Below are 57,671 nucleotides of genomic sequence, written 5' to 3'. Positions count from 1 at the left end.
ACCAGCCAGAACAGGCCGACGACGATCAGGAAGACACGGACCAGACCGCCGCTCACCACCCGGCTCAGCCGGGCGCCGAGCGACTCCCCGGCGGCGGCGACGGGCCTCGCGCCCGCTCCGGTGGCACTCATCGCCTGACCTCCCGCCGCAGCCGCCGTACGTTACTGCGTCCCCCCGGGGGACGACCCCCGGACCCCCAGCAGGCCCTCGGCCGACGTCGTCTCATCGCCTGACCTCCCGCCGCAGCCGCCGTACGTTACTGCGTCCACCCGGGGGACGACCCCCGGACCCCCAGCAGGCCCTCGGCCGACGTCGTCTCATCGCCTGACCTCCCGCCGCAGCCGCCGTACGTTGAACCACATCACCGGGATGACCAGCAGCAGCAGGAACACCGCGATGGCGCTGGCGATGCCCGGCTGGTCCGCCGAGAAGCCCTGGCGGTAGAGCTCCAGCGCCAGGACGTTGGCATCGTCCTGGGAGGAGCCCGGGGCGATGATGAAGACCAGGTCGAACACCTTCAGCACGTTGATCATCAGGGTGACGGCGACCACCGCGAGGACCGGCGCCAGCAGGGGCACCGTGATCCGTCTGAACACCTGCCACTCGTTGGCCCCGTCCACCCGCGCGGCCTCCAGCAGTTCCCTGGGCATGCCCGCGAGCCCGGCCGCGATCAGCACCATCGCGAAGCCCGCCCACATCCAGATGTACGAGCCGATGATCGCCGGGGTGACCAGCGACGGGCCGAGCCAGTCCAGCCCGTTGTACGGTGCGTCGAAGTTGCTCGCCGGGAGCCGCAGCCGTGCCCCGTCGGCCTTCGACGACAGGGAGAACGTGCCGTCGGCGCCCGCCGTGGCCGTCTCCACCACCTCGCCGTCCTTGACGGCCTCGATCCGCATCCCCGGATAGCCGAGCTCGGCGGCGTCGACCCGGTTCAGCGTGCCGACGCCCTTGCCGCGGGTGAAGTCCTGCCAGGTGGTGCCGGTGATCCGGTCGCCCTCCGGCTTCGCCGCCGCCGCGGGCTCGGCGTCGTCCGGCATCAGGTCCGGGGCGACCCCGACCAGCGGCAGGGAGACCGTGTCACCGGCGCTCACCGTGCCCCTGGTGACGAACGCGCCCCCGCCGGCCGGCTCCAGCGGCGACTCACGCCCCGGGTGCGCCTTCGGGAACGCCGACGACTGGGCGAAGGTGTCGTGCACCCCCACCCACACCGCGTTCGCCACGCCCTTGTCCGGGTCCTGGTCGTACACCAGGCGGAAGATGATCCCGGCCGCCAGCATGGAGATCGCCATCGGCATGAAGACGACCAGCTTGAACGCCGTTCCCCAGCGCACCCGTTCGGTCAGGACCGCGAAGACCAGACCGAGCGCGGTGGCGACCGTCGGCGCGAACACCACCCAGAGGACGTTGTTCTTCAGGGCGGTGCGGATGCCGTCGTCGGTGAACAGCGCCCGGTAGTTGTCGATGCCGGCGAACCCGTCGCCGGACTGGTCGTAGAAGCTGCGGATGACGGAGTACCCGATCGGGTAGACCACGAGCGCACCGAGCAGCACGAGCGCGGGCAGCAGGAACAGCGCCGCGACCGTTGCGCGGGTGCCGGTGACGCTCTTGCGCGACCTGGGAGCGGCGGGGGCCGCCTTCGGGGTCCCCGCCGCCTTGTCCGACGCCATCGCCGGATCAGTTCCCGTACGCCGCGGCCGCGTCGGCCTCCAGCTTCGCCTGGGTGCCCGCGATGTCCTTCGGGTTCTTCAGGAAGTCCTGAAGCGCCTTCCACTCGCCCTTTCCGGGCGTGCCGCCGAAGGCCTGCGGGGCCTGGTCGGACATGTCGAAGCGGAAGTCGTCACCGGCGTCGAGCAGCGCCTTGGCCATCTTCCGCTGGACCTCGTTCGGATAGGCCGAGTTGGGCACGTTCTTGTTCGGCGAGAGGTAGCCGCCGAGCTTCGCCTGGATGCCCGCCGCGTCCGGGGAGGCCAGGAAGGTCGCCAGTGCCTGCGCCGCCGGCGAGTCCTTCAGGATCACCGCCGCGTCGCCGCCGGACACCACGGGCGGGTCGTCACCGACCGCGGGGAACGGGAACACCTTGGCGTCCTTGCCCACCTCGGCCTCGGTCTCGGCGATGTTCACCTGCACGAAGTCGCCCTCGTAGACCATGCCGGCCTTGGGCTGGTCGCCGCCGGTGAAGGTCTGGGTCACGGAGGCCGGGAACTCCGTCTGCAGCGCGCCGGACGCGCCGCCCGCGACGTAGTCCTGCTTGCCCCAGATCCCGGCGAGCGTGGTGAGCGCCTCCTTCACGGAGGGGTCCGTCCACTTGATCTCGTGCCGTGCCAGCTGGTCGTACTTCTCCGGCCCGGCCTGGGACAGGTAGACGTTCTCGAACCAGTCGGTCAGCGTCCAGCCGTCGGCCCCGCCGACCGAGAAGGGGGTGACCCCGGAGTCGTACACCGTCTGCGCGGTGGTGAGCAGCTCCTCCCACGTCTTGGGCTCGGCCGCGCCCGCGTTCTCGAAGACCTGGGCGTTGTACCAGATCAGCGACTTGTTGGCGGCCTTGTAGTAGACGCCGTACTGCCGGCCGTCGACCGTGCCGATGTCTTGCCAGCCCTGCGAGTAGTTCTCGGCGAGCTCCTTGGCGGCCTCGGCGCCCAGCGGCTTGGCCCAGCCCTTCTCCACCGCCTGCTTGATGGCGCCCGGCTGCGGCAGCATCGCCACGTCCGGCGGGGCGCCGCCCGCGATCTTCGAACCGAGGAAGTTGATGATCGGGTCCTGGGCGGGCACGAAGGTCACCTTGGCGCCGGTGCGCTTCTCGAACTCCGCCAGGACCTTCTTGAAGTTCTCCTGCTCGGCGCCGGTCCACACGGCCGCGACCTCCAGGGTCTCGCCGTCCAGCTTCGGCAGGGTCACGGTGGTGCCGGTGTCGCCGCCGGCGGCCCCGCCGCCCTTGTCGTCGTCACCGCCGTCGTCGTCGCCCCCGCAGGCGGTGAGCGAGACCGCCAGCACGCCCGCGGCGAGCGCGGCGGCGGCCCTCGCGGCCCCGCGGGAACGGCGGGTCGTCATGGGGGTCTCGGGCGACCTGCGTATTCGGATGGTCCTGCTCGTCCTGCGCATCACTGCCCCGTTCTTCGTACTCCGTCGTACTCAGCCGAACGTTCGAGCGCTGTCCCGTGCGCTCTGGTCTACGCCCGGGGAATGGGGGTGGCAAGAGCGCGTCCCGTGTCAAGTCCGCGATCGTGACCGCGTCGTGACCAGGCGTCACGCGGATGAGTACCCCGACTCATGACGCCCGCACCCCCGGCCGGAATGCTGGAGACATGCTCATCAGACGATCAGTCACCGCGGTCGCCCTCCTGGTGCTCACCCTGACGGCGTGCGGGACGCAGCCGAGCGGCGTGCGGGCGGCGGCGCCGCAGAGCCCCCCGGCGCCCTCGGGCGCGACGCCGTCCTCCGGCCCGTCCTCCGACACCCGGCCCGAGTGCGCGCGGCCGGCCGAGGCGCCCACGGTGCCTCCGTCCCCCTCCGCGACCCGGCCCACCGCGGACGCCGACGGCCTGCCGGAGGGCAGCGGGGACGGCGCACCCCACTACGCCGAGAACCACGCCTACCGGATGCAGGCGTCGCTGAGCCCGGAGGAGCAGGCCTGGGGAGCTGCGTCGGCGCGGCTCGTCCGCGCGGAGCTGGAGCGGGTGCGGAAGGCGGGCGGGGCCGGTGCGTACGGCGCCTACCCCGACGAGCGGGTCGTCGCGGCCCTCGCCCGCCTCGGCTGCGGCGAGGAGCACGGGGTCTACGTCGGCAACGGCTTCTACAGCCTGCACACCGGGACGGTCTGTGTGTCCGGCCGGGTGACACGGGAGGAACTGACCACCGAGGTGCACGGCGCGTACGCCGAGCCGCAGCCCGGAACCGGACCCTGCGTGGAGAACCGGGGAGGCCACTGACCGGCCTCCCCGGCGTCACAGCAGCGAGGGGACCTCGGCGGCCGAGACCTGACGGGCCGCCCGCTCCAGGGCGCTGGCGAGCAGCGCCAGGTCGGTCGGGCCGTTGCCGAGTTCGCGGACCTGGCGACGGGCCGGCGGGTCGCCCATGCGGTGCCACTCCAGGGGGACGACCGTCGGCCGCAGGGTCGCCGTCCGCGGGATGCGCCCGGTCACCCGGCCGCCCTGGAACGCCGTCTCCGGCCCGTCCGGGCGGGCCAGCCGGCCGCGGCCCGGCGCCGGGTCGTCGGGGCCGCCGCCCGGTACGGGCGCGTCGAGGGTGACACGCAGCGTCGCCTGCCGCGCCGGCTCGGTCTGCGCCGTCCGGGCACACGGCCCGGTGGCCGTCACCAGGTGCACGCCCAGCCGTTCCCCGTCGCGCGCCACCGCCTCCAGGGCCCGCATCACCGACCCGGCGGCGGGCCGCCCCGGTGCGCCGAGCGCGGGGGAGACCAGCGCGTCCAGGTCGTCCACCACCACCACCAGCCGGGGCAGCGCGGGCGGCGGCTCCGTCCTGCGCCGGTCCGCCGCGGGCCGCAGCCGCAGCGTCGAACTGGGCGGGGCGTCCAGGTCGCCGTTCTGCTCGCCCGCCCGGGAGACCGCCGTGCGCTGGGCGACCATGCGGTCCGACAGCGCGCGGCCGGTGTGCCACTCCGCGAAGTCCGAGCGGCCCAGCAACTCCGCGCGCCGCTTCAGCTCGGCGCTCAGCGACTGGGCGAACTCCCGCATCCGCACCGGTTCGTTGGCGCACAGGTGGGTCGTGACGTGCGGTACGTCCGTGCACACCCGCAGACCTTCGCCGTGCCCGGGGCCCGGCGCGGGGCCGCCCCTGCCGTCGACCAGCACGATGCCCAGCCGGTCGGGGCGCTCGGCGGCGGCCAGCGAGGCGACGACCGCCCGCAGCAGTTCCGTACGGCCGCTGCCGGGCGGGCCCTCGACGAGCAGATGCGGTCCGTCGGCGGCCAGGTCGGCGACGACCGGGCCGCGCGGTCCGGCGCCCAGTATGGCGGTGACCCGTCCGCCGAGGGCCCGGGTGTCGTCGGCCGCGTCCGCCCAGCGCGCCATCAGCGAGGCCGGGGTGGCCCGGGCCAGGCCCAGCTCGTCGAGGAGCCGCGCCGACCGGGGCAGCGGGGCGGACACCCGCGCGTGCCGGTCGCCCGGGGTGCCGTCGGTGCGCAGCGGCGCGAGCGCCCGCGCGAACCGCTCGGCCCAGGGGGCGGAGACCGCGTCGACGGTCGCGAGGGTGCCGTGGCCGACGGGGCCAGGAGGCGTCCCGGAGCCGCTCCCGGCCACCCGCAGCAGCCGCAGCGCGGTCGCCACGTCACCGCTGAGCAGGGCGACCGCCCCGCACGCGCGGAACGACGGCGTCACCGCGCAGGCCGCCTCGTACGTCTCGGTCACCGGGGACGCGGCGGAGGCGGCGGCCGTCTCGGCGAGGCACACGACGTGGATGCCGGCCCGCGGGCCGTCCAGGGCGAGCCGGGTCACCGCCTCGCGGACGTCGGCGCCGCCGGGGTCGCCGTCCACGACGACCACGGTGTGGGGGCCCGCTGCTTCCGCCGGGGGCGCGGCCGGGTGGTCCCGGTCGGCCAGGCGGCGCAGCAGTTCGTCCGTGCGGGCCGTGGCCTGCTCGTGGTCGTGCGCCAGCAGCAGGCGGCAGTCCTGGCCGTGGCCCGGGCGCAGGTGGGGCAGCCAGCCCAGCCAGGACCACTCCGCGGTGCGCTCCGCGAGGGGGCGGGCGGGATCCGCGGCGATCAGGACGATCTCCAGGCAGTCGGGGGAGTGCAGCGCCGCGAGCTGGGCCAGGACCGCGCGGGCCAGCCCGGCGAGGCGGTCCCGCGGACCGGCCAGCCCCAGCGCGCCCACCTCGCGCAGGTCCGAGGTCACCGGCACGGCGGGCAGCAGGCCCGAGCCGTCCGGCGCGGCCCGGTCCGTGGTGCCGAGCCGCACCGTGAGCGTCTCGGGATGGCCGGGCCCGCGCTCCCACAGCCGGGGGCCGGGGCCGAGCGCGGTCAGCAGCAGCGTGGCGGGGTCCGGCCAGGTCTCGGGCTGCGCGGAGGCGGTGGGGGCCCGTCGCGGCGCGGGCTCGTCCGGCGGCGTGGTGTGCTCGTCCCGCGTGTCCGCCGTGGTCTCCCGCTCCGGCCGGCCCCCGGTCAGGCGCCGGGCCCAGGCGCCGATCCCGCCCCGCTTCCGCCCGGCGGGGGGCTGGGGGAGGTCGGTGCCGCGCAGGGGGGTGCCCTTGCGGGTGCCCTGGGTGTCGGCGCCGGGCGGGGAGCCGGGCCCGGACGCGTCGCCGTACCGCCCGTCCCGCACCTGGCCCGTGGTGCTGCCGGTGGGGCCCTGGGGGGCGCGGGGGGATCCGGGGTGGCCGTCGGGTGTCGCGTCGGGCGCGGTGTCCGAGCCGGCGCGGGGGTCCCGGCCGTGGCGCGGGTCCCGTACGCCGTCGGCCGCGTGATGCGCGCCCCGCGCGTGATCGGTCGCGCGGGGGGAGGCCTGATGCCCGTGCTCCGCGGTGTCGCCGGCCGGTGCCGCGGGGGCGGGGGAGGCGCCGTGGTGCCGGCCGTGTGCCGCGCCGTCCGGAAGGCCCCCGGCGGTCTCGCCGTAAGGGCCGTCGTAGGTGCCCTCGTAGGTGCCGTCGTAGGCCGCGCGGGAGGCCCGGTGTCCCGGGGCGGCGGGGGTGGAGGGGCCGGCGCCGGCCCGGTCGTCGAGGGAGCCGCGCCCCGCGTGGGTCTCGTCCGCGGCCGGCCTCGGCTGCGAGACGCGCCGTCCCTTGGGCACCCGGGGCACATCGCCCCGTGCGGCGATCCGCAGCGGGCGCCCCCCGGGGCCGTCTCCGCGCTGTCCGGCCCTCGGGGCCCGGGCCTGCTCCGGCAGCAGCGGCCCGGGACCGCGCCCGGCCTGCCCCGGGGCGGAGTCCCCGCCCGGCTGCCCCCACGTGTCGGGGGCGGGACCGCCGGCGGCACGGCCTGCCTCGCCCGCGCTCTGGACCGCCGGGCCGTAGGCGTGGTGGGTCGGTCCCCGGGGCGGGTCGGCCGGTTCCCCGTGGGTGTCCGGGCCCCCGTGGGTGCCCGGGCCCCCGTGCGGGTCCGGTCCTCCGTGCGGGTCCGCTCCTCCGTGCGGGGCCGGGCGGTGGGACGTCCCGGGGTGCGCGGCGGAGCCGCCCCCGGCCTCGTCACCCGCCCGCGGTCCCGGCACCCGGACGTGTCCCTCCCCGTCCGGTGTCGTCGCCGCCCGCGCGTGCGGTCCCGCCGCCGGGGTCAGGCGCAGCGCCGACTCGCCGATGCGCAGCAGCGCGCCCGGGGCCAGCCGGACCGGGCGGGGGCCCACGCGCCGCCCGTCCAGGGTGGTGCCGTTGGTGGAGCCGAGGTCGGCGACCGAGACGCGGCCGTCGGAGCCGACCGTCACCGCGCAGTGCAGCCGGGAGACGTCCGGGTCGTCGAGCGGTACGTCGGCGTCGGCGGAGCGGCCTATGCGGATCTCGCCGCCGTGCAGCAGGTGCACCCCGCCCGCGTCGGGCCCGGCGACGACGTGCAGCCGGGTCGGGGCCCCGTCCAGCTCGGGGTGCGGCTCGGGTTCGCCCGGGGCGCCCACGGCCAGCACCGCCCCGTCGATCAGCGGCGGCTCGCCCAGCGTGCAGCGCTGGGCGTCGAGCCGCTGGTCACCGGCGTAGAGCACGGGCGCGCCGGTGGAGCCGGACGTGCCGTCGCCGCCGGAGACCGCCGAGGCCAGGGCGGAGGCCACCGCCGCCAGGGCCGTGCCCGCGGGCGCCGTGACCAGCACGTCGCAGCTCGCGGCCCGCTCCCGCACGGGGGAGGAGGGGCCCAGCGGGTCTACGACGGTCAGCCGGATCTGCATCGCCGTCAGCGGTCCCTTCTGCGCGAGCGCCCGCGACACGGGGGACGAAGCCGCCCCGCGGTCCCCCACCGCGGACTTCCCCCACCGCCACACGCGCACGTACGGCCAGTACTCGACGCATCCTCGCACCTGACACCGACAACGCGCCCGCCGCCCGACAGTGAATGATCTTGATTGGTCGGCTCTGCCCGTAAAAATGCCTGACCAGTGACGCACCGATGATCGTCGCGGGCCCACTTGAGATCGGTCACGTCCGCCGTGCGGCAACCAACGGACCGGGTGGAGCGTCTTTCCTGCGAACCGTCGAACACCGACGGGAACCGGTACGTAAGACCCACACAGAGGGACGCACAGCCCGGCCACGGCCGGGACGGCGTCGAAGACGACCGGCCGGTATCCCGCGCGGCGGCACTACAGTGGGTCGGAACATTCCGCAGCAGGGTGGACCACGGTGTACGCCAGCCAAGCAAGCAGCAGGGAGCGCATGACGTGCGGCCGGTAGGGAGCAAGTACCTGCTCGAGGAGCCGCTCGGTCGCGGCGCCACGGGCACCGTCTGGCGGGCACGCCAGCGGGAGACCGCGGGCGCCGAGGCGGCCGTGCCGGGACAGCCCGGCGAGACCGTCGCGATCAAGGTCCTCAAGGAGGAGCTCGCGAGCGACGCCGACGTCGTGATGCGGTTCCTGCGCGAGCGCTCGGTCCTGCTGCGGCTCACCCACCCCAACATCGTCCGGGTCCGTGACCTGGTCGTCGAGGGCGATCTGCTGGCCCTGGTCATGGACCTCGTCGAGGGCCCCGACCTGCACCGGTACCTCCGGGAGAACGGGCCCCTCACCCCGGTCGCGGCGGCGCTGCTGACCGCGCAGATCGCCGACGCGCTCGGTGCCAGCCACGCCGACGGCGTGGTGCACCGCGACCTGAAGCCGGCCAACGTCCTGCTGCGGCAGACCGGCGGCGAGATGCACCCGATGCTGACCGACTTCGGCATCGCCCGCCTCGCCGACTCCCCGGGCCTGACCCGCACCCACGAGTTCGTCGGCACGCCCGCCTACATCGCGCCCGAGTCCGCCGAGGGCCGCCCGCAGACCTCCGCCGTCGACATCTACGGCGCCGGCATCCTGCTGTACGAGCTGGTCACCGGCCGTCCGCCGTTCTCCGGCGGCTCCGCCCTCGAGGTGCTGCACCAGCACCTGAGCGCCGAGCCGCGCCGTCCCTCCACGGTCCCCGACCCGCTGTGGACGGTCATCGAGCGCTGTCTGCGCAAGAACCCCGGCGAGCGGCCCAGCGCGGAGAACCTCGCGCGCGGCCTGCGCGTCGTCGCCGACGGCATCGGCGTGCACGCGAATTCCGCACAGATCGGCGCCGCGGAGAACGTCGGCGCCCTGCTCGCCCCCGACCCGGCGCCCGCGCAGGTGCCGGACGCCCCCGGTGCCGCGGACCCCACGCAGGTCCTGCCGCACGGCGCGGGCGGCTACGACCCCAACGGCGCCACCAGTGTCCTGCCGCAGACCGGCGGACCGGCCGGCGCCGCCGATCCCACGGCCGTACTGCCTCCCGTACCGCCCGGGCCGCCCGGCCAGTCCGGCGGGCCGGGCCCCGAGGACCCGCACCCCTGGCAGAACCAGCTCCGCGCGGCACGCGACCGCAACGAGCAGACCCAGGTGCAGTACCTCGACCCGAACGAGGACCCGCTGCGCCGCCGCCCCCAGCGGCAGGTCGCCCGGCCCCCGCAGCAGCCGCCGCAGCAGCCGCCGCAGCGCCGCCCCCAGCAGCAGCCGCAGCCCGGTCCGGGATACGGCTATCCCCAGCAGCCCCAGCCCCAGCCGCAGCCCCAGCGGTACGCGCCCCCGCCGGAGCGCCAGCGGCGGCAGCAGCCCCAGCCGCAGCGGTACGCGCCGCCGCCGCCGGAGCCGCAGCGTCCCGCGCGCGAGCCGCGGCCGCCCCGGCAGCGCAGCGCCAACCCGATGCGCATCCCCGGTCTGGGCTGCCTCAAGGGGTGCCTCTTCACCGTCCTGATCCTGTTCGTCGCGGGCTGGCTGGTCTGGGAACTGAGCCCGCTCCAGGACTGGATCGGCACCGGCAAGGGCTACTGGGAACAGCTCAGCGACTGGTTCGGCTCGGTGACGGGCTGGATCGAGGACCTGGGCGGCGCCGAGGAGCCCTCGGCGCCCTCCGGGACGAACTGAGCGTGTTTGCTGATTTGTCGACACCTGGGGGTCGATTTCCCGGTCCCCGGTGAAGGCCGGCTGCACGGACGCGTAGCTTTGGCGACAACACGCGTCGGTAGGAGCAGTCTTGGCACGGAGAATCGGCAGCCGGTACACCGCCCATCAGATCCTCGGGCGGGGCAGCGCCGGCACGGTGTGGCTGGGCGAGGGCCCCGACGGGCCCGTCGCCGTCAAGCTGCTGCGTGAGGATCTCTCCTCCGACCAGGAGCTCGTCGGCCGCTTCGTGCAGGAGCGGACGGCGCTGCTCGGTCTGGAGCACCCGCACATCGTCTCCGTGCGCGACCTGGTCGTCGACGGCAACGACCTCGCGCTGGTCATGGACCTGGTCCGGGGCACGGACCTGCGCACCCGTCTCGACCGGGAGCGCCGGCTGGCCCCGGAGGCCGCGGTGGCGATCGTCGCCGACGTCGCGGACGGGCTGGCCGCGGCGCACGCGGCCGGGGTCGTCCACCGCGACGTGAAGCCGGAGAACGTGCTGCTGGACATGCAGGGTCCGCTCGGGCCCGGCGGCTCGCACCGCGCCCTGCTCACGGACTTCGGTGTGGCGAAGCTCATCGACACCCCGCGCCGCACCCGGGCCACGAAGATCATCGGCACGCCGGACTATCTGGCGCCGGAGATCGTGGAGGGCCTCCCGCCGCGCGCCTCGGTCGACATCTACGCCCTCGCCACGGTCCTGTACGAGCTGCTCGCGGGTTTCACGCCGTTCGGCGGCGGCCATCCGGGCGCGGTACTGCGACGGCACGTCACCGAGACGGTCGTCCCCCTGCCCGGCATCCCGGACGAGCTGTGGCAGCTCCTGGTCCAGTGCCTGGCGAAGGCCCCGGCGTCCCGGCTGCGCGCCTCCGAGCTGGCCGCGCGCCTGCGGGAGCTGCTGCCGCTGCTGGCGGGGATGCCCCCGCTGGACGTGGACGAGCCGGACACCGAGCCGGAGGAGGAGGCGGGCGAGGCCGTCCCGGCGTCCGGCGCCTCCCGGGCCGCCGGGGAGCCCGTGCGGCGCCGTGGCGCGGTCCCGCTGGTACCGGGCGCCAAGCCGTCCGACTCCAACCGCGACACGCACACGTCCATGAGGGTGCCCGCCCCCGACGAGCTGGCCGGCGGTGCCCGCGGGACGGCCCGCGCGCCCCGCGCGTCCGGCGCCCCCCGCCCCGGTTCGGCCCGCAACCGCGCGGTCACCCGCAGGCGCCGCCTGACCCTGGCGGTGACGGCGGTGCTCCTGGCGGCGGCCGGCGCCGCCACCTGGCTCGCCACCACCTCCGACGAGACCCCCGCCCCGCCCGAGGACACCCGGACCTCGGCCCCGGCCGTCCCCTGACCGCCTCCCCCGGGGGAAGGGGAGGGGCGGCGCGGGTGGAGGAGCCTGCCGCGCCCGGCCGGGCCGGCCGGCCCCCGCTGGGGCGGCCGCCCGGCATGGCCAGGTGCGGGAAGCCGTTACGCTGGAGGGCGTGGCAGTCGTCGATGTATCCGAAGAGCTCAAGTCCCTCTCCTCGACCATGGAGTCGATCGAGGCCGTTCTGGACCTCGACAAGCTGAGGGCAGACATCGCCGTGCTCGAGGAGCAGGCGGCCGCGCCGTCCCTCTGGGACAACCCGGACGAGGCGCAGAAGATCACCAGCAAGCTCTCCCACCTCCAGGCCGAGGTGCGGAAGGCCGAGGCGCTGCGCGGCCGGATCGACGATCTCGCCGTGCTCTTCGAGATGGCCGAGGAGGAGGACGACCCGGACACCCGCGCGGAGGCCGAGTCGGAGCTCGCGTCCGTCAGGAAGGCGCTGGACGAGATGGAGGTCCGGACGCTGCTCAGCGGTGAGTACGACGCGCGTGAGGCGCTCGTCAACATCCGCGCGGAGGCCGGTGGCGTCGACGCCGCCGACTTCGCCGAGAAGCTCCAGCGCATGTACCTGCGCTGGGCCGAGCAGCACGGCTACAAGACCGAGGTCTACGAGACGTCGTACGCCGAGGAGGCCGGCATCAAGTCGACCACCTTCGCCGTCCAGGTGCCCTACGCCTACGGCACTCTCTCCGTCGAGCAGGGCACGCACCGCCTGGTGCGCATCTCGCCTTTCGACAACCAGGGCCGCCGCCAGACCTCCTTCGCGGGCGTCGAGATCCTCCCCGTGGTCGAGCAGACCGACCACATCGAGATCGACGAGTCCGAGCTGCGCGTGGACGTGTACCGCTCCTCCGGCCCCGGCGGCCAGGGCGTGAACACCACCGACTCCGCGGTGCGCCTCACCCACATCCCCACCGGCATCGTGGTCTCGTGCCAGAACGAGCGCTCGCAGATCCAGAACAAGGCCACCGCGATGAACGTCCTCCAGGCCAAGCTGCTGGAGCGGCGCCGCCAGGAGGAGCAGGCCAAGATGGACGCCCTCAAGGGCGACGGCGGCAACTCCTGGGGCAACCAGATGCGTTCGTACGTGCTGCACCCCTACCAGATGGTCAAGGACCTGCGCACGGAGCACGAAGTCGGTAACCCCGAGGCCGTGTTCAACGGTGAGATCGACGCCTTCCTGGAGGCCGGGATTCGCTGGCGCAAGCAGCGGGAGAAGTAACTCCTCCGGCGAACCGACGATTTGTCGACAAGGCAACTGCCGCCGAGTGGGCGGCAGTTGCCTTTCCGTGTCGGGGATGACCGGGTTTTACGTCACAGTTACGGCTTCATCGTCCCGCAAAGCGCGCGTAGCCGGACATCGCGCACGCAACGGCCTTGACGTTCTTTTGGAAAGTGGGAAGGGTGAAGCGTGGCATGCGTATCTCTGGGGCGCATGTGAACCGGGGGGCTTTCACCACAGCAACCCCCGTCGATCACGGCCCCGGGCGCCGCCACATCGACGATCAGCTACTGGGGGTAGCACACACATGACGAAGAAGACGCGGGTCCGCGTCGCGCGCATCGCAGCCGGCGCCGTGGTCGCCGCGGGTGCGTCGCTGATGGTGACGGGTGTCGCCCAGGCCGATGAGCCCATCTGCGACATCGTGGTCACTCCGGAGTGCGAGGAGGAGCCGGGCGGCGAGAACCCGGGTGGCGAGAACCCCGGCGGTGAGAACCCCGGTGGTGAGAACCCCGGCGGTGAGAACCCGGGCGGTGAAAACCCCGGTGGCGAGAACCCCGGCGGTGAGAACCCGGGCGGTGAAAACCCCGGTGGCGAGAACCCCGGCGGTGAAAACCCGGGCGGTGAAAACCCCGGTGGCGAGAACCCCGGCGGTGAAAACCCCGGTGGTGAGAACCCGGGCGGTGAGAACCCCGGCGGCGAGAACCCGGGCGGTGAGGACCCCATCGAGGAGCCGACCACCCCGGGCGGCGGCGGTGACGACGACACCGGCACCTCCCCCGACGGCGGCGGTGCCTCCCCGCAGGACGAGGGCTCCTCGGCCCTCACCGACACCGGCGACGAGGCCCCGGCCACCTCGGCCCAGGGCAGCGGCAAGGAGCTCGCCGAGACCGGTGCCGCCGAGACCACCTTCCTGGTGATCGGTGCCGCCACGATGATCGCCGGCGGTGTCGGCTTCCGGGTGCTCCCGCGCCTGATGAGCGGCCGCGGCGGTGCCGCCGCCTGACGGTGGCGGCACGCGTACACACCGTACGCACGACGTGAGACGAAGGGCCCGGAGCGCGACCGCGCTCCGGGCCCTTCCGCACATCCTGTCCGGGGCGTCAGGCGGTGTGCTGGGCGAGCAGCGCCACCGCCGCGATCAGCACCACCAGCAGGGCGATCAGCGCCACCGGGTTCAGCCCCGCGAAGAAGTTCTCCTGCTGCAGCCGCTCGCGGTTCGCGCGGCACACCGGGCACCGGCCCTCGCTCACGGGCGCGGCGCAGTTCGCGCACACCAGCCGGTCGTACGTCATGCGCTCGCCCTCCTCGCACCTGTTCCAGTCACACAACGCCCACGGCCGCGTGAACGTTCCCCCCTCCCACTGTGCCAGGTTCCCGCGGATGCCGCGCCGGGTCGCTCCGAGAGGGCGGTCACGGTGGCCGGCGCGGCCACGGCGCGGGGGGAACCGGCCGCATGGCTCCCCGCCCCCGGAAGTTCCCGTCCCCGGCACAAAGGGCGCATCTCTTCCGCAACCCCCTCCGGTGACTGCGCCCGGCTCCCCGGGTCGCGTATGGTCACGCTCATCTACCCCCGGCTACCCGTGGTGCATCCGTGATCCGATTCGACAACGTGTCCAAGGCCTACCCCAAGCAGAACCGCCCCGCGCTCAGGGACGTCACCCTGGAAGTGGAGAAGGGCGAATTCGTCTTCCTCGTGGGGTCCTCCGGCTCCGGAAAGTCCACCTTCCTGCGGCTGATCCTCCGCGAGGAGCGGGCCAGCCAGGGACAGGTGCACGTCCTGGGCAAGGATCTCGCCCGCGTCTCCAACTGGAAGGTGCCGCAGATCCGGCGCCAGCTGGGGACCGTGTTCCAGGACTTCCGCCTGCTGCCGAACAAGACGGTCGCCGAGAACGTCGCCTTCGCGCAGGAGGTCATCGGCAAGTCGCGCGGCGAGATCCGCAAGTCCGTGCCGCAGGTGCTCGACCTCGTCGGGCTCGGCGGCAAGGAGGACCGCATGCCCGGCGAGCTCTCCGGCGGTGAGCAGCAGCGCGTCGCCATCGCCCGGGCCTTCGTCAACCGGCCCAAGCTGCTCATCTGCGACGAGCCCACCGGCAACCTCGACCCGCAGACCTCCGTCGGCATCATGAAGCTGCTCGACCGGATCAACCGGACGGGCACCACCGTGGTGATGGCGACGCACGACCAGAACATCGTGGACCAGATGCGCAAGCGCGTCATCGAGCTGGAGAAGGGCCGTCTCGTCCGCGACCAGGCACGCGGCGTCTACGGCTACCAGCACTGACGCTCCACGGAAAGGCTTGATCAGACGCCATGCGCGCCCAGTTCGTCCTGTCGGAGATCGGCGTCGGTCTCCGCCGCAACCTGACGATGACCTTCGCCGTCGTCGTCTCCGTCGCCCTGTCGCTCGCCCTGTTCGGCGGGTCGCTCCTGATGAGCGACCAGGTCAACACCATGAAGGGCTACTGGTACGACAAGGTCAACGTCTCCATCTTCCTGTGCAACAAGAGTGACGCCACGTCCGACCCCAACTGCGCCAAGGGCGCGGTGACCGACGACCAGAAGGGCCAGATCAAGGCCGACCTGGAGAAGATGTCGGTCGTCGACACCGTGACGTACGAGTCGCAGGACGAGGCGTACAAGCACTACAAGGAGCAGTTCGGCGACTCGCCGCTGGCCAGCTCCCTCACCCCGGACCAGATGCAGGAGTCGTACCGCATCAAGCTGAAGGACCCGGAGAAGTACCAGGTCATCGCGACCGCCTTCGACGGGCGCGACGGCGTGCAGTCGGTGCAGGACCAGAAGGGCATCCTCGACAACCTCTTCGGGCTGCTGAACGGCATGAACTGGGCCGCCCGCGCGGTGATGGCGCTCATGCTGGTCGTCGCCCTGATGCTCATCGTGAACACCGTGCGCGTCTCCGCGTTCAGCCGCCGCCGCGAGACCGGCATCATGCGGCTGGTCGGCGCGTCCGGCTTCTACATCCAGGCGCCGTTCATCATGGAGGCCGCGGTCGCCGGACTCATCGGCGGCACGCTCGCCTGTGGATTCCTGCTGGTCGCCCGGTACTTCATCATCGACCACGGACTCGCCCTGTCGGAGAAGCTGAATCTGATCAACTTCATCGGCTGGGACGCCGTGCTGACGAAACTCCCGCTGATCCTCGCGACGAGCCTGTTGATGCCGGCGTTGGCCGCGTTCTTCGCGTTGCGCAAGTACCTGAAGGTGTGACTCTTGCCCAGAGGGGCGCGCGGCCAACGGGCCGTGCGCCCCTTCGCGTTGTCCTAGACTCACCGGCATGTCAGGTCGTGCCCTGTTCTGTCAGTCCCGCCGCATCGGCCGCGGCGCCGCCCTGACCGTGGTGTTCGCGAGCGTGCTGGTCGCCGGTGCGGCCACCGGCAGCCTCCCCGGCACCGACCGCGACGGCACGGCGGACAACACGCCGCAGGCCGCTCCCGTGGGCCACCACGCCGACGTCACCCGGGCGGCCGAGGAGGCCGCCGCCGACGGCACGTCCCCCATGGAGGCCGCCCAGCGGGCCGTCAGCCGCAGCGGGGACCGCTGGGCGGCCGTCTACTCCCCGGGCGAGTACGAGGAGTTCGAGGAGTCCCTGGACGGCCGCTACACCGGCGTCGGCCTGTGGGCCCGCGAGCGGGACGGCCGCATCGAGGTGACGAAGGTGGGCAGCGACACGCCCGCCGCCGAAGCGGGCATCCGCGCGGGGGACCGGCTGCGGAGCGTCGACGGCGAGCGCGTCGACGGCCGGCCCGTCACCGAGGTGGTCTCCTTACTGCGCGGCGACCGCACGGGCGACAGCGCCGGCACCACCGTCCGCCTCGGCCTGGAACGCGGGCCGCGCGCCTGGAGCGAGACCGTGCGCCGGGCCCGGCTCTCCCGTGACACCGTGACCGTCCGCACCCGGGACAGCGGCGTCACCGTGGTCGAGGTCGCCGCCTTCACCAGGGGCACCGGCGACGAGGTCCGCACCGCCGTGCGCCGGGCCCCGGCCGGCTCCGGGATCGTCCTCGACCTGCGGGGCAACTCCGGCGGACTGGTCGCCGAGGCGGTCACCGCGGCCTCCGCGTTCCTCGACGGCGGCCTCGTCGCCACCTACGACGTCGACGGCGAACAGCGCGCCCTGCACGCCGAGCCCGGCGGCGACACCACCCGCCCCCTGGTCGCCCTCGTCGACGGCGGGACGATGAGCGCCGCCGAGCTCCTCACCGGTGCCCTCCAGGACCGCGGGCGGGCGGTCGTCGTGGGCTCCCGCACCTTCGGCAAGGGCTCGGTCCAGATGCCGACCGAACTGCCCGACGGCTCCGTCGCCGAGCTGACCGTCGGCCACTACCGCACCCCCTCCGGCCGGGGCGTCGACGGCCACGGCCTCACCCCCGACCTCGAAGCCGACGCCGACGCCCTCCGGCGGGCCGAGACGGTCCTCAGCGGACTCGGTACCCGGGACGGGTAGCGGAGGCGGTCGGTAATCGGCTTCCCGCGGACCCCCTCCGTAGTGCGAAAATGGCGGCACTATGGCTAAGGAAAAAGGGCGCAAGCTGATCGCGCAGAACAAGAAGGCGCGGCACGACTACCTCATCATCGACACCTACGAGGCGGGCCTGGTCCTCACCGGCACCGAGGTCAAGTCCCTGCGCCAGGGCAGGGCCTCCCTCGTGGACGGCTTCGTCCAGCTCAGCGACAACGAGGCGTGGCTGCACAACGTGCACGTGCCGGAGTACAGCCAGGGCACCTGGACGAACCACAGCGCGCGGCGCAAGCGCAAGCTGCTGCTGCACCGGGCGGAGATCGACAAGCTGGGGTCCAAGTCCCAGGAGACGGGGCACACCATCGTGCCGCTCGCCCTGTACTTCAAGGACGGCCGGGCGAAGGTCGAGATCGCGCTGGCCAAGGGCAAGAAGGAGTACGACAAGCGGCAGACGCTGCGGGAGAAGCAGGACCGGCGCGAGACCGACCGGGCGGTCTCGGCGGCCCGCAGGAAGCAGCGGGCGTAGCCCCGCGCCGGGTGCCGGGGAATACGCTGGCACCGACCCGCGTTGGTCACGTACGATGGCGACAGCACTCCACAGCGGGTGCGCACCTTGAGAAAAGAACATGGGGATGATCGGTTTCGACAGCGGCTGTCGAAGCAGGGGAAGCGTGTCGAGGAAGCGGCCATGATCTCGTAAACCACAGGCCGAAAAAAACAATCGCCAATTCCAAGCGATCTGTCTCCCAGGGCGAGCTCGCCCTCGCTGCCTGATTTCAGGTAGCGAGCAGCGGCTCCCCTACTAAAGGGAGTGTCAGCCCGGGGGTGTTCCCGACCCGGATCCTGGCATCAGCTAGGGAACTAAACCTTGATCCCGGTCACGGGGTGAAGAGGGAAATCTAACAGTGACTGGGCCCGTCGGAGACTTGTCGACGTGATCTCCGGGGCCGAGAAAAGCACAGTCGACTGCACACGGAGAAGCCCTGGTTCCGCACCGTTGGACGCGGGTTCGATTCCCGCCATCTCCACTCATCCCATGTGGGCACAGGCCCCGTCGCTCCCGAGCGGCGGGGCCTGTGTCATGTGCGGCCTTCCCGGGCCACCGTCACGGACGGTCCCCGCGCGGCGCCGTGCTCGCCCGCTCGGTCAGGCGCGGCGGCAGCAGGGTGGCGCCCGGGACGGGGGCACCGGACAGCTTCCGCATCAGCAGACGCACCGCGCGCGAGCCCAGTTCGGCCGACGGCACGGCGACGGAGGTCAGCGGGACGCGGGCCGCCGCGGCCACCGGGGCCGGGCAGACGGCGGTGAGGGACAGATCGCGGGGGACGCGCAGCCCCAGGTGCCCGAAGGCGTCGACCAGGGGATCGAGGAGCGGCTCGTTGTGCACCACCACGGCGGTCAGCGCGGGCAGTTCGCGCAGCAGCCGCGCGGCGACCGCGCGGGCGTCGTCCCGGCCCGTCCCGCACGGGTGCACGGCGGAGGTGAGCCCGTTCCGGTCCGCCGCCGCCGTGAAGCCCTCCACGAGCCGGCGCGCGAACGCGGTCCGCCGCACGTACACCTCCGGCGGTGAGCCGACCAGCGCCACCACCCGGTGCCCGAGCCGCGCCAGATGGTCCACGCACAGGTCACCCGCCGCCCGGAAGTCCAGGTCGACGCAGGTCAGCCCGTCCGGCTCGGCGGGCACACCGACCAGCACCGACGGCAGGGAACGCGAGCGCAGCAACGGCAGCCGCGCGTCCTGGAGCTGTACGTCCGTCACGATCACCGCGTCCGCGAGACCCGCGTCGGCGACCCGCCCGATGCCCTCCTCGCCGTCCCCGTGCGTCAGCAGCAGCACGTCGTGGTCGTGGGCGCGGGCGGCGGTGACCACCGACACCGCGAACTGCGTCATCACCGGCAGGTGGATGCCGGACCGCATCGGAACGGCCAGGGCCAGCACCCGCGAGCGCCGTCCGGGCGGCGTCCGGCCGGCGTCCGCGCGGTAGCCCAGCTCGACCACCGCAGCCTGGACCCGGCGCCGCGTCGCGTCGGAGATCGGGCGCTTGCCGCTGAGCGCGTACGAGACCGTGCTGGGGGAGACCCCGGCGCGCCGGGCCACATCCGTGATCTTCACCATCGGGAGTCCTCGTCTGCGCCGTCCGGGGAGAGGGGGAGCGGCCGGCGCCATGGTCGAAGCGCTTCGACGGGTGAAGGTATGTGCGGGACCTGTGGCCGTCAATGGGGCGAGCGGGAATCGGTGGAGCGATTCGACGACCCGCGCGGGGCGAGGGTGCACAGGGCGACGAGGAGGGCGGCGGCGGCCGCCGCCACGGGCACCCCGAACCCGGCCGTCGCTGAGACGTGCTCGACGATCCAGCCGCCGGCCGCGCTGCCGCCCGCTATACCGCCGAGCAGACCGGTCACCGCGAGCGTCATGCCCTCGTTCAGCCGGCCCGCGGGGGTGGACGACTGCACCAGGGTCATCGTGGTGACCATCGTCGGGGCGGTCGCCATCCCGGCGACCAGGAGCGCCCCCGCGAGGACCCAGAGCGAGCCGGTGAGGCCGGCCGCGAGCAGCGGGAGAGTCATCAGCGCGGCCATCGCGGTCAGGCACCACGGCAGCAGGGACCGCGCGGACCCGGCCGGGCGCACCGCCCCGTACAGCAGCCCCGCCGCGCAGGAACCGGCCGCCTGGAGCCCCAGCACCGCGCCGGACGCCGCGCGGTGCCCCTGCGCGTCCGCGAACGCGATGGTCACCACCTCCATGGAGCCGAACACCGCACCCGTCGCCAGGCACACGCCCAGCAGCGGGCGCATCCCGGGCGCCCGGAACGGTGCCCGCCCGGTGGAACGCCGCACCGCGGGCGGCTCGGTCGACCGCTGCGCGGTGAACACGGCGACGCCCGTCAACAGCAGTACGGCGGCCACCAGGGTGCCGGCTTCCGGGAACAACGCCGTGCACAGGAAGGCCGCGAGGACCGGCCCGAGCATGAAGCACAGCTCGTCCGCGGCCTGTTCGAAGGAGTTGGCGGTGTGCAGCGCCGCACGGTCCCCCTTCAGCAGGTGCGCCCAGCGGGCCCGGGACATGCCCCCGGTGTTGGGGGTGGTGGCGGTGGCGGCGTAACAGGCGAACAGGGTCCAGTCGGGGGCACCGTGACGCACGCAGAGCAGCAGGGCGAGCGAGCCGAGCACGGCGAACACCGTGGCGGGCAGGGCGATCCGGGCCTGTCCGTGGCGGTCGACCAGCCGCGCGGTCCACGGCGCGACCACCGCCGTCGCCGCCAGGCCCGTCGCGGTGACGGCCCCGGCCAGGGCGTACGAACCCCGCGTCCCGGCGATCATGACGACCGCGCTCACGCCGAACATCCCCATCGGCAGCCGGGCGATCAGGTTCCCCGCCGTGAAGGCGCGGGTTCCGGGCAGGGCGAAGAGACGGCGGTAGGGACCGGCCGGGCGGGGCACGTCCCGGACGCGCGGGCGGAAGTCGGCGGCGACCAGGGTGTCGGCGGTGACCGTGAACAGGGGAGTGTCCCGGGAGGTGGGCTGAGGCATGGCACCACCGTCGCCGCCGGACGCCCGGCCGGTCCAACACCTTCTCGGTGCCGATTCACGCGGCCGTGTTGTAAGTTCGCGGGATGTCCGCCCCCGCCCACCTCGACCCGCGCCTGTTGCGCGCCTTCGTGACCGTCGCCGACGAGCTGCACTTCACCCGTGCCGCCGCCCGCCTCTACGTCGCCCAGCAGGCGCTCAGCCGGGACGTGCGGCGGCTGGAGCGGGAGCTGGGCAGCGAGCTGTTCGTGCGGACCACCCGCCGGGTGACGCTCACCGCCGACGGCGAACGGCTGCTGCCCTACGCCCGGGCGGTGCTCCAGGCGCAGGACGACCTGCTCGCCGCCGCGGGTCAGGCACGCCCCCTGCTGGTCGACCTCAACTCCCCGGGCCTGCGGACACCGCGCCGCGTGCTGCTCCGGGCCCGGGAACTCGCTCCCGAGCACGAGCTGATGGCCCGCTACGAGAGCGGACTCGGGTACGCGGCGGCGGAGTTGCTCGCGGGGCGGCTCGACGTGTCGTTCGGCCGGTACGCGGGACTCGACCCCGCGCTGCGCTCCGGACTCGGCCGGCAGCCGGTGCGTTACGAGCCGATGGCGGTCGTGCTGCCCGAGGACCACCCGCTGGCCTCCCTGGCCGAGGTGCCGCTCGCCGCGCTGGCCGGCGAGACGGTGTACGCCGGGGCCGGCAACCCCCGCACGCCGGAGTGGACCGACCTCGCCCGGCAGCTGTTCCGGGGGCGCGGCATCGCCCTCGCGCCGCCCGTGCCCCTGGCCGTCGGGGAGGAGGAGTTCCAGCGCGTCATGGCCAGAACGCGTCACCCCATCCTCGCGGTGGTGGACTTCCCGGCGCTGCCCGCGACCGTGCTGCGGCCGCTCGTGGACCCGGTCCCGCTGTCACCCGTGTCCATGGTGTGGCGGAAAGGGATGACCCATCCCGGTCTGACGGCACTTCGGCGGGCCGCCGCCGCCCTCGGCGCGGAGGAGGGCTGGCTGCGGGTGCCGGAGGAGGGATGGATTCCGGCCAGCGACTCTGTCGTCATGGCGTCCCCGTGATGTCTCGCCTTTGACACGAAGGCCCGCACGGCGAACACAGAACCTCCGCGTGCGCTACATTCAATGCCCGAGCACAGTGTGATAAACGGGGCGCTCGGAGCGGGTGGGGGCCCGGTCCGACGGCAGGTGCTCAGGTCGTGCGCGCACCCGGAACGGTCCCTGGGGGGAAGTGCGTGCGCGTGGAGAAGTGGCGAGAAGACGCCCAACCCGGAGAGCTCGAGGACGCAACGGCGGCCGAGGAACTCCCGGACACTGACGAAGACGGGGACTCCACGGAGACCGGCTCGATCGAGGACCGCTGGGCGCGCCTCGGAGTCTTCCCCGCCGTGAACGGCAAGTCCCCGCACGGGCACGGCCGGAACGCCGACCGCACGGTGTCCCTCCGGGGCGGCCACGCGGCGGCGGAGCGCAACGGCGACCGCGCGGACACGGACGGCCCGCCCGCCCCGCGCCGCGAGCCCGCCGACGCGCCACCGGACCGTACCGCCGCACCGCGTCCACCGCGAAGCGGCGCCCCGCTCGGCCAGGAACGCCGCTTCCGCCTCGGCGACCGCCCCGCACCCGCCCCGCACGGCGCGGACCGGCCGGCGGAGCCGCGTGCCGGCCGTGCCGAGCCGGGTGGGCCCGGCGCGGTCCGCACGGAGCGCCCCGCGTCGGACGGCCCACGGGACGCAGGCGCCGGCACGGCTCCGCGCGGTGAGCGCCCGTCCGCACCGCGAGGCGACCGCGAGGAGGCGCACGGACCCGCCGCCCTCCGCGAGGAGCCGTCCGCCGCCCCGCAGGCCGGCGGCCGGACCGCCGTGCCGCGCGAGGAGGCCCCCGCCGGCCGTTCCGCCGCCGCGCCCGGCCAGGACCCGGAGCGGACCACGATGCTGCGCAGTCCGGCCGCCGCCACGAGCGCCTGGCCGACGGCACCCTCCGCCCGGACGGCCATCAGCGCCTCCGTGCGGGACCCGTGGCAGGAGGAGCCCGCCGGTGAGCCCGTCGCGGTCACACACGACCCGCACGAGGTGACCGTCCAGCTCGACGCCGTCCAGTTCGGCGCCGACGGCGTCCTGCGCCGCGCCACCGCCAAGCCGAACGTCGGCCAGGAGAGCGCCGACGGGCCCGTGTTCGTCGACGAGTCCGGCCGCCGCAGCCGCAGGTACCGCCGTATCGGCATGGCCGTCGGCCTCGCCTGCGCCGGCTACGCCGCCGTCATCGTCGCCACCCTGGTGTCCGGCAACTCCGACGCCCCCTGGCTGCCGGTCCCCGGACAGCAGCAGCAGGAGCAGCCGGCCGGGAAGGTCGAGACGTCCCCGCAGCCCGGTGAGACGGACGCGACGCCCGGCTCCGGCACCAGCCTCCTCCCCGGCGACTCCCCGACCGACAGCGCCGAGGACCTCCCCGAACCCGGCGCGAGCATCCCCGCGCCCGGCACCGGCGCCGGCCGGGACGCGTCGGACGCGAGCGCCGATCCGGAACCGACCGCCACCGGCGGGACCCGGCAGCCGGGCACCGGCGCCGGCGCCACCCCCACGCCGGAGGCCCCCGTGGAACCGGCGACCACCCCGCCGGCCGCCACGCCCCCGCCGGCCGACGACCCCGCTCCCGTGACCAGCGCCCCGGCGGGTGACGGCGGAGCCGAGCCGGCCACGGACACCGTCGCCGCCCCCGCCGCCCAGCCGGTCGCCGTCGAGAACGCCGGCCCCGAGCCGGCCCCCACCGCCACGTCCGCCGCCGCACCGTCCCCGGAGTACGTCCTCTGATGGCAAGCCGAACCCGCCGTCGCCGCCTGCCCCTGCGGCTCCTGCTCCCGGTGCTGTTCCTCGTCGCCCTGATGGCGATGCTCATGCTGCGCGGCTACGTGCACAGCGAGATCCTCGCCGACCACCGCGTCCAGCCCCCCGCCGCCGCCGACCGGGTGCCGGAGAAGGTCCTGGAGGGCGGGCCGGTCATCGACACCCGGGGCGGCCGCGCCGAGACCCTGCGCGTGCCCGACCGGCACGTCGTCCTCACCTTCGACGACGGCCCCGACCCGCTCTGGACCCCCAAGGTCCTCGACGTACTGAAGAAGCACGACGCGCACGCCGTCTTCTTCGTCACCGGGACGATGGCCTCCCGCTACCCCGACCTCGTCCGCCGCATGGTCGACGAGGGCCACGAGATCGGCCTGCACACCTTCAACCACCCCGACCTCTCCCTGCAGTCGAAGGACCGCATCGACTGGGAGCTGTCCCAGAACCAGCTCGCCATCACGGGCGCCGCGGGCATCCGCACCTCCCTGTTCCGGCCGCCGTACTCCTCCCAGGCCGGCGCCATGGACAACGTCTCCTGGCCGGTCACCCAGTACATCGGCGACCGCGGCTACATCACCGTCGTCAACACCCACGACAGCGAGGACTGGCGCAAGCCCGGCGTCGACGAGATCATCCGGCGCTCCACGCCCGAGGACGGCGAGGGCGGAGTCGTCCTGATGCACGACTCCGGCGGCGAACGCCACCAGACGGTCCGGGCACTCGACCGGATGCTGCCCGAACTGAAGGACAAGGGTTACACGTTCGCCAACCTCACCCAGACCCTCGACGCGCCCAGCGCGCACTCCCCGGTGGCCGGCGTCGAGTTGTGGAAGGGCAAGGCCTGGGTCTTCCTCGTCCAGATCTCCGACAACATCACCGCCGTCCTCGTCGCCGGCCTCGCGGTCATCGGGTTCCTGGTCATCGCCCGCTTCGTGCTGATGCTCGTCCTGTCCGCCGCCCACGCCCGCAAGGTGCGCCGCAGGGGCTTCTCCTGGGGGCCGCCGGTCACCGAACCGGTGACGGTGCTGGTGCCGGCCTACAACGAGGCCAAGTGCATCGAGGACACGGTGCGTTCCCTGGTGGCCGGCGACCACCCCATCGAGGTCATCGTCGTCGACGACGGCTCCAGCGACGGCACCGCGCGGATCGTGGAGTCACTGGGCCTGCCGGGCGTCCGCGTGGTGCGCCAGCTCAACGCGGGCAAGCCCGCCGCCCTCAACCGGGGCGTGGCCAACGCCCGCTACGACATCATCGTGATGATGGACGGCGACACGGTCTTCGAGCCGACCACCGTCCGCGAACTGGTGCAGCCCTTCGGCGACCCGCGCGTCGGCGCCGTCGCGGGCAACGCCAAGGTCGGCAACAAGGACAAGCTGATCGGCGCCTGGCAGCACATCGAGTACGTGATGGGCTTCAACCTCGACCGCCGCATGTACGACGTCCTGCGGTGCATGCCGACCATCCCCGGAGCCGTCGGCGCCTTCCGCCGCACCGCGCTGGAGCGGGTCGGCGGCATGAGCGACGACACGCTCGCCGAGGACACCGACATCACCATGGCCATCCACCGCGACGGCTGGAAGGTCGTCTACGCGGAGAACGCCCGGGCGTGGACCGAGGCCCCCGAGTCGGTGCAGCAGCTGTGGTCCCAGCGCTACCGCTGGTCCTACGGCACCATGCAGGCGATCTGGAAGCACCGCCGCGCGGTGATCGAACGGGGCCCCTCGGGCCGTTTCGGCCGGGTCGGGCTGCCGCTGGTCTCGCTGTTCATGGTGCTCGCCCCGCTGCTGGCCCCGCTCATCGACGTGTTCCTGATCTACGGCCTGGTCTTCGGCCCGACCGGCCCGACGATCCTCGCCTGGTTCGCCGTCCTCGCCCTCCAGGCCGCCTGCGCCGCCTACTCCTTCTTCCTCGACAAGGAGAAACTCACCCCGCTCCTGTCGCTGCCGCTGCAACAGATCCTCTACCGGCAGCTGATGTACGTCGTGCTGCTCCAGTCCTGGATCACCGCGCTCACCGGCGGCCGGCTCCGCTGGCAGAAGCTGCGGCGCAAGGGCGGCGTCGCCGCCCCGCCGGGCGCCCAGCAGCAGGCCCTGGACGGCACTCCGGTCGCCTAGGCCGGGGCCTGTGCCCCACTCCGCTGGCCGGCGGCTCCGCCGCCGGCCACGCACCAGGAAGACCACGCACGTGACCGCACCCCTCCCACTCGCCGGCACGGACGCGACGGACCGGGCGGACGGACCGCACGACCCGTCCCGTCCGGAACCCTCCGAACCGGCCGCGCGCCCGCCCGCGCGGGACCGCTACTTCGACCTCCTGCGCGCGGTCGCCCTGTTCCGCGTCGTCCTCTACCACCTGATGGGCTGGGCCTGGCTGCCCGTCCTCTTCCCCTCCATGGGTGTGATGTTCGCCCTGGCCGGGAACCTGATGGCCCGCTCCCTGAAGCGCCCCGCCGTCCAGGTCGTACGGGGCAGGATGCGCCGGCTGCTGCCGCCGCTGTGGCTGCTCGGAGCGATCGGCGTGTCCGGCATGCTGGCCCAGGGCTGGAGCCCCGACGACGACGGCCACCCCGGCTGGTGGTTCCTCCACCTGACGTTCTGGGTGCTGCCGCTGAGCGACCCGCCCTACGCGGAGGGCCTCGCCGGTGTCCCGGGCGTGCTCGGCGAGGACTGGGCGGCGGAACTCGCCGGCCCGCTCTGGTACATCCGCGCCTACCTCTGGTTCGTCCTGCTGTCGCCGCTGCTGCTGAAGGCGCTGCGCGTCCTGCCGTGGCCGACGATCGCCGCGCCGCTCGTGCTCTCCGGGATCCTGCACTTCGGCTGGTTCTCCCTGCCGGGCGAGCGGATCGACTCGGCGCTCACCGACTTCAGCACCTTCGGCGCCTGCTGGATCCTCGGCATGGCCCACCAGCAGGGCGTGCTCAAGCGCCTCCCGCAGTACGTCGTGCCCTCCCTCGCGCCGCTCGTCGGAGCCTTCGGCCTCTGGTTCGCCTTCCACGAGGGCTTCCGCGGCGGTCACGACCTCGACTCGATCCCGTTCGCGCAGGCCGTGTGGTCGTTCGCGACCGTGCTGCTGCTCCTGCACATCAGCCCCTCGTGGGCCGAGTGGCCGGGCCGGCTGCGCCGCTGGGACCGGGTGATCACGCTGCTCAACTCCCGCGCGGTGACGATCTACCTGTGGCACAACGTGTGCATCCTGGTCGCCGCCGGCCTCTACGACCGGCTGTGGGGCTTCGAGACGCTGGAACGCAACGTGCCGTGGCTGCTGGAGAGCTCCTGGCCGGTGCTGGTCCTCACCTGGATCCTCATCTCCGGGTGCGTGCTGGCCTTCGGCTGGGCGGAGGACCTCGCGGCGCGGCGCAGGCCGCGGCTGTGGCCGGACGGCTCGGGGGGCCGCGGCAGCGGCGGGCGCCGGGACCGGGCCCGCGTCTGAACCGCCGGTACCGCCCGGCCGAACCGCGGTACCGCCCGGCGCACCCGCGTGCGAGACTGCCCCGGTCGCGAGGGTGAACCGGGGCGGACCGGTCGGCACGGGGGAGCGGGTGCGGATGAGCGGGCGGCAGACACGGAAGATGCTGCGGCTGATGGCGAGCGGGGAGCCGGTCGAGCTCACCAGTGCGATGGCGTCCGTGCAGAAACTCGCCCGACTCGCCTTCACCGCCCAGCAGTTCGGCTACGAGTACGCCGACGTACGGCAGGGCGGCGCCAACAACAGCCGGCTGACGATGCTGATCGTGCCCGACCACGGTCCGCAGGCCCGCGCCCGCGCCGCGCAGAACTGGGCCCAGTACCCGAACGCCGGCGACGGTGTGTCGGTGCCGCCCCCGGTCCCGGACGCCCTCGAACTGCTCAAGGCGCGCATCAACTTCGATCTCACCGGCAAGAGCGCCGAGAAGCGGATGGGCTACGCCGCCGTTGGTGCCACCCTCGGCTGCGCGGTCATCGCCTTCCGGCTCGGGGGCGCGTCCGAGCACATCGTCGTCGCCGCCGTGATCTGGCTGCTCCTCATGGCCGTCCTCGGACTCGGCCTGGTCGTCACCCGCGGGCGCAACGCCAAGTTCGCGGCGCGGCTGCTGGCGGCCGGCTTCGCCCCGGTGACGGACCGGACCGGCCGGATCCGCTACCTGCCCCCGGGCGGCCTGCCGGGCCACGGCAACCCCTTCGCCGCCGGCCCGTACGGCGCCCCGGCCGACCACCACGGACAGCAGCCCCAGCAGCCGCCGATGCCGTACGGGCAGCCGCCGGCGCCGTACGCCCCGCCCGCCCCCGCCGCCTACGGCGCCCCGGCCCAGGCGCCCGGCCCGTACGCCCAGGCTCCCGGCCCGTACGCCCAGCCGCAGACCCCGTACGGACAGCCCGCCCCGTACGGACAGCCCGCCCAGCCGCCGCGCCCCTGATCCTCACCGCGCCGCGCGCCCTCGCCGGCGGACACCTCTCACCCCGGCCCCGCCACGGGTGAGAGCAACGTTCCCTGCCGGTCACCGCGTGCCACAGCGCGGAAACGCCCACTCCCTACCTTCGGGACCATCCCCTCGCGGCACCCGTCCGCGCCCCGGAGAACAGTGGAGGCCCCATGACAGCCCCCAGCGGCCGCTGGATCGAGCAGTGGGACCCGGAGGACGAGACCTTCTGGAACCGCACCGGAGAGCGGATCGCCCGCCGCAATCTCCTCTTCTCCGTCCTGTCCGAGCACATCGGCTTCTCGATCTGGACGATGTGGTCCGTGCTGGTGCTCTTCATGGGCCCCGAGTACGGACTCACCCCGGCCGACAAGTTCCTGCTGACGTCGATGGTCACCCTGGTCGGCGCCGTGGTGCGGATCCCGTACACCTTCGCCGTCGCGGTGTTCGGCGGCCGGAACTGGACGGTGATCAGCGCGGCGCTGCTGCTGGTGCCCACCGTCGCCGCGTTCGCCGTGATGGAGCCGGGCACCTCCTTCTCCACGTTTCTGCTGGTCGGCCTGCTGGCCGGCATCGGCGGCGGCAACTTCGCGTCCTCCATGACCAACATCAACGCCTTCTTCCCGCTGCGGAAGAAGGGCTGGGCGCTCGGCCTGAACGCCGGCGGCGGCAACATCGGCGTCCCGGTGATCCAGCTCGTCGCGCTCGCGATCATCGGGGCGAGCGGCGGGCCGAGGGTGCTGCTCGGCCTCTACATCCCGCTGATCGTCGCCGCCGCGGTGCTCGCCGCGCTGTACATGGACAACCTCGCCTCGGTGCGCAACGACACCGGGGCCGCCAGGGACGCCGCGCGCGACGCGCACACCTGGATCATGTCCTTCCTCTACATCGGCACCTTCGGCTCGTTCATCGGCTACAGCTTCGCCTTCGGACAGGTGCTGCAGAACCAGTTCGACCGCACCCCGCTCGAAGCCGCCTACGTGACCTTCGTCGGCCCGCTGCTCGGCTCCCTCATCCGCCCGGTGGGGGGCAGGCTCGCCGACCGGCACGGCGGCGCGCGGATCACCCTGTGGAACTTCGTCGCCATGGGCGTGGCGACGGCGGTGCTGATCGTCGCCTCCATGCGGCAGTCGCTCGCGCTGTTCACCGTGGCCTTCGTGGTGCTGTTCGTGCTCACCGGCCTCGGCAACGGCTCGACGTACAAGATGATCCCCGGCATCTTCCAGGCGAAGGCACACGCCCTCGGGCTGCGGGACGAGGCCGCGGACGCGTACGGGCGGCGGCTGTCCGGGGCGGCCATGGGACTGATCGGCGCGGTCGGCGCGCTCGGCGGGGTCGGCATCAACCTGGCGTTCCGCCAGTCCTTCCTCTCCTACGGCTCCGGCACCGGCGCGTTCGTCGCGTTCCTCGCCTGCTACGCCGTCTGCCTCGCGGTCACCTGGGCGGTATACCTTCGCCGTCCGGCGGTCCGCGCGGACGGCGCGGGCCCGGCTCCCGCGGAGAAGCCGCAGCTCAGCTACGCCGACGTGTGACGCGAAGTGACGTAACACTGGTGACATGCAGCCGAACCGGGCCCGTCACGGATCGTTGACAGGCTCGGCCGGCAGGGAGGTGGAGCCGCACCTCCCTGCGGTACACCGACTCGAACGCGGGACGAGAGCCATGTACGAGGAACAAGAGCAGCCACCGGAGCACGGTCCCCTCGCGGGGTTCACCGTGGGGGTGACCGCGGCGCGCCGTGCCGACGAGCTGGGCGCGCTGCTGGAGCGGCGCGGGGCCGTCGTGCTGCACGCCCCGGCCCTGCGGATCGTGCCGCTCGCCGACGACAGCGAACTGCTGGCCGCCACCAAGGACATCATCGGGCAGGTCCCGGACATCGCGGTCGCCACCACCGCCATCGGCTTCCGGGGCTGGGTGGAGGCCGCCGACGGCTGGGGCCTCGGCGAGGACCTGCTGGCACGGCTGCGCGGGGTGCGGATCCTGGCGCGCGGGCCGAAGGTGAAGGGCGCGATCCGGGCGGCGGGACTGACCGAGGAGTGGTCGCCGGCGTCGGAGTCCATGGCCGAGGTGCTCGACCGGCTGCTGGAGGAGGGCGTCGACGGGCTGCGGATCGCCGTGCAGCTGCACGGTGAACCGCTGCCGGGCTTCGTGGAGTCGCTGCGGGCCGGGGGAGCGGAGGTGGTCGGGGTGCCGGTCTACCGGTGGCTGCCGCCGGAGGACCTCGGCCCGGTGGACCGCCTGGTCGACGCCACCGTCGCCCGCACCCTGGACGCGGTCACCTTCACCAGCGCGCCCGCCGCCGCGTCCCTGCTGTCCCGCGCCGAGGAGCGCGGACTGCTCGACGATCTGCTGGCCGCCCTCGGCCACGACGTGCTGTGCGCCTGCGTCGGCCCGGTCACCGCGCTGCCCCTGCAGGCCCGCGGCATCGACACGGTGCAGCCCGAGCGCTTCCGGCTCGGCCCGCTGGTCCAGTTGCTCTGCCGGGAACTGCCCGCGCGGGCGCGCGCCCTGCCCGTCGCCGGGCACCGGATCGAGATCCGCGGGCACGCGGTCCTGGTGGACGGCGCGCTCAGACCCGTACCGCCGGCCGGGATGTCCCTGCTGCGGGCGCTGTCCCGCCGGCCCGGCTGGGTGGTCTCGCGCGCCGAGCTGCTGCGCGCCCTGCCCGGCGCGGGCCGCGACGAGCACGCGGTGGAGACCGCGATGGCCCGCCTGCGCTCGGCCCTCGGCGCCCCCAGGCTGATCCAGACGGTCGTCAAGCGCGGTTACCGCCTCGCCCTGGACCCGGCGGCGGACACCAAGTACGGGAACGGCTGAACGCGGGGGGTTCCGGGGGCCGTGACGGGCGGGCACTGTGGGAGGAGAACGGTTTCCCGGATCGCTCACCGGCCCCGCGCGCGGGGCCACCCTAGGCGGTGGCAGGAACATGGCACTGGGTACGGTCACGGCGCCCCACGAGCTGAGGTTCGACACCGGGCGGGTCTGCCTGGATCTGCTCGCGACCACCCACCCCGGGGAACGGCTCGACTCCACGGCGGTCCTGCGCGTCTGGATCGCCGGCTCCGGACTCGTGCCCGCGGACACCACGCTGGCCCACGCGGACTCCTCCTGGCTGCCGGCGTTCCATGAACTGCGCGGGCAGCTCGTCCCGTTGGTGCGCGGCCGGCCCGCGCCCGGCGTCCCCTCGTACGATCTCGCGCTCGCCCGGGTGAACGAACTCGCCCGCGCGGCGCCCCCGGCGCCCCGCGCCGTGACCGCCGAGGACGGCACGCTGGTGCGCCGCCTGGCCGGACCGCCCGGCCGGGCCGCGCTGCTCGCCGCGGTCGCGCGCGACGCGGTGGACCTGCTCACCGACCCCGCCGTCCGCGCCCGCCTGCGGCAGTGCGAGGGCGACAACTGCCCCATCGTCTACGTGGACACCTCCCGCGGACGCAGGCGGCGCTGGTGCTCCAGCGAGGTCTGCGGGAACCGCGAGCGCGTGGCCCGCCACCGCCGCCGCACGGCCCTCACCCGCGCCTGACGCAAGGTCCCCGGCCCAACCGAAGCGCCGCTCGGGCGGCTTCTGCGCCGCTGGCACGGGACGACGTCGAAGTGACGTCCGTTACACCGCCGTTCGCCGCCCCGCTGCCCGGTCCGGAAACTTCTTCCCGCCGCTGTGTCGGAAATGTAAAGAAGCGGCGGGGGGAATGTGGGCTCATGTCCCGGTCAGGGCTCCGGCCCGCAGAAATCGGCCGTCTTCCTTTGAACACCCCACCCCTGCCGTCCGTACCGGTTGTCGAGCGACCGACTGGGGGATCCCCCGGACACCGGAGGTGGGCGTGCGCAAGGATGCGGCCGTGGCCAATGAACGTGGAGCGAGGGCCCGACATCGCATGTCCTCACAGCCCTCGGAACCTGACGAGGAGCTGATGCGTGCGCTGTATCGCGAGCACGCCGGGCCGTTGCTGGCCTACGTCCTGCGGCTGGTCGCCGGAGACCGGCAGCGCGCCGAGGACGTCGTACAGGAAACGCTCATCCGTGCCTGGAAGAACGCCGGTCAGCTCAATCGGGCGACCGGTTCGGTACGCCCCTGGCTGGTGACGGTCGCCCGGCGCATCGTCATCGACGGCCACCGCAGCCGGCAGGCCCGGCCGCAGGAGGTCGATCCGTCGCCGCTGGAGGTCATCCCCGCGGAGGACGAGATCGACAAGGCGCTGTGGCTGATGACGCTGTCGGACGCGCTCGACGACCTGACCCCGGCTCACCGGGAGGTCCTCGTCGAGACGTACTTCAAAGGGCGTACCGTCAATGAGGCGGCACAGACACTCGGCATACCGAGCGGCACCGTCCGTTCCCGCGTGTTCTACGCCCTGCGGTCGATGAAGCTGGCTCTGGAGGAGCGGGGGGTGACGGCGTGATGAGTGTGTACGGGGGAAACCAGGGATTCGGCACGGGCGGTACGGGTATGTCTGGTGCCATGGAGGGATCACCGGTGCCGAACGAGCACGAGACCGTCGGTGCCTACGCCCTCGGCATCCTCGACGACGCCGAAGCCACCGCCTTCGAGGCGCACCTCGCGTCCTGCGAGTGGTGCGCCCAGCAGCTCGACGAACTCGCCGGCATGGAACCGATGCTGGCCGCGCTCGCGGACCTGCCCGGCACCGGGACGCCCGCGCTGGGCGAGTCGCTGTCCGCCAAGCCCTCGCCCCGCGTGGTGGAGAAGCTGGTCGACGAGGTCGCCGAGCGCCGCGCGCGCAAGCGCCGCCGCAACTTCTACATGGTGGCCGCCGCGGGCGCGCTGATCGTCAGCGGTCCGTTCGTGGCCGTCGCCGCGAGCGGCGGGGACAGCGAGGGCGGAGGCGGGAGCGGTACCAACCGGACGCTGGCGGCCGACTCCGCCAAGGACGCCTTCGACGGCATCTCCGACAAGATCTCCGCGACCGACCCCGGCACCAAGGTCACCGCGACCGTGGCGCTGGAGGAGAAGACCTGGGGCACCGGCACGGTGCTGGAGCTGAAGAACGTCACCGGGCCGCTGAAGTGCTCGCTGATCGCCGTGGGCAAGAACGGCGAGCGGGAGACCGTCACGTCCTGGTCCGTCCCGGAGTGGGGCTACGGCATGCCGGACGCCAAGTCCGACAAGGGCAGGCAGCCGCTCTACATCGAGGGCGGCGCGGCCTTCGACCCGAACGACATCGACCACTTCGAGGTCATGTCCTTCGACGGCGACGTGCTGGTCGAGGTCGACGCGTAGCCGTCCGGTGCCCCCTTCGCGTACGGTTGACGGCTGCCCAGCACGTCAGAAGGGGGCCCGGTGGCCGCTCAGGCTCAACAGGAAACCGCGGTCGAAACGGTTCACGACTCCGTACGGGACCGCGAGATCCGAGTCGAACAGGAACACCTGGACCGGGTGTACCGGCGCCTCGAGGAGAAGATCCACGAGGCGGAGTTCCTCATGGCCGACGCCGCCCGGCGCGGCCAGGTCGGTACGCCCGGCGCCCTCGCCGAGCGCGACGCCCAGGTCTTCCGGGCCGGTATCCACCTCAACCGGCTGAACAACGAGTACGAGGACTTCCTCTTCGGCCGGATCGACCTGCTGTCCGGCAAGGACGGCAGGAAGGGCCCGGACGGCGCGTACACCGCCGTCGAGCCCGCCGACGGGGCGATCAGGGACGACAACACCGCCGACATCGCCGAGACCCTGCACATCGGCCGGATCGGTGTCCTCGACGAGGACTACGCCCCGCTGGTCATCGACTGGCGGGCCCCCGCGGCCGCCCCGTTCTACCGCTCCACCCCGGTCGACCCCGGCCGTGTCGTGCGGCGCCGCGTCATCCGCTCCAAGGGCCGCCGGGTGCGCAGCGTCGAGGACGACCTGATGCGCCCCGAGCTGAAGGCGTCCCTGGACGGCCGGGAACTGCCGGTGATCGGGGACGGCGCCCTGATGGCCGCGCTCGGCCAGGCCCGTACGCACACCATGCGCGACATCGTCGCGTCCATCCAGGCCGAGCAGGACCTGGTGATCCGCGCCCCCGCCGCCTCCGTGACGTACGTCGAGGGCGGCCCCGGCACCGGGAAGACCGCCGTCGCCCTGCACCGCGCGGCCTACCTCCTCTACCAGGACCGGCGCCGGTACGCGGGCGGCATCCTGATCGTCTCGCCCACCCCGCTCCTGGTCGCCTACACCGAGGGCGTGCTGCCCTCCCTCGGCGAGGAGGGCCAGGTCGCCATCCGTGCCATCGGCTCCCTCGTCGACGGCGCCGAGGCCACGCTCTACGACTCCCCGTCGGCGGCCCGCGCCAAGGGTTCGTACCGGATGCTCAAGGTGCTGCGGAAGGCCGCCCGCGGGGCGCTGGAACGAAACGATCCGCCGCGGCGGCTTCGGGTCGTCGCCTTCGGCCGCCGCCTGGAGCTGGAGGCGGCGGACCTGGACGCCGTCCGCCGCACCGCGCTCGGCGGCACCGCCCCCGTCAACCTGCTGCGCCCCCGCGCCCGCAAGCTGCTCCTGGACGCCCTGTGGGAGCGCTCCGGAGCCGCGGGCCGGCACACCGACCCGGAGCTCGCCGCCGAGCTGCGCTCCTCCTTCGACGAGGACATCACCTCCGAGGACGACTTCACCGCCTTCCTCGACGCCTGGTGGCCCGAGCTGACCCCGGCCGCCGTGCTGGACGCCATGGCCGACGAGCGGCGCCTGGGCCGCTGGGCCCGGCGGATCCTCAACCCGGGCGAGGTCCGCAAGGTGGCCCGCTCGCTCAGGCGGGACGGGCGTTCCGTGCACGACATCGCGATGCTCGACGAGCTCCACGCGATCCTCGGCGCCCCGGCCCGCCCCCGCAGGAAGCGCGAGCTCGACCCGCTGGACCAGCTCACCGGCCTGGAGGAGCTGATGCCGGTGCGCGAGGAGACCCAGCGTGAGCGGGCCGAGCGGCTGGCCCAGGAACGCGTCGAGTACGCGCACGTCATCGTCGACGAGGCGCAGGACCTCACCCCGATGCAGTGGCGCATGGTCGGCCGCCGCGGCCGCCACGCCACCTGGACGGTCGTGGGCGACCCGGCCCAGTCCTCCTGGTCCGACCCCGACGAGGCCGCCCAGGCCCGCGACGAGGCCCTCGGCAGCCGCCCGCGGCGCCGCTTCGAGCTCACGGTGAACTACCGCAACCCGGCGGAGATCGCCGAACTGGCGTCCAAGGTGCTCGCCCTCGCCATGCCCGGCTCCGTGTCACCGAGGGCCGTGCGGTCCACGGGGGTGCGGCCGCGGTTCGCCGTGGTGGCCGAGTCGACGGGCGAGACGGTGCGCGCGGAGGCGGCCCGGCTGCTGGACCGCGTGGACGGCACCGTCGGCGTGGTCGTCGCCATGCAGCGCCGCGAGGAGGCCGCCCGCTGGCTGGAGGGGCTCGGCGACCGTGTGGTGGCGCTCGGCAGCCTGGAGGCCAAGGGCCTGGAGTACGACGCGTCGATCGTCGTCTCGCCCGCGGAGATCGCCGACGAGTCCCCGGCCGGCCTGCGGGTGCTGTACGTCGCCCTCACCCGGGCCACGCAGCAGCTCACGGTGGTCTCGGCGGACCGCGACGAACCCGATGCCGACGGGGTGCCCGATCTGCTGAGGGACTGACGACGCCGGACGGGACTGACGGCGCCGGACGGGGCGCCGGGCCGCTGCCGTGCGCCCCCGTCCGGACGCCCCGGAAAAGCGGTTGTGCCACGGGAATGGTCATACGGCATCCGTTTGTTAGCCTGGACGTGGCACCGGCCCGATCCAAGCCCCCGGGCCCAACCTTCGTCGCTACGAGCGACCACTTGCCGCGAGGCGAGCATGGCGGGTCGGTGTCACAGACATCGAAGAGGTCCACGTCACGACAGTGACGTGGACCTCTTTCGTTGCCCCCGCACCTCTCGCTGACTCTCGCGAGCCGGAAACCTGCTTCCGTCATACGGTACGTACCGGTGAACAAAAAGTCCGCAATCCAGGGCGGCTACCGCGTACTCAGCGGTAGGTGCGACGATCGGACAGCACATTCGCGACACGGTGAAAGCAGAGGAAGTCGGCCATGGCAACGGCGCCCAGCGTCTCCTACTCGATGACCATCCGGCTGGAGGTGCCCGCGGGTGGAACCGCGGTCTCCCAGCTCACCGGGGCAGTCGAGTCCCACGGAGGCTCGGTGACCGGCCTCGACGTGACGGCGTCCGGCCACGAACGGCTCCGCATCGACGTCACCATCGCCGCCACCTCCACCGCCCACGCCGACGAGATCGTCGAACAGCTGCGCGGTATCGAGGGCGTCACCCTGGGCAAGGTCTCCGACCGTACGTTCCTGATGCACCTCGGCGGCAAGATCGAGATGGCGTCGAAGCACCCCATCCGCAACCGTGACGACCTCTCCATGGTGTACACCCCGGGCGTGGCCCGGGTCTGCATGGCGATCGCCGAGAACCCCGAGGACGCCCGCCGCCTCACCATCAAGCGCAACTCCGTTGCGGTCGTGACGGACGGCTCCGCCGTGCTGGGCCTGGGCAACATCGGCCCCAAGGCCGCGCTGCCGGTCATGGAGGGCAAGGCGGCCCTCTTCAAGCGGTTCGCCGGCATCGACGCCTGGCCGATCTGCCTGGACACCCAGGACACCGACGCGATCGTCGAGATCGTGAAGGCCATCGCCCCGGGCTTCGCCGGCATCAACCTCGAGGACATCTCCGCGCCCCGCTGCTTCGAGATCGAGGCCCGGCTGCGCGAAGCCCTGGACATCCCCGTCTTCCACGACGACCAGCACGGCACCGCGATCGTCGTCCTGGCCGCGCTCACCAACGCGCTGCGCGTCACCGGCAAGTCGATCGACGGCATCCGCGTCGTGATGTCCGGCGCCGGCGCGGCCGGCACGGCCATCCTGAAGCTGCTGCTCGCCGCCGGCGTGAAGAACGCCGTGGTGGCCGACATCCACGGCGTGGTGCACGCGGGCCGCGAGGACCTGGTGGACGCCGCCCCCGGCTCCGCCCTGTGCTGGATCGCCGACAACACCAACCCCGAGAACCTCACCGGCACGCTGAAGGAGGCCGTGCGCGGGGCGGACGTCTTCATCGGCGTCTCCGCCCCCAACGTCCTCGACGGCGAGGACGTCGCGGCGATGGCCGACGGCGCCGTCGTGTTCGCGCTCGCGAACCCCGACCCCGAGGTCGACCCGGCAATCGCCCGTCAGACGGCGGCCGTTGTGGCCACCGGCCGCTCCGACTTCCCCAACCAGATCAACAACGTGCTGGTCTTCCCCGGGGTGTTCCGCGGTCTGCTGGACGCGCAGTCCCGCACCGTCAACACGGAGATGATGCTGGCCGCCGCGAAGGCGCTCGCCGACGTGGTGACCGAGGACGAACTGAACCCGAACTACATCATCCCCAGCGTGTTCAACGACAAGGTCGCGGGCGCGGTCGCCGGCGCGGTGCGCGAGGCGGCGAAGGCCGCGGGAGCCTAGACCCCGTGCGGTGAGCGGGCTGTGAGGATCGCCACGGCCGTTTCGAAACGGCGCGTCGTGGAACCCGTACGTCCAGGCCGCCCTCTATCGTGGGCGGCCGGACCCGGGCTGTGGCGGCCCCTCGCTGTCCGCCGCCGGAAGCGGACGGAGCGTCACCGCGCGCCGCCCGTGGCGCTTTTCGTGTGACTCCCTCGGGTGTTCTCACGACTTCCTGCGGGTGCCGGATTGGCATTACCGCCGCAGGTAGGGGCAGGATGCGTCCCTGGGCGCGAAGGGTCTGACGACGGACCCGGGTCCGGGGACTCACCGAGGAACCTGGCAGCATCGGCTTCGCCGTGCCCTACATGCGGCTTCGCCGCGTGGCACGCCTCAACGGCAAGAAGAACACGGGAGTAAGAACATGAACCGCAGTGAGCTGGTGGCCGCGCTGGCCGACCGCGCCGAGGTGACCCGCAAGGACGCCGACGCCGTGCTGGCCGCGTTCGCCGAGGTCGTCGGCGACATCGTCTCCAAGGGCGACGAGAAGGTCACCGTCCCCGGCTTCCTGACCTTCGAGCGCACCCACCGGGCCGCTCGTACCGCGCGCAACCCGCAGACCGGTGAGCCGATCCAGATTCCGGCCGGCTACAGCGTGAAGGTCTCCGCGGGCTCGAAGCTGAAGGAAGCCGCCAAGGGCAAGTGAGCGCAGGCGCCTGAGCGCCGTCCGGGCCGGGCGCCGTGGGCGGCCGCGGGCAGTCCGTGGCAGGTCGCGCAGTTCCCCGCGCCCCTGGAGGGCGCTCGCACATACGCCGCTGGGGCGGTCACCCCTCTTCGGGTGACCGCCCCAGCGGCGTCTGCGCACGGGCGGGTGGGGTCAGCCGAGGGCCTTGCCGGGGAGCTCGACCTTTGCGCCCGGCTCCATGAGCTTCTCCATGCTGTGTCTGCCCGGGGGGTGACCCCCGGACCCCCAGCCGGGGCGGGGTCGCCGGGGCCGGGGTGGGGGGCGGGTGGGGTCAGCCGAGGGCCTTGCCGGGGAGCTCGACCTTCGCGCCCAGCTCCATGAGCTTCTCCATGAAGTTCTCGTAGCCGCGGTTGATCAGGCCGATGCCGTGGACGCGGGAGGTGCCCTGGGCGGCGAGGGCGGCGATGAGGTAGGAGAAGCCGCCGCGCAGGTCGGGGATGACCAGGTCGGCGCCCTGGAGGCGGGTCGGTCCCGAGACGACCGCCGAGTGCAGGAAGTTGCGCTGGCCGAAGCGGCAGTCGGAGCCGCCCAGGCACTCGCGGTACAGCTGGATGTGCGCGCCCATCTGGTTGAGCGCGGAGGTGAAGCCGAGGCGGGACTCGTAGACCGTCTCGTGGATGATCGACAGGCCCGTCGCCTGGGTCAGCGCGACCACCAGGGGCTGCTGCCAGTCGGTCTGGAAACCGGGGTGCACGTCGGTCTCCAGCGCGATCGACTTCAGCTGCCCGCCGGGGTGCCAGAAACGGATGCCCTCGTCGTCGATCTCGAAGGCGCCGCCGACCTTGCGGTAGGTGTTCAGGAACGTCATCATCGAGCGCTGCTGGGCGCCGTGGACGTAGATGTTGCCCTCGGTGGCCAGCGCGGCGGACGCCCACGAGGCGGCTTCCAAGCGGTCGGACAGGGCGCGGTGGGTGTAGCCGCCGAGCTTGTCCACACCGGTGACACGGATCGTGCGGTCGGTGTCCATCGCGATGATCGCGCCCATTTTCTGCAGGACGCAGATCAGGTCCTCGATCTCCGGCTCCACCGCCGCGTTGGACAGCTCGGTGACGCCCTCCGCGAGGACCGCCGTGAGCAGCACCTGCTCGGTCGCGCCGACGGACGGGTACGGCAGCCGGATCTTGGTGCCGCGCAGCCGCTGCGGGGCCTCCAGGTACTGGCCGTCCGCCCGCTTCTCGATGGTGGCGCCGAACTGGCGCAGCACGTCGAAGTGGAAGTCGATGGGCCGGCCGCCGATGTCGCAGCCGCCCAGACCCGGGATGAACGCGTGCCCGAGCCGGTGCAGCAGCGGGCCGCACAGCAGGATCGGGATCCGCGAGGAACCGGCGTGGGCATCGATGTCAGCGACGTTGGCGCTCTCCACGCGCGTCGGGTCGAGCACCAGCTCACCCGGTTCGTCCCCCGGCAGGACCGTCACGCCGTGCAGTTGCAGCAGACCCCGTACGACCCGGACGTCACGGATGTCCGGGACGTTGCGCAGACGGCTCGGTGCGCTGCCGAGCAGCGCGGCGACCATGGCCTTCGGTACGAGGTTCTTCGCACCGCGGACACGGATCTCGCCCTCCAGCGGGGTTCCGCCGTGGACAAGCAGGACATCGTCGTTGACGGTCATGAATCTCGCGTTCCGTGGGGAGGGGGGCAGGGCCTGAATGCCACAGAGTAATCGCCCGGGGCCCCCCTTCTGTAAGCCCGTGGACGGACCGGGAAGGTCATGGCTCTGTCACAACACGCCCCGTCCGGGGGCGGCCACGAGCGGTCACCGCGGGCCGTGCGCGCCGGGCGTGCTCCCGTCTGCCCTGAGCTGCGTTCACTCCCGTACCCCCATTGCCTCCCCCTGTGGGGGGTGGATGCGGGATCATGTCTGGCATGACCGAGGTGTCCTCGCTCACAGGGCGGCTGCTCGTGGCCACTCCCGCTCTGGCGGACCCGAATTTCGACCGCGCGGTGGTGCTCCTCCTCGACCACGACGAGGAGGGCTCGCTCGGCGTCGTCCTCAACCGTCCGACGCCGGTGGACGTCGGCGACATCCTGGAGGGCTGGGCCGACCTGGCCGGCGAGCCCGGGGTCGTCTTCCAGGGCGGCCCGGTGTCCCTGGACTCGGCCCTCGGCGTGGCCGTCGTCCCGGGCGGTACGGCGGGGGAGGCCGCGCCCCTGGGCTGGCGCCGGGTGCACGGCGCGATCGGACTGGTCGACCTGGAGGCCCCGCCGGAGCTGCTCGCCTCCGTCCTCGGCTCCCTGCGGATCTTCGCCGGTTACGCCGGCTGGGGCCCCGGCCAGCTGGAGGACGAGCTGGTGGACGGCGCCTGGTACGTGGTGGAGTCGGAGCCCGGCGACGTGTCCTCCCCGTTCCCCGAGCGGCTCTGGCGGGAGGTGCTGCGCCGCCAGCGCAGTGAGCTGGCGATGGTGGCCACCTATCCGGACGACCCTTCGCTCAACTGATGCCCCTCGCCTTCAGTACCCTTGGCTGTTATGAGCACTCTTGAGCCCGAGCGCGGGACTGGTACGGGGACCCTCGTCGAGCCGACGCCGCAGACGTCCCACGGCGACGGCGACCACGAGCGCTTCGCCCATTACGTCCAGAAGGACAAGATCATGGCGAGCGCCCTCGACGGCACGCCCGTCGTGGCGCTGTGCGGCAAGGTCTGGGTGCCCGGCCGGGACCCGAAGAAGTACCCGGTCTGCCCCATGTGCAAGGAGATCTACGAGTCCATGGGCGCCGGCGGCGACGACCAGGGCAAGGGCAAGGGCGACAAGTAGTCCCCCCGCTTCTCCCCTCTCGCCGGACCTGAACTCTCCGAGGCCCCCGGGGTGCGCTTTGCGCGCCCTGGGGGCCTTTGTGCTGCCCGCGCGTTGCACAGGGTGCTTCCGCCGGTCACAGAGTGGTGGAGACCTCTTGTGGCGTGGTTCACCGAGTCCCTAGCCTCCGGTGTGTTGTGCACAGCGAAACCGCTATTGCATATGTTGCAACGCGCTCGGAGGAGTCACTCCATGAAGCTGTCCGCCCGCACGGTCGCCGTCGCGGCCGTCCTCGCCACCGCCGCCTGCGCGCCCCAGACCTCCGGCACCACCTCCTCCGACAAGGACGAGAAGACCGGCACCCTGCGCGTCTGGCTCTTCCAGGAGGTCAACAACACACCCAAGGAACAGGTCGTCGACACCGTCCTCGCCGAGTTCGAGAAGGCGCACGAGGACACCGAGGTCACCGTCGAGTACATCCCCGTCGAGACCCGCGCCCAGCGCATCAAGGCCGCCTTCAACGACCCCGGGTCCGCGCCCGACCTCATCGAGTACGGCAACACCGACACCGCCGGCTACGTGAAGGACGGCGGACTCGCCGACGTCACCGAGGAGTTCGCCGCCTGGGACGAGGCCGCGGACACCGACGCCACCGCCAGGCAGTCGGTCACCGTCGACGGCAAGGTGTACGGCGCCCCGTACTTCGTCGGCGTCCGCGCGCTGTACTACCGCACCGACGTCCTCGACGAACTCGGCCTCGACGTCCCCCGGACCCAGGCCGAGTTGATCTCCACCGCCAAGGAGATCCGCGCCGCCCGGCCCGACCTGTACGGCATCGCCGTCGGCGGCGCCTACACCTACGGCGCGATGCCCTTCATCTGGGCCCACGGCGGCGAGCTCGCCACCGGCAAGGGCGGCTCCTACGCCTCCGCCATCGACAGCGCCGCCGCCCGCAAGGGCATCGAGGCGTACACCTCGCTCTTCGGCGACGACAACTGCCCGGCCGCCAAGTGCGCGGGCATGGGCGGCAACGACACCGTGACCGCCTTCGCCTCGGGCAAGGCGGCCATGGCCATCGGCGGCGACTTCAGCCACGCGGCCGTGGAGGCCGGGAAGGTCAAGGGCAAGTACGCCGTCGTCCCCCTGCCCGGTGTCGCGGCCGGATCCGTCGCCCCCGCGTTCGCCGGCGGCAACAACCTCGGCGTCCTGAAGTCCACCTCGCACCGCACCCTCGCCGTCGACCTGATGAAGCGGCTCGCCTCCAAGAAGGCGCAGGGCGCCCTCTTCGAGGGCATGGGCTTCCTGCCCACCTTCTCCGACGTGCGGCAGCAGGCGGCCGCGAAGGAGAGCTTCGTCAAGCCGTTCGTCGACACGCTCGCCGCGGACACGAAGTTCGTCCCGGCGTCGCCGGCATGGGCGCAGATCGACTCGTCCCAGGTCCTGCCGACGATGTTCCAGGAGATCGTCTCCGGCAAGAAGAGCGTGGCCGCCGCCTCCGGTGACGCCGCGCGGAAGATGAACGAGGCGTTCGGTTCCGCCGGATGACGTCGCTCATGAAACCGGGCGCTCCGGACCGGCGACGGGTGCGGACACACGGTGGCACGGCGGGCCCGCGCGGCGGCGGCCGCACGGCCCCGCACCCCCGGCGGAAAAGCTCCCGCGCACCCTGGCTGTACCTGGCACCCGCGTTGGTCGTCCTCGGGGGGCTGCTCGCCTACCCGATCTACCAGCTCGGCCTCATCTCGCTCTTCCACTACACGCAGGCGCAGGTCAGTGGCGGCGAACCGACCACGTTCGAGGGGTTCGGCAACTACGCCCGGCTCTTCGGCGACGAGCAGTTCTGGCAGGTGCTGCTGGCCACCGTGGTGTTCGCGGCGGCCTGTGTCCTGTGCACGCTGACCGTGGGGTGCGCACTGGCCGTGCTGCTCACCCGGGTGCGGGCGGTGCCGCGACTGGCGCTGATGCTGGCCGCGCTCGGCGCCTGGGCGACCCCGGCGATCACCGGGTCCACGGTGTGGCTGCTCCTCTTCGACGCCGACTTCGGGCCCGTCAACCGGCTGCTGGGACTCGGCGACCACGCGTGGACGTACGGGCGGTTCAGCGCCTTCTTCCTCGTGCTGCTCGAAGTGGTCTGGTGCTCCTTCCCGTTCGTGATGGTCACGGTCTACGCCGGGATCCGCGCCGTACCGTCCGAGGTGCTGGAGGCCGCCTCCCTGGACGGGGCCTCGCAGTGGCGCATCTGGCGCTCGGTGCTCGCGCCGATGCTCCGGCCGATCCTGGTGGTCGTCACCATCCAGTCGGTCATCTGGGACTTCAAGGTCTTCACCCAGATCTACGTGATGACGGGCGGCGGCGGCATCGCCGGCCAGAACCTGGTGCTGAACGTCTACGCCTACCAACAGGCGTTCGCGTCGTCGCAGTACAGCCTCGGCGCCGCGATCGGTGTGGTGATGCTGCTGATCCTGCTCGCCGTGACGCTGGTGTACCTGCGGCTGCTGCGCCGCCAGGGGGAGGAACTGTGAGCCTGCCGCGCCGGGACCGGGAGCCCCGGGTGAATCTTGTGCGCCGGTTCGTGCGCCGTCCGGGCCGGCTGGCGGCCGAGACGGCGGCACTGCTGACCGCCGCCGTGGTCGCCTTCCCGCTGTACTGGATGGTGCTGAGCGCCTTCAAACCGGCCGGGGAGATCGAGTCGGCCGAGCCGCGCCCCTGGACGCTCGCGCCCACGCTGGACTCCTTCCGGCGGGTGTTCGGGCAGCAGGAATTCGGCCGGTACTTCCTCAACAGCGTGGTCGTCGCGGTCGCCGTGGTGGTCGCCTCCGCACTGATCGCGTTTCTCGCCGCGACCGCCGTGACGCGATTCCGGTTCCGTATGCGGACCACCCTGCTGATCATGTTTCTGGTGGCCCAGATGGTGCCCGTGGAGGCGCTGACCATCCCCCTGTTCTTCACCATGCGGGACTTGGGACAGCTGAACACGCTGTGGTCGCTGATCCTGCCCCACATCGCGTTCTCCCTGCCCTTCGCGATCTGGATGCTCAGGGGGTTCGTGAAAGCCGTACCCGAGGCCCTGGAGGAAGCCGCCTACATCGACGGGGCGAGCCGCGCGCGTTTTCTCTGGCAGATCCTTTTCCCCCTCGTCCTGCCGGGCCTCGTGGCGACCAGCGTGTTTTCCTTCATCTCCACCTGGAACGACTTCCTGTTCGCCAAGTCCTTCATCATCAGCGACATCTCGCAGTCCACCCTGCCGATGGCGCTGCTGGTCTTCTACAAACCCGACGACCCGGACTGGGGCGGGGTCATGGCGGCGTCCACCGTGATGACGATTCCGGTCCTGGTCTTCTTCGTACTCGTGCAGCGGCGTCTGGTCTCCGGACTGGGCGGCGCGGTAAAGGACTGACATGACCGACGTGACCCCACCGACGGACCTCGTCCCCGCGCCCCGCTCGGTCGAGGGACCGATGAGCTGCGGTGTCGAGCTGACCCCCGAAACCACGCTGTGGGCCGGTCCCGGCACGGAGACCACCGAACGCTGGCTGCGCTCCACTCTGGGAGGTGCCCTGGGGCTGCCGCTGCGGCCCGGCCCCGAGGACGCCTCCGGCGGCCTGCGGTTGCGCGTCGACGGCACCCTCGCGCCCGAGGCGTACCGCCTCGCCGTCGTCGCCGGCCGGGGCGTCGAGATCACCGGCGGGAGCGCCGCCGGCGTGTTCTGGGGCGCCCAGACGCTGCGCCAGCTGCTCGGTCCCGACGCCTTCCGCAGGGCGCCTGTACGGCCCGGCCTCACCCGCGGAATCCCGCACCAGGTCATCGAGGACGCCCCGCGCTTCCGGTGGCGCGGTCTGATGCTGGACGTCGCACGGCACTTCATGCCCAAGGAGGGGGTGCTGCGCTATCTCGATCTGATGGCGGCGCACAAACTCAACGTCCTGCACCTCCACCTGACGGACGACCAGGGCTGGCGCGTCGAGATCCAGCGGTATCCGAGGCTCACCGAGGTCGGCTCCTGGCGCGCCCGCACGAAAGTCGGCCACCGTGCCTCACCGCTGTGGGACGACAAGCCGCACGGCGGTCATTACACCCGGGACGACATCCGCGAGATCGTCGCCTACGCCGCCGAACGGCATATCAGCGTCGTCCCCGAAATCGACGTGCCCGGCCACTCGCAGGCCGCGATCGCCGCGTATCCGGAACTCGGCAACTCCGATGTCGTCGACACCGCCTCCCTGGCCGTCTGGGACACCTGGGGCATCAATCCGAACGTACTCGCCCCCACCGACACCACCCTGCGCTTCTTCGAAGGCGTCCTCGAGGAGGTCCTGGAACTGTTCCCCGCGGACGCCGGTCCGTTCTCGCCGTTCGTGCACATCGGCGGCGACGAATGCGTCAAGGACCAGTGGCGCGCGTCGGACACCGCGCAGAAGCAGATCGGCAACCTCGGACTCGCCGGGGAGGAGGCGCTCCAGGCCTGGTTCATCGGGCACTTCGACCGGTGGCTCACTGCCCGGGGTCGCCGGATGATCGGCTGGGACGAGATCCTGGAGGGCGGCCTGGCGCCCGGCGCCGCGGTGTCCTCCTGGCGCGGCTACGCGGGCGGTGTGACGGCCGCCCGCGCGGGACACGACGTGGTCATGTGCCCCGAGCAGCAGGTCTACCTGGACCACCGTCAGGACGCGGGCCCCGACGAGCCGGTGCCCATCGGGTACGTGCGCACCCTGGAGGACGTCTACCGGTTCGAGCCCGTACCGGCGGAGCTGACGCCGCAGGAGACCGCGCGGGTCCTGGGCACCCAGGCCAACGTGTGGACGGAGGTGATGGAGGACCAGGCGCGCGTCGACTACCAGACCTTCCCCCGGCTCGCCGCGCTCGCCGAGGTCGCCTGGAGCGACCTGCCAGCCCCCGCCGACCGGGACTTCACCGGCTTCGAACGGCGGATGGGCGCCCACTACCGGCGCCTGGACGCCCTCGGGGTCGCCTACCGGCCGCCCACCGGCCCGCTGCCCTGGCAGCGGCGCCCCGGCGTGCTGGGCCGCCCCATCGACGGCCCGCCGCCCCAGCGGTAGCCCGCCCCGCCGGGTCCCGGGGCGCCCGCGCTCCCCGGGACACCGGACGGCTCCCGCGCGTGCGTTCGCTCCCGGCCGAACGGGTCGCCCCATACGGGGACAGGCGTCACCGAAGAGTGCCAATGCGCGCCGCACCGGCGATGACGGGCCAAATCGGCCATGTCCGGGGTGAGGTGGGTGAATGCCACCTAGCGGACCCCCGTCTTCGGCGCCTGCCAAGATGTGCCAGAGTTGCCACGTCCGCCCCGTGAGCACGTACCGTACGGCGCACAGGCGGACCAGGTGGGGCAGCGGGAAGGGGCAGCCGGTTTTGAGCACGCACGCACCGCAGGCGGCGCAGGCCGTGACGCTGCCCACGACCCTGGACGAGGCCGTGGCGGCGCTCACCGCCATGCCCGCCGCCGTGCCCGTCGCGGGCGGCACCGACCTGATGGCAGCCGTCAACTCCGGGCAGCTCAGGCCCGCCGCGCTGGTCGGCCTCGGCAAGATCAGCGAGATCCGCGGCTGGCAGTACCTGGACGGACACGCGCTGCTCGGCGCCGGTCTCACCCACGCCCGGATGGGCCGTCCCGACTTCGCCGCCCTCATCCCGGCGCTCGCCGCCTCCGCTCGGGCCGCGGGGCCCCCGCACATCCGCAACGCCGGCACCCTCGGCGGCAACATCGCCTCCGCCGCCCCCACCGGGGACGCGCTGCCGGTGCTGGCCGCCCTCGAGGCGACGCTGGTCGTCGCCGGGCCTGGCGGTGCCCGCCGCGAGGTCCCGGTCTCGCACCTGCTGGCCGGCATGGACCTGCTGCGCCCCGGCGAGCTCATCGGCTACGTGCGCGTGCCGCTGCTGCACGCCCCCCAGGTCTTCCTGAAGGCCACCGGCCGCACCGGACCCGGCCGCGCGGTCGCCTCCGTCGCCCTCGTGCTCGACCCCGCCCGCCGCGGGGTGCGCTGCGCGGTGGGCGCCATCGCGCCGATGCCGCTGCGGCCCCTGGAGGCCGAGCAGTGGGTCGCGCAGCTCATCGACTGGGACAACAACCGCGCGATCGTGCCCGAGGCACTGAGCGCGTTCGGGGAGTACGTCGCCGCGGCCTGCATCCCCGACGCCGCCCCCGGCGAGGACGGCACCGTCCCACCGCTTCCGCCCGCGGTACTGCACCTGCGGCGCACCGTCGCCGCGCTGGCCCGACGAGCACTGGGGAGGGCGCTGTCGTGACCGACGACCAGCACGGAGGGGGCACGCCCCCGGGCGGCAGCCGCTGGGACCCGCTGCCCCAGGGCGACTACGACGACGGCGCCACCGCCTTCGTCAACCTCCCCGAGGGGGGCATCGACGCGCTCCTGGACTCCATGGAGAGCCCCCTCGCCGCGCCCGGCCACGGCTACGTGCCGCCGCAGATAACGGTCACGCCCGCGACCACCGCGGGCACCGACCCGGCGGCCACCGGCACCTGGTCCGTGCCCGGCGCGCCCGCCGACGGCGCCCGGTGGCACGACCCGCAGGCCGGCGAGGCGGAAGAGGCGGCGGACCGGTTCACCTACGACCCCGGTGCCACCGGGCAGTGGACCTTCGAGGAGCCGTCCGCGGAGAACCCCGCGCCGGGCCAGGACGTCACCGGCCAGTGGTCGATCCCCGTCGCCGGGGGTGACCTGCCGGACGAGTCGGGCGAGTTCACCACGTCCTCGCTGGTCGAGCAGTGGGGCGGCGGCACCCCTCCGGCCACCCTGCCGGGCGGCGCCGCGGCGCCCTGGGCCACCACCGAGTCCATCGGCCGCCCGTGGGGACCCGGCGTCCCCGGCGTCCCCCAGGACACCGGTGAGTCCGGGCAGCACGACGGCGGACCCGGCCCCCGGCCGTCCGGCGAGTACGGCTCGCGGCAGCCCGGCGAGTACGGCGGGCAGCCGTCCGGCGAGTACGGCGGGCAGTCCGCCCAGGAGGCACCCGAGCGGTCCTCGCACGACGAGCCCGGGCAGCGCGTCCACGACGCGTCCGGGCAGCCCGCGCCCGACGCACTCCGGCCCGCCGGTCCGCCGGAGCCGGGACGGCGTTCCCCGGGCGAGCCCGGCCCGGACGGCACCCACGCGGCCCACCACGCGCCGTTCCCGGGCGAGTACGGCGGGCAGCCCGCCCACGACGCGCCCGGGCAGCCCGCGCACGGCGGACCTCGCTCGGAGGGTGTGCCCCAGCCGCTGCCCGCCGACGGCGGCCCGGAGCCGCGGTGGCGGACCGGCGCGGAGGACGCCGGCGGCGCCCCAGCCGACGGCCGGGAGCACCCGCACCCCGGCCCCCAGGACGCCTCGGAGCCCTTCCCGGAGCCCGCCGCGGCCCCGGAGGCCCCCGAGGACGCCCACGGCCCCCACGACGCCTCCCACGACGACACCGGTGACCCGGCGGACCCCGTCGCCGGCACCCCCGACCCGGCCGGCCACCCCGAGGCCGCCTCCGCGGCACCGGGCGACCCGGACGAAGTGGACGGAGCGGACGGAGCGGACGGCGCCCCGGACATCACGGTCGCCCCCCACGACGACCACCCCCTCGCCTCCTACGTGCTCCGCGTCAACGGCACCGACCGGCCGGTCAGCGACGCCTGGATCGGCGAGTCGCTGCTCTACGTGCTGCGCGAGCGGCTCGGCCTGGCCGGCGCCAAGGACGGCTGCTCGCAGGGCGAGTGCGGCGCCTGCAACGTGCAGGTCGACGGGCGTCTCGTCGCGTCCTGCCTGGTCCCCGCCGTCACCGCGGCCGGCAGCGAGGTCCGCACCGTCGAGGGCCTGGCCCAGGACGGCCGGCCCTCCGACGTGCAGCGCGCCCTCGCCCGGTGCGGCGCCGTGCAGTGCGGCTTCTGCGTCCCCGGCATGGCGATGACCGTGCACGACCTCCTCGAGGGCAACCCCGCCCCCACCGAACTGGAGACCCGCCAGGCCCTGTGCGGCAACCTGTGCCGCTGCTCCGGCTACCGGGGCGTGGTCGACGCGGTCAAGGAGGTCGTCGCCGAGCGGGAGGCGCACGCCGACTCCTCCGCGACCGACCCCGACGGCGAACCGGACACGCCCCGCATCCCGCACCAGGCGGGCCCCGGCGCCGGAGGCGTCCACCCCTCCGCGTTCGGCGGCCCCGTACCGCACGAGCACCCCCAGGAACCGCCGCAGGACCGGCCCTACGGCCAGGACGGAGGCCAGGCGTGAGCAACGAGACGGTCACCGCGCAGGCCGCCGAGGCAGTCCCGGAGCCGGAATCGGTCCCGCACGGACTCGGCGTCTCCCTCCCGGCAGCCGACGCCCGCGCCAAGACCGAGGGCACCTTCCCGTACGCCGCCGACCTGTGGGCCGAGGGCCTGCTGTGGGCGGCCGTGCTGCGCTCCCCGCACCCGCACGCCCGCATCGTGTCCATCGACACCACGCACGCGCGCGAGATGCCCGGCGTCCGCGCGGTCGTCACCCACGAGGACGTCCCCGGCGAGCCGCTGCACGGCCGCGGCACGGCCGACCGGCCGGTCTTCGCCTCCGAGGTCGTGCGCCACCACGGCGAGCCCATCGCGGCCGTCGCCGCCGACCACCCCGACACCGCGCGGATGGCCGCCGCCGCCGTGATCGTCGAGTACGAGGTGCTCGACCCGGTCACCGACCCCGAGCAGGCCTTCGGGGCGGAACCGCTGCACCCCGACGGCAACCTGATCCGGCACATCCCGCTGCGCCACGGCGACCCCGACGCGGCCGGTGACGTCGTCGTCGAGGGCCTGTACCGGATCGGCCGCCAGGACCCCGCCCCGATAGGGGCCGAGGCCGGTCTCGCCGTGCCCCGCCCGGACGGCGGCGTCGAGCTGTACCTGGCGTCCACCGACCCGCACGGCGACCGGGACACCGCCGCCGCGGCCTTCGGCCTGGAACCCGAGCGGGTCAAGGTCGTCGTCACCGGCGTGCCCGGAGCGACCGGCGACCGCGAGGACCGCAGCTTCCAGCTCCCGCTCGGCCTGCTCGCGCTGAAGACCGGCTGCCCGGTGAAACTCACCGCCACCCGCGAGGAGTCCTTCCTCGGCCACGGCCACCGCCACCCGACGCTCCTGCGCTACCGCCACCACGCCGACGCCGAGGGCAGGCTCGTCAAGGTCGAGGCGCAGATCCTGCTCGACGCGGGCGCCTACGCCGACACCTCCTCCGACGCCCTGGCCGCCGCCGTCGCCTTCGCCTGCGGCCCCTACGTCGTCCCGCACGCCTTCATCGAGGGCTGGGCGGTCCGCACCAACAACCCGCCCTCCGGCCACGTCCGCGGCGAGGGTGCCCTCCAGGTGTGCGCCGCCTACGAGGCGCAGATGGACAAGCTCGCCAAGAAGCTCGGCGTCGACCCGGCGGACCTGCGCATGCGCAACGTCCTGGCCACCGGCGACGTCCTGCCCACCGGCCAGACCGTGACCTGCCCGGCCCCGGTCGCCGAACTCCTCCAGGCGGTGCGCGACTTCCCGCTGCCGCCGCTGCCCAAGGACACCCCCGAGGACGAGTGGCTGCTGCCCGGCGGCCCCGAGGGCGCGGGGGAGCCGGGCGCGGTGCGCCGGGGCGTCGGCTACGGCCTGGGCATGGTGCACATGCTCGGCGCGGAGGGCGCCGACGAGGTGTCCACCGCCACCGTGCGGGTCCAGGACGGCGTGGCGACCGTGCTGTGCGCGGCCGTCGAGACCGGGCAGGGCTTCTCCACCCTGGCCCGGCAGATCGTTCAGGAGACCCTCGGCGTCGACGAGGTGCACGTGGTGCCCGTCGACACCGACCAGCCCCCGGCCGGACCCGGCTGCCGCGGCCGGCACACCTGGGTGTCGGGCGGCGCCGTCGAACGCGCGGCGAAGATGGTCCGCACCCAGCTCCTCCAGCCGCTCGCGCACAAGTTCGGCATGTCCACCGAGCTGCTCCAGATCACCGACGGCAAGATCACCTCGTACGACGGGGTGCTGTCCACGACCGTCACCGAGGCGCTGGACGGCAAGGAACTGTGGGCCACCGCCCAGTGCCGTCCGCACCCGACGGAGCCGCTGGACGAGGCCGGCCAGGGCGACGCCTTCGTCGGCATGGCCTTCTGCGCGATCCGCGCCGTGGTCGACGTCGACATCGAGATCGGCTCGGTACGGGTCGTGGAGCTGGCGGTCGCCCAGGACGTGGGCCGGGTGCTGAACCCGGCGCAGCTGGCCGCGCGGATCGAGGCGGGCGTGACCCAGGGCCTGGGCGCCGCCCTCACCGAGAACCTGCGCACCCCGCGCGGCCTGGTCCGCCACCCCGACCTCACCGGCTACGCCCTGCCGACCGCGCTGGACGCGCCGGACATCCACATCGTGAAGCTGGTCGAGGAGCGGGACGTGGTCGCGCCGTTCGGCGCGAAGGCGGTCAGCGCGGCGCCGGTGGTGACCTCCCCGGCGGCCATCGCCTCCGCGGTGCGGGCCGCCACGGGACGGCCCGTCAACCGGCTGCCGATCCGTCCGCAGGCCGCGGTGGTCACCGCCACCTGAAACCCGTTCCGGGTGTTTCCGGCGGGCAGGCAACGCAAGCGGTTGCCGGCGCGTCCTGAGAGGTGACGGGGCGTTGGGTTCGACGCGCCCCGGGCCCGGGGCCGTTGTCAGTGGTGGCGCGTAATGTGGCGATCAGTGGGGGACGGCTGCCCGGCCCGGAAGGGCCCCTGCCGTCCTGCCCGGGGCGGGACGTTCGCGGACCCGGGACCGAGCACACGTATCGCGGGGGAATCATGAGCACGACCGACACCGTTGTCGCCGAGGCGATCACACTCACCGACGCCGACCTCGATCCCTTCATCACGCACGCGTCCACCCGCCGCTGGCTGACCGGCCCCGGACTGCCCGCGGACAGCGGTCTGTTCGACTTCGCCGAGCTGGCGCGGCGGGGCGGCCCGCACACCGTGGCCGACGCGACGGCCGGCCCCGGTGACCGGCTCCCCGCCCGGCTGCGGGACCAGCTGGTCATAGGCGGCCTGCTGGGTCCGGCCGGCCTGGAGACGGAGTCGGTGCTGCTCGACGGCGCGACCGGCGAGGTCTCCACGACGTACTTCTTCCACGACCGCCCCGACCTGATGGACCGCCGCCCGCTCGCCCCGTCGCTGCCGACGCTGGTGCGCTTCGCCGCGGCGACGGACGAGCTGGCGGGACTGCGCGGCCAGTTCGCCGCCTACGCGGGCCGGTACGGCACCAAGGCGGTCGCGGAGGCATCCCGGCAGCTCCTGGCCGTCTTCGAGGAGGGCGCGGACGGCGCCGGACCGGCCCCGTTCTGGCGGATGGCCGCGCTGATCCGCCCGCTGGCGCTGGTCGCCGGCCCGGGGACGGCCTCGGGCCTGGCCCTGGACCTCCCCCTGCGCCTGCTGGACGAGGAGTTCGGGCGCGGCGGTGTCGTCCGCTTCGAGGAGGTCGACTTCCCCGCGACGCTCACGCACGAGCCGACCCGCCGCTTCCTGCGCGAGACGGGCCTGCCGGAGGACGGCTTCCTCTTCTCCCTGGACACCGACCTGCCGCTGCGCACGCTGGCGGAGTACTACGCCGAGGACTGCCGGGGCGAGCTCCCCGCCGCCCTGCCCCCCGCCCGCGCCGAGCGCCTGGTCCGCCTCGGTCACCTGGTCGAGGACCACAGCCTGGTCGTCGACGGCACCACGGGCGCGGTCCTCAGCTGGAGCGAGGCGCAGGGGGTCCTCCGGCCCCTGAACACGGACATCTCCACGCTCGCCTTCACCCTCTGGCTGCTGCACCGGGAGCGCTCCCTCGACGAGGCGTCGGGCCACGCGCTGACCAGCGACACCTACGACCAGCTCGCGCTGACGATGATCCAGGTCCTGTCCTCCATCGACCCCACCGGCACCACCCCCGACACGGACTGGCACTACTGGACGGAACTCTTCCAGGACGAGGCGGGCGGAGTCCTCTGACGCGACAGGAGCGGCCCGCTCCAGGAGCGCCCCACCGTCCCCCTGCGCAGGACACGAGAAGGGCGGGACGCTCCGGGGAGCGTCCCGCCCTGGGGGGAGGCCGTGGCGGGAATTGAACCCGCGTACCTCCCCGCGAGCGGAGCTCGCTGATGGATGCGGCGCAGGCGAGTCCCTGGGCCGCTCGGGCACACGGCGGTGAGCGCCGGGCTGTGGCGCGTGAAGGGCGGGACGCTCCGGGAGCGTCCCGCCCTGTCGGGAGGCCGTGGCGGGAATTGAACCCGCGTACCTCGCTTTGCAGGCGAGTCCCTGGGCCACTCGGGCACACGGCCGTGTCGGAAGCGGAGCGCCTTGCGGCGCCCCGCCGTTCCGAACCGGTGTGACGACCGTACGGCGGGCCGGAAGTGGTGCTCAAGGGAGAACCGGGTGCCGCAACGGGACTGCCACACGCCGTTCATGAACGGGTGCTTCCGGTCCTACGACCAAGGTCCCGGTACCGGTCCCGACCCCCGACAGGCGTCAAAGCGGACCGTGCACCTTACTCTGGCGGTCATGACCGCCCCGAACCCGCGTGACACCGATGTCGCCGAGCCCGCCGACGCCCCCGTACCGGCCCCCGCCCCCGACGACACCGTGCTGAGCCGCCCCTACCGGGCGCTGAGCATCGGGGTCGTCTCCGTGGTCCTGCTGATCGCCTTCGAGGCGACGGCGGTGGGTACGGCGATGCCGGTCGCGGCGCGCGAGCTGAACGGGGTGTCGCTGTACGCGTTCGCGTTCTCCGGTTACTTCACCACGAGCCTGTTCGGCATGGTGCTGTCCGGCCAGTGGTCCGACCGCCGCGGCCCGCTGGCCCCGCTGGCCTGGGGCATCTCCTCCTTCGCGGTCGGTCTGCTGCTCGCCGGGACGGCCGGGGCGATGTGGCTGTTCATCCTGGGGCGGGCCGTGCAGGGACTCGGCGGCGGTCTGGTGATCGTCGCGCTGTACGTCATCGTCGGACGCGCCTACCCGGAACGGCTGCGCCCGGCGATCATGGCAGCGTTCGCGGCGAGCTGGGTCGTCCCGTCCATCGTCGGCCCCCTGGCCTCCGGCGCCGTGACGGAGCACATCGGCTGGCGCTGGGTGTTCCTCGGCATACCGGTCCTCGTGGTGTTCCCGCTGGCGCTCGCCCTGCCCCGGATACGGCGCCTCGCCTCCGGCCCGGTGGGTGAGGGCACCGACGCCCCGGCCTCCTTCGACGGCCGCCGCATCCGGCTGGCCCTGGCGATCTCCTTCGGCGCCGGGCTCCTCCAGTACGCCGCCCAGGACCTGCGCTGGCTGTCCCTCCTGCCGGGCGCGCTGGGCGCGGCCCTGCTCGTCCCCGCCGTGCTGGGCCTGCTCCCGCGCGGCACCTACCGTGCGGCGCGCGGTCTGCCCTCGGTGGTGCTGCTGCGCGGTGTGGCCGCCGGCTCCTTCATCGCGGCGGAGTCCTTCGTCCCGCTGATGCTGGTCACCCAGCGGGGCCTCAGTCCGACGATGGCCGGCTTCTCCCTCGCGGCGGGCGGCGGCACCTGGGCGCTGGGTTCCTGGATCCAGTCCCGGCCCCGGCTGGAGCCGTACCGGGAGCGTCTGATGGCCCTCGGCATGCTCCTGGTGGCGGCGAGCATCGCGGCGGTCCCGACCGTGCTGATCGAGGCGGTGCCCGCCTGGACGCCGGCGGTCGCCTGGGCCTTCGGCTGTCTCGGCATGGGCCTGGTGATCTCCTCCACCAGCGTCCTGCTGCTCCAGCTCTCCGCCCCCGCCGAGGCCGGCACCAACTCCGCCGCCCTCCAGATCTCCGACGGCCTCTCCAACGTCGTCCTCCTCGCCGCGGGCGGCGCCGCCTTCGCGGCCCTCGGCGGCGGCACGGTCAGCCACGCGGCCACGGAGACCACCGGCTCCCACCCGGCCGCCTTCGTCGCCGTCTTCCTGCCGATGGCGGCGGTGGCCCTGGCGGGGGTGTGGGTGGCGACGCGGGTGCGAGCCGCCAAGTAGTACCACTTTGGGGTCATTGAGTGGTACCGTTTTGGTATGGCTATGAACCTGCGTCTCCGTGACGACCAGACGGAAGCTCTCAAGCTGCGCGCCGAGGAGGAGGGGGTCAGCATGCACGCGATACTGCTGCGCGCTGTGGATGACTACCTGGCCCGGACCGCGCACCAGACGCTGGTCCGGAAGGCGGCCAAGGAGCAGACTGCCAAGTGGGCCGAACTGCTGGAGCGGCTCAAGTGACGTACGTCTATCTGGCGGCCGAGGATGTTCTGGCCATTGCCGAGGACGCCGTCGACGACCAGCGGATCGCCGTGCGCGATGCCGGGCTGCTCGAGTCGGCCGTTCATCGCCCCTCGGCATCGATGTTCGGGCAGGAGGCGTACGCCGACCTGTTCGACAAGGCGGCGGCACTCCTGCAGTCCCTCGTCATCAACCATCCGTTCGTCGACGGGAACAAGCGCACGGCATGGGTGTCTTGTGTCGTCTTCCTGGCACTGAACGAAGTGCAGTTGCGCCCCGACATCGACGCGGCGGAACGGCTGGTCATCGCCGTGGCGACCGGCAGCCTGGACGAGGTCAAGGCCATCTCCGAGGCGTTGAGGGACCTGGCCGAACAAGGGGTGTGACTTGAGTCCCACCCCGGCCGGTCGCGGCCCGGTACCGGCGCCGCCGCGACCGGGCCATCGGTAGGGTGGCCCGGTCGTCATGCGCCGATGCGCCGCACCCGAGCCACCCCGACGGAGATCGTGACTACCACCGCCGGCACCGCGTCCCACTCGCACCACCTGTCCCCGGCCTTTCCCGGGCGGGCCCCCTGGGGTACCGCCGGGAAGCTGCGGGCCTGGCAGCAGGGGGCGATGGACAAGTACATCCAGGCCCAGCCCCGGGACTTCCTGGCGGTGGCCACGCCCGGCGCAGGCAAGACGACCTTCGCGCTGACGCTGGCGTCCTGGCTGCTGCACCACCACGTCGTGCAGCAGGTCACCGTCGTCGCGCCCACCGAGCACCTGAAGAAGCAGTGGGCCGAGGCCGCCGCGCGGATAGGCATCAAGCTCGACCCCGAGTACAGCGCGGGCCCGCTCGGCAAGGACTACGACGGGGTCGCCGTCACCTACGCCGGTGTCGGCGTGCGCCCCATGCTGCACCGCAACCGGGTCGAGCAGCGCAAGACCCTCGTCATCCTCGACGAGATCCACCACGCCGGTGACTCCAAGTCCTGGGGCGAGGCCTGCCTGGAGGCGTTCGAGCCGGCCACCCGGCGGCTCGCGCTGACCGGTACGCCGTTCCGTTCCGACACCAACCCCATCCCCTTCGTCACCTACGAGGAGGGCGGCGACGGGATCCGGCGCTCGTCCGCCGACTACACCTACGGCTACGGCTCCGCCCTCGCCGACAACGTCGTCCGCCCGGTCATCTTCATGTCGTACAGCGGCAACATGCGCTGGCGCACCAAGGCCGGGGACGAGATCGCCGCCCGTCTCGGCGAGCCCATGACCAAGGACGCCGTCAGCCAGGCCTGGCGCACCGCGCTCGATCCGCGCGGCGAATGGATGCCGGCCGTGCTGCGCGCCGCCGACCAGCGGCTCACCGAGGTCCGCAAGGCCATCCCGGACGCCGGCGCCCTCGTCATCGCCTCCGACCAGGAGTCCGCCCGCGCCTACGCCAAGCTGATCCGAGACATCACCGGCGACAAGGCCACCCTCGTGCTCTCCGACGACACCGGGGCGTCCAAACGGATCGACGACTTCAGCGGCAGCGACGACCGCTGGATGGTCGCCGTCCGCATGGTGTCCGAGGGCGTCGACGTCCCCCGCCTCGCGGTCGGCGTGTACGCCACCACCATCTCCACGCCGCTGTTCTTCGCCCAGGCCGTCGGCCGTTTCGTGCGGTCCCGGCGGCGCGGCGAGACCGCGTCCGTCTTCCTGCCGACCATCCCGGACCTGCTCGGCTTCGCCAACGAGATGGAGCGCGAGCGCGACCACGTCCTCGACAAGCCGAAGAAGGACGGCGAGGAGGACCCGTACGCCGAGTCCGAGAAGGAGATGGAGGAGGCGAACCGGGAGCAGGACGAGGACACCGGCGAGCAGGACATGCTGCCCTTCGAGGCGCTGGAGTCCGACGCCGTCTTCGACCGGGTGATGTACAACGGCGCCGAGTTCGGCATGCAGGCCCACCCCGGCAGCGAGGAGGAGCAGGACTACCTCGGCATCCCCGGACTCCTCGAACCCGACCAGGTGCAGCTGCTGCTGCAGAAGCGGCAGGCCCGGCAGATCGCGCACAGCCGCAAGAAGCCCGCCGAGGAGGCGGACCTGCTGGAGATGCCCGCCGAGCGGCGCCCGGTGGTCTCCCACAAGGAGATGATGGAGCTGCGCAAGCGGCTCAACAGTCTCGTCGGCGCCTACGTCCACCAGAGCGGCAAGCCGCACGGCGTCATCCACACCGAGCTGCGCCGGGTCTGCGGCGGCCCGCCGTCCGCCGAGGCCACCCCGGGACAGCTGCGTCAGCGGATCGAAAAGGTGCAGGAGTGGGCCACGCGCATGCGATGACCCCGCACGGACGTATGAGGACAAACGGAACCACTTCCGGTTCGGGGTGCCCGGATTCTGGACGGAGACTTCCGCTCACCGGACCGGCTCGCTACTGTCCCCGCAACGCACACGCCCCGTGGCAGCGCCGCCGCGGAGCGCAGCCGTGAAGCGACCGTGCCCGGGGGACACCACCGGGCCGCCGGCCGATCGGCGGCCTCTGACGCGCGTGACCGACGGGACTCGGTGACGCATCCGCCGCGAGAGGACCGCCGACCTCACCACTGAAGGAGTGGGCGTCGTGACCGCGGAGACCTCTCAGACGCTCGACAGGGGACTGCGTGTCCTCAAGCTGCTCGCCGACACGGACCACGGGCTGACCGTCACGGAGCTGTCCCACAAGCTGGGCGTGAACCGTACCGTCGTGTACCGGTTGCTCGCCACGCTGGAGCAGCACGCCCTGG

45 protein-coding genes, 2 tRNA genes and 1 other RNA gene (2 of these 48 only partly in view) are annotated in these 57,671 nt (G+C 73.3%); 38 read left to right on the top strand and 10 right to left on the bottom strand.

The features are described from left to right. From IE118_RS30945 to IE118_RS30935, 3 genes are all read right to left on the bottom strand, one after another. A protein-coding gene (locus IE118_RS30945; protein WP_189561410.1) for a carbohydrate ABC transporter permease crosses the window boundary here: on the bottom strand, nt 1-131 show its 5' end (the start). The gene continues 763 nt to the left of window position 1, outside the view; only the first 131 of its 894 coding nucleotides appear in the window; the start codon lies at nt 129-131; its stop codon lies off the left edge, out of view. 186 nt (nt 132-317) lie between these two features. Further along, nucleotides 318-1,667: a carbohydrate ABC transporter permease gene (locus IE118_RS30940; RefSeq protein ID WP_189561409.1), complete on the bottom strand. Its 1,350-nt coding sequence runs from the start codon at nt 1,665-1,667 to the stop codon at nt 318-320. A gap of 7 nt (nt 1,668-1,674) precedes the next feature. Further along, nucleotides 1,675-3,048 carry an ABC transporter substrate-binding protein gene (locus tag IE118_RS30935; RefSeq protein WP_229847021.1) on the bottom strand — a complete coding sequence of 458 codons (1,374 nt, stop codon included), beginning with the start codon at nt 3,046-3,048 and terminating at the stop codon, nt 1,675-1,677. Between the two features lie 254 nt (nt 3,049-3,302). Here IE118_RS30935 and IE118_RS34250 point away from each other — a divergent pair, with 254 nt between their 5' ends. Next, entirely contained in the window at nt 3,303-3,926 is a 624-nt protein-coding gene (locus tag IE118_RS34250) for a hypothetical protein (RefSeq protein ID WP_229847020.1), read from the top strand. A 15-nt stretch (nt 3,927-3,941) separates the two neighbouring features. Here IE118_RS34250 and IE118_RS30925 read toward each other — a convergent pair whose 3' ends face one another. Continuing rightward, nucleotides 3,942-7,817, bottom strand: coding sequence for an FHA domain-containing protein (locus IE118_RS30925; RefSeq protein ID WP_189561423.1), 3,876 nt, complete (start codon nt 7,815-7,817; stop codon nt 3,942-3,944). 489 nt (nt 7,818-8,306) lie between these two features. Here IE118_RS30925 and IE118_RS30920 point away from each other — a divergent pair, with 489 nt between their 5' ends. From IE118_RS30920 to IE118_RS30905, 4 genes are all read left to right on the top strand, one after another. Further along, entirely contained in the window at nt 8,307-10,001 is a 1,695-nt protein-coding gene (locus IE118_RS30920; RefSeq protein WP_189561407.1) for a serine/threonine-protein kinase, read from the top strand. A 109-nt stretch (nt 10,002-10,110) separates the two neighbouring features. After that, on the top strand, nt 10,111-11,358 hold the full coding sequence (locus IE118_RS30915; RefSeq protein WP_189561406.1) for a serine/threonine-protein kinase: 1,248 nt from the start codon (nt 10,111-10,113) through the stop codon (nt 11,356-11,358). Between the two features lie 130 nt (nt 11,359-11,488). After that, entirely contained in the window at nt 11,489-12,595 is a 1,107-nt protein-coding gene (gene prfB / locus IE118_RS30910) for a peptide chain release factor 2 (RefSeq protein ID WP_189561405.1), read from the top strand. A 307-nt stretch (nt 12,596-12,902) separates the two neighbouring features. Continuing rightward, complete coding sequence (locus IE118_RS30905; RefSeq protein ID WP_189561404.1) at nt 12,903-13,601, top strand: LPXTG cell wall anchor domain-containing protein; 699 nt, start codon at nt 12,903-12,905, stop codon at nt 13,599-13,601. 97 nt (nt 13,602-13,698) lie between these two features. Here IE118_RS30905 and IE118_RS30900 read toward each other — a convergent pair whose 3' ends face one another. Further along, nucleotides 13,699-13,890 (bottom strand): hypothetical protein, encoded by a 192-nt coding sequence (locus IE118_RS30900; RefSeq protein ID WP_189561403.1) that lies wholly within the window; start codon nt 13,888-13,890, stop codon nt 13,699-13,701. A 299-nt stretch (nt 13,891-14,189) separates the two neighbouring features. Between IE118_RS30900 and ftsE the strand changes: the two genes are divergently transcribed. From ftsE to ssrA, 5 genes are all read left to right on the top strand, one after another. Further along, entirely contained in the window at nt 14,190-14,879 is a 690-nt protein-coding gene (gene ftsE, locus IE118_RS30895) for a cell division ATP-binding protein FtsE (RefSeq protein ID WP_189561402.1), read from the top strand. 29 nt (nt 14,880-14,908) lie between these two features. After that, nucleotides 14,909-15,826: a permease-like cell division protein FtsX gene (gene ftsX / locus IE118_RS30890; RefSeq protein ID WP_189561401.1), complete on the top strand. Its 918-nt coding sequence runs from the start codon at nt 14,909-14,911 to the stop codon at nt 15,824-15,826. A gap of 67 nt (nt 15,827-15,893) precedes the next feature. Further along, nucleotides 15,894-17,063: a S41 family peptidase gene (locus IE118_RS30885; RefSeq protein ID WP_189561400.1), complete on the top strand. Its 1,170-nt coding sequence runs from the start codon at nt 15,894-15,896 to the stop codon at nt 17,061-17,063. A gap of 61 nt (nt 17,064-17,124) precedes the next feature. After that, nucleotides 17,125-17,604: an SsrA-binding protein SmpB gene (gene smpB, locus IE118_RS30880; protein ID WP_189561399.1), complete on the top strand. Its 480-nt coding sequence runs from the start codon at nt 17,125-17,127 to the stop codon at nt 17,602-17,604. Between the two features lie 102 nt (nt 17,605-17,706). Then, nucleotides 17,707-18,109, top strand: a transfer-messenger RNA (tmRNA) gene (ssrA, locus tag IE118_RS30875). A gap of 74 nt (nt 18,110-18,183) precedes the next feature. On the opposite strand, the gene IE118_RS30870 is transcribed toward ssrA, so the two are convergent. Further along, nucleotides 18,184-19,194, bottom strand: coding sequence for a LacI family DNA-binding transcriptional regulator (locus IE118_RS30870; RefSeq protein ID WP_189561398.1), 1,011 nt, complete (start codon nt 19,192-19,194; stop codon nt 18,184-18,186). 98 nt (nt 19,195-19,292) lie between these two features. Continuing rightward, entirely contained in the window at nt 19,293-20,609 is a 1,317-nt protein-coding gene (locus IE118_RS30865) for an MFS transporter (protein ID WP_189561397.1), read from the bottom strand. Nucleotides 20,610-20,692: 83 nt separating this feature from the next. On the opposite strand from IE118_RS30865, the gene IE118_RS30860 reads away from it, so the two are divergent. The 13 genes from IE118_RS30860 to IE118_RS30800 all read left to right on the top strand — a co-directional run bounded on the left by IE118_RS30860 (nt 20,693) and on the right by IE118_RS30800 (nt 37,954). Then, nucleotides 20,693-21,661: a LysR family transcriptional regulator gene (locus tag IE118_RS30860; RefSeq protein WP_189561396.1), complete on the top strand. Its 969-nt coding sequence runs from the start codon at nt 20,693-20,695 to the stop codon at nt 21,659-21,661. 179 nt (nt 21,662-21,840) lie between these two features. Continuing rightward, nucleotides 21,841-23,409 (top strand): hypothetical protein, encoded by a 1,569-nt coding sequence (locus IE118_RS30855; RefSeq protein WP_189561395.1) that lies wholly within the window; start codon nt 21,841-21,843, stop codon nt 23,407-23,409. After that, entirely contained in the window at nt 23,409-25,553 is a 2,145-nt protein-coding gene (locus IE118_RS30850) for a bifunctional polysaccharide deacetylase/glycosyltransferase family 2 protein (protein ID WP_189561394.1), read from the top strand. The genes IE118_RS30855 and IE118_RS30850 overlap by 1 nt, the downstream gene beginning before the upstream one ends. Nucleotides 25,554-25,623: 70 nt before the next feature. After that, a complete protein-coding gene (locus IE118_RS30845; RefSeq protein ID WP_189561393.1) occupies nt 25,624-26,868 on the top strand; it encodes an acyltransferase family protein in 1,245 nt (414 codons plus the stop codon). 115 nt (nt 26,869-26,983) lie between these two features. Beyond that, nucleotides 26,984-27,832 carry a hypothetical protein gene (locus IE118_RS30840; RefSeq protein ID WP_189561392.1) on the top strand — a complete coding sequence of 283 codons (849 nt, stop codon included), beginning with the start codon at nt 26,984-26,986 and terminating at the stop codon, nt 27,830-27,832. Between the two features lie 176 nt (nt 27,833-28,008). Then, nucleotides 28,009-29,367, top strand: coding sequence for a nitrate/nitrite transporter (locus IE118_RS30835; RefSeq protein ID WP_189561391.1), 1,359 nt, complete (start codon nt 28,009-28,011; stop codon nt 29,365-29,367). Between the two features lie 130 nt (nt 29,368-29,497). Then, nucleotides 29,498-30,652 carry a uroporphyrinogen-III synthase gene (locus IE118_RS30830; RefSeq protein WP_189561390.1) on the top strand — a complete coding sequence of 385 codons (1,155 nt, stop codon included), beginning with the start codon at nt 29,498-29,500 and terminating at the stop codon, nt 30,650-30,652. A gap of 109 nt (nt 30,653-30,761) precedes the next feature. Beyond that, a complete protein-coding gene (locus IE118_RS30825; RefSeq protein ID WP_189561389.1) occupies nt 30,762-31,355 on the top strand; it encodes a CGNR zinc finger domain-containing protein in 594 nt (197 codons plus the stop codon). Nucleotides 31,356-31,647: 292 nt separating this feature from the next. Further along, nucleotides 31,648-32,232, top strand: coding sequence for a sigma-70 family RNA polymerase sigma factor (locus IE118_RS30820; protein ID WP_004930798.1), 585 nt, complete (start codon nt 31,648-31,650; stop codon nt 32,230-32,232). 74 nt (nt 32,233-32,306) lie between these two features. Then, nucleotides 32,307-33,068 (top strand): anti-sigma factor family protein, encoded by a 762-nt coding sequence (locus tag IE118_RS30815; protein ID WP_308431859.1) that lies wholly within the window; start codon nt 32,307-32,309, stop codon nt 33,066-33,068. A 60-nt stretch (nt 33,069-33,128) separates the two neighbouring features. Then, nucleotides 33,129-35,426: a HelD family protein gene (locus IE118_RS30810; protein WP_189561387.1), complete on the top strand. Its 2,298-nt coding sequence runs from the start codon at nt 33,129-33,131 to the stop codon at nt 35,424-35,426. A gap of 436 nt (nt 35,427-35,862) precedes the next feature. Beyond that, a complete protein-coding gene (locus IE118_RS30805; protein WP_189561386.1) occupies nt 35,863-37,272 on the top strand; it encodes an NAD-dependent malic enzyme in 1,410 nt (469 codons plus the stop codon). Between the two features lie 400 nt (nt 37,273-37,672). Continuing rightward, on the top strand, nt 37,673-37,954 hold the full coding sequence (locus IE118_RS30800) for an HU family DNA-binding protein (RefSeq protein WP_004987462.1): 282 nt from the start codon (nt 37,673-37,675) through the stop codon (nt 37,952-37,954). A 310-nt stretch (nt 37,955-38,264) separates the two neighbouring features. Here IE118_RS30800 and murA read toward each other — a convergent pair whose 3' ends face one another. Then, complete coding sequence (gene murA / locus IE118_RS30795) at nt 38,265-39,605, bottom strand: UDP-N-acetylglucosamine 1-carboxyvinyltransferase (RefSeq protein ID WP_189561385.1); 1,341 nt, start codon at nt 39,603-39,605, stop codon at nt 38,265-38,267. Nucleotides 39,606-39,859: 254 nt separating this feature from the next. On the opposite strand from murA, the gene IE118_RS30790 reads away from it, so the two are divergent. From IE118_RS30790 to IE118_RS30745, 10 genes are all read left to right on the top strand, one after another. Beyond that, complete coding sequence (locus IE118_RS30790) at nt 39,860-40,432, top strand: YqgE/AlgH family protein (protein WP_189561384.1); 573 nt, start codon at nt 39,860-39,862, stop codon at nt 40,430-40,432. Nucleotides 40,433-40,462: 30 nt separating this feature from the next. Continuing rightward, nucleotides 40,463-40,750: a DUF3039 domain-containing protein gene (locus IE118_RS30785; RefSeq protein ID WP_189561383.1), complete on the top strand. Its 288-nt coding sequence runs from the start codon at nt 40,463-40,465 to the stop codon at nt 40,748-40,750. Between the two features lie 231 nt (nt 40,751-40,981). Next, nucleotides 40,982-42,274: an extracellular solute-binding protein gene (locus IE118_RS30780; RefSeq protein WP_189561382.1), complete on the top strand. Its 1,293-nt coding sequence runs from the start codon at nt 40,982-40,984 to the stop codon at nt 42,272-42,274. An 8-nt stretch (nt 42,275-42,282) separates the two neighbouring features. Further along, a complete protein-coding gene (locus tag IE118_RS30775) occupies nt 42,283-43,251 on the top strand; it encodes a carbohydrate ABC transporter permease (RefSeq protein WP_189561422.1) in 969 nt (322 codons plus the stop codon). Nucleotides 43,252-43,280: 29 nt separating this feature from the next. After that, nucleotides 43,281-44,126 carry a carbohydrate ABC transporter permease gene (locus tag IE118_RS30770; RefSeq protein ID WP_189561381.1) on the top strand — a complete coding sequence of 282 codons (846 nt, stop codon included), beginning with the start codon at nt 43,281-43,283 and terminating at the stop codon, nt 44,124-44,126. A 1-nt stretch (nt 44,127) separates the two neighbouring features. Then, a complete protein-coding gene (locus IE118_RS30765; protein WP_189561380.1) occupies nt 44,128-45,786 on the top strand; it encodes a beta-N-acetylhexosaminidase in 1,659 nt (552 codons plus the stop codon). A 310-nt stretch (nt 45,787-46,096) separates the two neighbouring features. Further along, a complete protein-coding gene (locus IE118_RS30760; RefSeq protein ID WP_189561379.1) occupies nt 46,097-46,990 on the top strand; it encodes an FAD binding domain-containing protein in 894 nt (297 codons plus the stop codon). Beyond that, nucleotides 46,987-48,957, top strand: a complete 1,971-nt coding sequence (locus IE118_RS30755; RefSeq protein WP_189561378.1) for a 2Fe-2S iron-sulfur cluster-binding protein — start codon at nt 46,987-46,989, stop codon at nt 48,955-48,957. The genes IE118_RS30760 and IE118_RS30755 overlap by 4 nt, the downstream gene beginning before the upstream one ends. After that, the gene (locus IE118_RS30750) at nt 48,954-51,260 is read left to right on the top strand and encodes a xanthine dehydrogenase family protein molybdopterin-binding subunit (RefSeq protein ID WP_189561377.1); all 2,307 of its coding nucleotides are present in this window, start codon (nt 48,954-48,956) and stop codon (nt 51,258-51,260) included. The genes IE118_RS30755 and IE118_RS30750 overlap by 4 nt, the downstream gene beginning before the upstream one ends. 233 nt (nt 51,261-51,493) lie before the next feature. Then, nucleotides 51,494-52,678 carry an SUKH-4 family immunity protein gene (locus tag IE118_RS30745; RefSeq protein ID WP_189561376.1) on the top strand — a complete coding sequence of 395 codons (1,185 nt, stop codon included), beginning with the start codon at nt 51,494-51,496 and terminating at the stop codon, nt 52,676-52,678. 97 nt (nt 52,679-52,775) lie between these two features. Here IE118_RS30745 and IE118_RS30740 read toward each other — a convergent pair. Next, nucleotides 52,776-52,872: transfer RNA gene (locus tag IE118_RS30740), tRNA-OTHER, on the bottom strand. 63 nt (nt 52,873-52,935) lie between these two features. Next, nucleotides 52,936-53,007: transfer RNA gene (locus IE118_RS30735), tRNA-Cys, on the bottom strand. A gap of 220 nt (nt 53,008-53,227) precedes the next feature. Here IE118_RS30735 and IE118_RS30730 point away from each other — a divergent pair. The 5 genes from IE118_RS30730 to IE118_RS30710 all read left to right on the top strand — a co-directional run. Further along, nucleotides 53,228-54,685 (top strand): MFS transporter, encoded by a 1,458-nt coding sequence (locus IE118_RS30730; protein ID WP_189561375.1) that lies wholly within the window; start codon nt 53,228-53,230, stop codon nt 54,683-54,685. Nucleotides 54,686-54,721: 36 nt separating this feature from the next. Continuing rightward, on the top strand, nt 54,722-54,922 hold the full coding sequence (locus tag IE118_RS30725) for a ribbon-helix-helix protein, CopG family (RefSeq protein ID WP_189561374.1): 201 nt from the start codon (nt 54,722-54,724) through the stop codon (nt 54,920-54,922). Beyond that, a complete protein-coding gene (locus IE118_RS30720; RefSeq protein WP_189561373.1) occupies nt 54,919-55,308 on the top strand; it encodes a type II toxin-antitoxin system death-on-curing family toxin in 390 nt (129 codons plus the stop codon). Before IE118_RS30725 ends, IE118_RS30720 begins: the two co-directional genes overlap by 4 nt. Nucleotides 55,309-55,395: 87 nt before the next feature. Next, on the top strand, nt 55,396-57,228 hold the full coding sequence (locus tag IE118_RS30715; protein WP_373303253.1) for a DEAD/DEAH box helicase: 1,833 nt from the start codon (nt 55,396-55,398) through the stop codon (nt 57,226-57,228). 280 nt (nt 57,229-57,508) lie between these two features. Further along, nucleotides 57,509-57,671, top strand: partial view of an IclR family transcriptional regulator gene (locus tag IE118_RS30710; RefSeq protein ID WP_189561371.1) — the beginning only. Its footprint extends 479 nt past the window's final position; only the first 163 of its 642 coding nucleotides appear in the window; its start codon is at nt 57,509-57,511; its stop codon lies off the right edge, out of view.

The organism is Streptomyces pilosus (assembly GCF_014649835.1).
Taxonomy (GTDB): domain Bacteria; phylum Actinomycetota; class Actinomycetes; order Streptomycetales; family Streptomycetaceae; genus Streptomyces; species Streptomyces pilosus.
This window is presented reverse-complemented; position numbering and strand designations above follow the sequence as displayed.

Bases quoted from the DNA above. Each gene is read 5' to 3' on its own strand.
- IE118_RS30940 (WP_189561409.1), bottom strand. From the start codon at position 1,667: ATGGCGTCGGACAAGGCGGCGGGGACCCCGAAGGCGGCCCCCGCCGCT.
- IE118_RS30935 (WP_229847021.1), bottom strand. From the start codon at position 3,048: ATGACGACCCGCCGTTCCCGCGGGGCCGCGAGGGCCGCCGCCGCGCTC.
- IE118_RS34250 (WP_229847020.1), top strand. From the start codon at position 3,303: ATGCTCATCAGACGATCAGTCACCGCGGTCGCCCTCCTGGTGCTCACC.
- IE118_RS30925 (WP_189561423.1), bottom strand. From the start codon at position 7,817: ATGCAGATCCGGCTGACCGTCGTAGACCCGCTGGGCCCCTCCTCCCCC.
- IE118_RS30905 (WP_189561404.1), top strand. From the start codon at position 12,903: ATGACGAAGAAGACGCGGGTCCGCGTCGCGCGCATCGCAGCCGGCGCC.
- IE118_RS30900 (WP_189561403.1), bottom strand. From the start codon at position 13,890: ATGACGTACGACCGGCTGGTGTGCGCGAACTGCGCCGCGCCCGTGAGC.
- ftsX (WP_189561401.1), top strand. From the start codon at position 14,909: ATGCGCGCCCAGTTCGTCCTGTCGGAGATCGGCGTCGGTCTCCGCCGC.
- IE118_RS30885 (WP_189561400.1), top strand. From the start codon at position 15,894: ATGTCAGGTCGTGCCCTGTTCTGTCAGTCCCGCCGCATCGGCCGCGGC.
- smpB (WP_189561399.1), top strand. From the start codon at position 17,125: ATGGCTAAGGAAAAAGGGCGCAAGCTGATCGCGCAGAACAAGAAGGCG.
- IE118_RS30870 (WP_189561398.1), bottom strand. From the start codon at position 19,194: ATGGTGAAGATCACGGATGTGGCCCGGCGCGCCGGGGTCTCCCCCAGC.
- IE118_RS30865 (WP_189561397.1), bottom strand. From the start codon at position 20,609: ATGCCTCAGCCCACCTCCCGGGACACTCCCCTGTTCACGGTCACCGCC.
- IE118_RS30860 (WP_189561396.1), top strand. From the start codon at position 20,693: ATGTCCGCCCCCGCCCACCTCGACCCGCGCCTGTTGCGCGCCTTCGTG.
- IE118_RS30850 (WP_189561394.1), top strand. From the start codon at position 23,409: ATGGCAAGCCGAACCCGCCGTCGCCGCCTGCCCCTGCGGCTCCTGCTC.
- IE118_RS30840 (WP_189561392.1), top strand. From the start codon at position 26,984: ATGAGCGGGCGGCAGACACGGAAGATGCTGCGGCTGATGGCGAGCGGG.
- IE118_RS30835 (WP_189561391.1), top strand. From the start codon at position 28,009: ATGACAGCCCCCAGCGGCCGCTGGATCGAGCAGTGGGACCCGGAGGAC.
- IE118_RS30830 (WP_189561390.1), top strand. From the start codon at position 29,498: ATGTACGAGGAACAAGAGCAGCCACCGGAGCACGGTCCCCTCGCGGGG.
- IE118_RS30825 (WP_189561389.1), top strand. From the start codon at position 30,762: ATGGCACTGGGTACGGTCACGGCGCCCCACGAGCTGAGGTTCGACACC.
- IE118_RS30805 (WP_189561386.1), top strand. From the start codon at position 35,863: ATGGCAACGGCGCCCAGCGTCTCCTACTCGATGACCATCCGGCTGGAG.
- IE118_RS30800 (WP_004987462.1), top strand. From the start codon at position 37,673: ATGAACCGCAGTGAGCTGGTGGCCGCGCTGGCCGACCGCGCCGAGGTG.
- murA (WP_189561385.1), bottom strand. From the start codon at position 39,605: ATGACCGTCAACGACGATGTCCTGCTTGTCCACGGCGGAACCCCGCTG.
- IE118_RS30790 (WP_189561384.1), top strand. From the start codon at position 39,860: ATGACCGAGGTGTCCTCGCTCACAGGGCGGCTGCTCGTGGCCACTCCC.
- IE118_RS30785 (WP_189561383.1), top strand. From the start codon at position 40,463: ATGAGCACTCTTGAGCCCGAGCGCGGGACTGGTACGGGGACCCTCGTC.
- IE118_RS30780 (WP_189561382.1), top strand. From the start codon at position 40,982: ATGAAGCTGTCCGCCCGCACGGTCGCCGTCGCGGCCGTCCTCGCCACC.
- IE118_RS30775 (WP_189561422.1), top strand. From the start codon at position 42,283: ATGAAACCGGGCGCTCCGGACCGGCGACGGGTGCGGACACACGGTGGC.
- IE118_RS30765 (WP_189561380.1), top strand. From the start codon at position 44,128: ATGACCGACGTGACCCCACCGACGGACCTCGTCCCCGCGCCCCGCTCG.
- IE118_RS30745 (WP_189561376.1), top strand. From the start codon at position 51,494: ATGAGCACGACCGACACCGTTGTCGCCGAGGCGATCACACTCACCGAC.
- IE118_RS30730 (WP_189561375.1), top strand. From the start codon at position 53,228: ATGACCGCCCCGAACCCGCGTGACACCGATGTCGCCGAGCCCGCCGAC.
- IE118_RS30725 (WP_189561374.1), top strand. From the start codon at position 54,722: ATGGCTATGAACCTGCGTCTCCGTGACGACCAGACGGAAGCTCTCAAG.
- IE118_RS30715 (WP_373303253.1), top strand. From the start codon at position 55,396: ATGCGCCGCACCCGAGCCACCCCGACGGAGATCGTGACTACCACCGCC.